Source organism: Streptomyces sp. NPDC048496 (assembly GCF_043200055.1).
In the GTDB taxonomy this organism is placed as follows: domain Bacteria; phylum Actinomycetota; class Actinomycetes; order Streptomycetales; family Streptomycetaceae; genus Streptomyces.
On the sequence record NZ_JBICXB010000047.1, the window covers coordinates 1 to 48505 of the forward strand.

Below are 48505 nucleotides of genomic sequence, written 5' to 3' on the forward strand. Positions count from 1 at the left end.
CGCCTTAGTCCCCCCCCGGGCGCCGCCGGGGGGGTGTGTGGGTGGGGGGCGGGGGGGGGCCCCCGGGGGGGGCGGGGGGCGGGGGGGGCCCGGGGGCGGGGGGGGGCCCCCCCCCCCCCCCCCCCCGGCGACCGGCTTTCCGGGACCGGCGGGCAGTGTGGTCTGTCAAGCGTGGCGGGCGTTGTCACCGGCGGCGCTTATCGTGGCAGGGGACGGCGCAGGACAGCACGGGACGGACCCCGGGGGACAGAGCGATGAGCGGGACGGGCGGGACCATGGATGTGACCGAGAGCGCCGAGAGCGAAGCGCAGCAGACGCTGCACCGGGTGTTCGGGTACGAGACGTTCCGCGGCGAACAGGAAGCGGTCGTCGACCACGTGGTGGCGGGCGGTGACGCCGTCGTCCTCATGCCCACCGGTGGCGGAAAGTCCCTCTGCTACCAGATCCCGGCCCTGGTCAGACCTGGTACGGGCGTCGTCGTCTCACCGCTGATCGCGCTCATGCAGGACCAGGTCGACGCGCTGCGGGCGCTCGGTGTGCGCGCCGGGTTCATCAACTCCACGCAGGACTTCGACGAGCGCCGGGTCATGGAGGCGGAATTCCTCGCCGGTGAGCTCGACCTGCTGTACCTGGCGCCGGAGCGGCTCCGCCTGGACTCCACCCTCCAGCTGCTCGCCCGCGGAAAGATCTCCGTCTTCGCCATCGACGAGGCGCACTGCGTCGCCCAGTGGGGCCACGACTTCCGGCCGGACTATCTGGCCCTGTCCGTGCTCGGCGAGCGCTGGCCCGACGTGCCCCGGATCGCCCTGACGGCCACGGCGACGAACGCCACGCACCAGGAGATCACCCAGCGTCTGGGCATGCCCGACGCGAAGCACTTCGTCGCCAGCTTCGACCGGCCCAACATCCAGTACCGGATCGTGCCGAAGGCCGACCCGAAGAAGCAGCTGCTCTCCTTCCTGAAGGAGGAGCACGCCGGGGACGTCGGCATCGTCTACTGCCTGTCGCGCAACTCGACGGAGAAGACCGCCGAGTATCTCTGCCGCAACGGCATCGAGGCGGTTCCGTACCACGCTGGTCTGGACGCCGGGACGCGTGCGCGCCACCAGGCGCGGTTCCTGCGCGAGGACGGTCTGGTCGTCGTGGCGACGATCGCGTTCGGCATGGGCATCGACAAGCCGGACGTACGGTTCGTCGCCCACCTCGACCTGCCGAAGTCGGTCGAGGGCTACTACCAGGAGACCGGCCGCGCGGGCCGCGACGGGTTGCCGTCCACGGCCTGGATGGCGTACGGCCTCCAGGATGTCGTCCAGCAGCGCAAGCTGATCCAGGGCGGCGAGGGCGACGAGGCGTTCCGCCGCCGCGCGGCCGCCCACCTCGACGCGATGCTCGCCCTGTGCGAGACCGCCGACTGCCGCCGGGCCCGGCTGCTCACGTACTTCGGCCAGGAGCCGCAGACCGCGGCCTGCGGCAACTGCGACACCTGCCTCACCCCGCCCGAGACCTGGGACGGCACGGTGGCCGCGCAGAAGCTGCTGTCCACCGTGGTCCGGCTGAAGCGGGAGCGCGGCCAGAAGTTCGGCGCCGGCCAGATCGTCGACATCCTGCTGGGCCGCAAGACCGCGAAGGTCATCCAGTTCGACCACGACCGGCTGTCGGTCTTCGGCATCGGCGAGGAGCTGTCCGAGGCGGAATGGCGGGGCGTGGTCCGGCAGTTGCTGGCCCAGGGCCTGCTGGAGGTCGAGGGCGAGTACGGCACGCTGGTGCTGACGGAGGACAGCGGCTCGGTGCTCGGCCGCGAGCGCGAGGTATGGCTGCGCAAGGAGGCGGCGAAGCCCGCGTCGCGCTCCTCGAAGGGCGAACGCAAGGCGAAGTCCTCGGCGGCCGTCGCCGAACTGGCCCCGGAGGCCGTACCGGTCTTCGAGGCGCTGCGGGCCTGGCGCGGCGTCCGGGCGAAGGAGCAGGGCGTCCCGGCGTACGTCATCTTCCACGACGCGACGCTGCGCGAGATCGCGACGGTGCGGCCGGCTTCCCTGGTCGAGCTGGGTGGTGTCGGCGGCCTGGGCGAGAAGAAGCTGGCGACGTACGGGGAGGGGGTGCTGGAGGTGCTGGGGTCGTTCGGGGACGCAGAGGCCGAGGCGCCGGACGCGGGACCCGCACCGGTCCCGCACCACGTTCCGGCCCCGGCCCCGGTTCCGGGACCGCCGGTGGCCCCGGAAGCGGACCCGGAGTTCGGCTGGGACGAGGAACCGCCCGAGTACGAGTGAGTGCCGGGCCGGGCGGCGGGGCCCGACTACTCGGGGTCGGCCGCCCGGCGACGGGCGGTGATCGCGGTGAGATCGAGGTCGACCGGGAAGGGCACGGAGACCTTCATCCGGTCGTGGAAGATCCCGGTGGAGGTGTACGCACCGGTGGCCGGTTCCAGCTCGAAGACGTAGACCACGGCGCGGCCGTCGTGGTTCTCCACCCGCCAGAAATGCGGGATCTTGACCCGGGCGTACTTCACGGGCTTGGTCTCCCGGTCCCGCGACCGTGATTCCGGGGAGACGACCTCGATGGCCAGCTGTACGGACTCGGCGGGGAAGCGGGTCTGGTTCGGGTCCTGGACGATGTCGCCGTCCACGACGATCACATCCGGTTCGGGCCGGTTGTAGCGGTCGATGTCGATGGTGAACTCGCGCACGACCTCCAAGTCGGCCGGTGCCAGCGACTGCAGCTGCCACTCGAAGAAGCTGACCGCCCGTGAATGGAACAGGGTCTGCGGACTCACGAAAACAAGGCTCCCGTCGATCAGCTCCGTGTGCGGAGGCAGATTCGGGAGTGTGTCCAGGTCATCGGCGGTCCAGCCGCCCACGGGCGGAACCGCCCACCGCGGCTCGGGGGCCTCGGGTTCGACGCTCATCAGTGCTCCCATGACGCAGAGTCTCGCGGGAGATTCCAGCGTATCGGCCGGGAACGGGGCACGGCTCCCCCAAACGTGTGAACGACCCGCGCACGGCTGACCGCCTCAGAGCCTGTCGGGTGACCTTCGATCGGAGAGCGGACGCGGCGTGGTGCGTGCGATTCCAAGGCGCCGGGATGGCCTCGTAGCGGAGCTACTAGGGCATTTCGGCAACGCCGGAAGCGTGCGTGCCACGCCGTGACCGCCCGATCAGAGGTCGCCCGACAGGCTCTCAGCCCCTTTCTCGGCCGGCCCCGGTCAGCCCCGTCCCCGTCAGTCCCCGTCGCTCCCGCCGCCGGTGCCGCCGATGTTCCCGCCGGTCCTGTTCGACTTGTCCTGGCGTACGTTCCGGTGCACCGCATGGGCGGTCCACTCGTCGTGTACCAGATCGCGCATCGCCCAACGGCTCCGCGGGCCGCCCCGCGCCACCTCCCGCGAGAGACCGATCGCCGAGACCAGCGCGGCCAGGACGCGGCCGCGCGGGCCGGGGAACCCCGCCGTCTCGGCGGCTGCGAAACGCTCCCGGACCCCGGCCGACAGAGCCGGGTCAGCCACTGGGTGGCGGTGGTACGGCAACAGGCCGAGGAACCGGTGGGTCTCCCTGCGCAGGACCGAGCGGGCGACCAGGTGGTCCAGGCACAGCTCCTCGACGTACCGGCCGGTCCGCCGTATCCAGGGCTTCGCGCTGACGCCGCCCGCGAGCCTGCCCTCGTCCGGGGCAGGCAGGCTCCCGAGGACCTGCGCGAGCAGCGGGTCCTGGGGAGCCAGCGGGCTGATCACCCGTACCCGGCCGAGCCGTTCGGCGATCCGGCCCTGGAGCTCCAGCTCCGCGAGGACCGCACCCGCCATCCCGTACTCCAGGAAACGGGTGCGGCAGTACGGCTTGCCGCGCTGCGGGTCCAGCGCGAGCAGCAGCAGTTCCTCGGGGAGCGTGAGCCCCGGCGAGTCCGTGGTCACGACGCGGGCACGATCCGTCCCGTGACGTCGCCGAGGCCGACCCTCGTGCCGTCCGGGCCCGGTGCCCAGGCCGTCATCGTCACCGTGTCGCCGTCCTCCAGGAACGCCCGCTTGCCGTCCGGGAGGTCCAGCGGGTCGCGGCCGTTCCAGGTCAGTTCCAGGAGGGAGCCGCGCTCTCCGGGCTCGGCGCCGCTCACCGTGCCGGAGCCGTACAGGTCGCCGGTGCGCAGCGAGGCGCCGTTCACCGTCATCTGGGCCAGCATCTGGGCCGCCGTCCAGTACATGGTGGCGAAGGGCGGCTCCGCGACCAGCTGTCCGTTGATCGCGACGGAGATCCGCAGGTCGAAGCCGCCGGCCTCCTCCTCGCCCGCGTCCTCCAGATAGGGGAGCAGCGGGAAGTCACGGGCCGGGGGCGCGATCCGGGCCGCCTCCAGGGCTTCGAGCGGCGTCACCCACGCCGATACGGACGTGGCGAAGGACTTGCCGAGGAACGGGCCGAGCGGGACGTACTCCCAGGCCTGGATGTCCCGCGCCGACCAGTCGTTGAGCAGTGAGAGCCCGAAGACATGGTCGCGGAACCTGCCGAGCGGGACCGGCCGTCCCTGCTCCGAGGGGACACCCACCACGAAGCCGACCTCGGCCTCGATGTCCAGCTTGACCGAGGGGCCGAAGACCGGGGCGGCGTCGGACGGCGCCTTGCGCTGGCCGGAGGGGCGCACCACATCCGTGCCGGAGACGACGACGGTGCCGGACCGGCCGTGGTAACCGATCGGGAGGTGCTTCCAGTTCGGCGTCAGTGCGACGCCGTCCGGCCGGAAGATCTTTCCGACGTTGGTGGCGTGGTTCTCACTGGCGTAGAAGTCGACGTAGTCCGCGACCGCGTACGGCATATGGAGCGTCACCGACCCGACCGGGTGCAGCAGTGGCTCGATGTCCGGGCGGTGTGCCGGGACCGTCACCCACGCGGTCAACGCCCGCCGGACGTCCCGCCAGGCCGTGCGGCCCGCCGACAGCAGCGCGGTCAGGTCCGGCTGGGCGAGGAGCTGGGCGTAGGGCGAGCCGAGCGCGTGCGCCGCGGCTCCGGCGTCCAGCACGTGGTTGCCGATGCGGACGCCGACCCGGCGGTCCTCGGGGTGGTCGTGGGTGGAGAACACCCCGTACGGAAGGTTGTGCGGACCGAAGGGGTCGCCCTCGGTCAGGTCGAGCGGGCTGCTCTGCTCGGGCATCTGTTGCTGCCTCGCTTTCCAGGTCGCTTGGGGGACACGTTACCGATCATGTTGCGTGAAAACCTCGGCCTTCAGGCCGGGGATGAAACGCATCTCTGGGTTGCTCTGACCCGCAGGTCAGAGCGGACGTTGTTGCTGCGCGATGCACTGGCGGATGATCGCGAGTGGTGCGCCGCCGCAGGAGGCGGAGTAGGAGGACGGCGACCACAGGTGTCCGTGCATGATGGCCCGGTTCATGATCTCGGTGTATTCGCGTCGCGGGCAGTGACGAGCGTGGACGCGCCGTCCGGGGCGACCTCGCAGAGCCGGGCGATCGCCTGGCCGCGCGGCGTGTCCATCCGGATCCGGAGCTTCGCCCTCGGGCGGCCCAGGATCTCGATGGGGGAGTCCTCGACCGGGAATTCGACGGAGACGGACTTGGCGTCCTCGTCGCGCTGGTCGGGCGGCAGATCGGCGTCGTTGCCGAACGGGCAGAACCGTCCGGCGTCCAGCCCGGTGTGCTGCAGCTGCACGCACCAGACGCCGCTCGCTGATCCGGCCAAGATCTTCAGCACCCTCCTAGCCGCCGTTTCGGCGAAATGGAGGACCGGGACGGCCTGCGTGCCGAGGAACGAGAACTGCTCCGGACATGCGGGCCGGACAGGTCATCAGCCCCGTGGCCGACCGGAAAAGGCGAGGTCGTCGGCGGATGGCGGCTCTGTCAGGTCGCGGGCGGCAGTGCTGCGGGACAAAAGGGCTACTCCTGATCGTATGATCCGATCGCGAACATACCGGCGGTGGCGGGAAGGCGCCCACGGTGATCCAAACGGGACCGGATACGCTGACTTGAGTGATGACAGCGACACATCGACATTCCGTGTGATCGTCAGCAGACAGGAGATCCCCTCGTGACCGTCGTCGGGCCGTTCGGACTGAGCGTGCGGGACCAGGCTCTTGAGGCCGATGTCCAGACCGGTTTGGCCGCTGTCGAGGCGGGGCTGCTGGATGCCACCAAGAGCGACGTCCCGTTCATCACAGAGGCCGCGCAGCATCTCGTACGGGCCGGGGGCAAGCGTTTCCGGCCGCTGCTGGCGATGCTGGCGTCCCAGTTCGGCGACGCGGACGCGCCGGGTGTCGTGCCGTCCGCCGTGGTCGTCGAGCTGACGCATCTCGCGACGCTCTACCACGACGACGTGATGGACGAGGCGGACGTGCGCCGCGGCGTCGACAGCGCCAACACCCGCTGGGGCAACTCGGTGGCCGTGCTGACCGGCGACTTCCTCTTCGCGCGCGCCTCGCACATCCTGGCCGACCTCGGCCCGGAGGCCGTACGCATCCAGGCCGAGGCGTTCGAACGCCTGGTCACCGGACAGATCCTGGAGACCGCGGGCCCGCGCGACGGCCGCGACCCGGTCGACCACTACCTCGACGTGATGCGCGGCAAGACCGGCTCGCTGATCGCCGTGGCCTGCCGGTTCGGCGCGATGATGGCCGGCGCCGACGAGTCCGCCGTGGACATCCTCACCCAGTACGGCGAACGGCTCGGCGTCGCCTTCCAACTCGCCGACGACGTGCTCGACATCGCCTCCGACAGCCACGAGTCCGGCAAGACCCCCGGCACCGATCTGCGCGAAGGAATCCCGACGCTTCCCGTCCTGCACCTGCGGGCGCAGGCGGCGGCCGGCGGCAAGCCGGACGACCTGGAGCTCCTTGAGCTGCTGGACGGTGACCTGAGCGACGACGGCCGGCTGGCCGAGGCGCTCTGCCGGCTGCGGGCGCACCCGGCGCTGGAGCAGGCCCGGCGCGACACCGTCCGGTACGCGGAGGAGGCGCGGGCAGCCCTGAAGCCGCTTCCCGAGTGCTACGCGAAGGCCGCACTGGAAGAGCTGTGCGACGCCGTGGTGCACCGCGCGGGCTAGGGCCTTTCGTTCGGAAGCCCCGGCGGCGTTCGCCGGTCCAACCCCTACGGGTCGGGGGAGGGACGACCGTGTTGTGTCATACCGAAGAGGTATGCGCAGTTGCGTCCGCGGGCTGATGATTCCGCCCGGTGAATTTGGTCAGATGGAGAACAACCACTCCTGACCACATCGGGTGAGAACGGCGGCACGGAGTGGACGAGTGCATCCGGACGGAAGTCGCCGACCACGGAGGTAGGGCACACATGGCACCGAACGACAGCGCAGAGACCACCGGCAGCGCCACGAGCACCACGGCCGCCCGCAGAAAGGCGGCCCGCTACGTTGTCCCGGTCGCGGTGGCGGGGGTGGCGGCCGCGACGATCGGTCTGGTCCCGGCGCTCGCGGACACCGGTGACCCCGAGCTGCCGAAGATCAGCGCACAGCAGCTCATCGAGAAGATCGCGGCCTCGGACACCCAGCAGCTCTCCGGCACGGTGCGGGTCAGCACCGACCTCGGCATCCCGTCGCTGGGCGGCCTGGCCGAGTCGTTCGCCCGGAGCGCCGGCGGCGAGACGGGCGGTTCGAGCGCCGCCCCGAAGGACAGGCTGACGGAGCTCGCCTCCGGCACACACACGCTGCGGGTGGCCGCCGACGGCCCCGACAAGCAGCGCGTCTCCATTCTGGACAGCGCCGCCGAGTACAGCGTGATCCGCAACGGGGACCAACTCTGGGCATACGACAGCAAGTCCGACGAGGCGTACCACGCGACCACCGACAAGGCCCCGGACGCGGAGAAGCGCGACGAGCACACGACCCCGGACGGCGTGCCGACCACACCGAAGGCGCTGGCCGAACAGGCGCTGAAGGCAGCGGACTCCACCACCTCGGTCACGGTCGGCGGCACGGCGCAGGTCGCCGGGCGCGACGCGTACAAGCTGGTCATCAAGCCCAAGCAGGGTGGCTCGACGATCGGCGCGATCACCGTCGCGGTCGACGCGAAGAACGGCGTACCGCTGAAGTTCACCCTCTCCCCGAGCGGCGGCGGCAAGGCGGTGATCGACGCCGGGTTCACCAGCGTCGACTTCGCGAGGCCCGCAGCGTCCTCGTTCACGTTCACCCCGCCCAAGGGCGCCAAGGTGACCGAGGCGGACGAGGCGAAGGCGGAGAAGCAGGCGGAGAAGAACGTCGAGCGGGGGCCGGAGGGCCTGACCGGTCTGGACGGGTTCGCCGGCGGCGAGGGCACGAAGGTCATCGGCGAGGGCTGGGGCGCGATCTACGCGATCGAGGCACCCGGCGCCAAGGGACTCCCCACTGCGGAGAAGAACGCGGATGTTCCGCCCGCGGCCCAGCAGTTCCTGGACTCGTTCGGCGACAAGGTCACCGGAAAGTTCGGCTCCGGCACGGTCTTCAAGACCCGCCTGGTCAACGCCCTGATGACGGACGACGGCAAGGTCTACGTCGGTGCGGTGACCAAGGACGCGCTCGTCAAGGCAGCCGACAGCGCTGCCCACTGACGTCCCCGCCCTTCACGCACCGCACCACCGCCCCGCCGTATCCTCCGTACGGCGGGGCGTTCCGTTACCCGGATCATGGGGGAGTTGCGCATGACAGAGCCCGGTGCCGTGACCGAGTCCTCGGTGGTGCCCCGGACCGGAACGGCCGTGATCGAGACCCGGGGTCTCACCAAGCGGTACCGCGGCGGCCAACTCGCCGTCGACCGACTCGACCTCAGCGTCCCCGAAGGCAGCGTCTTCGGCTTCCTCGGGCCCAACGGCTCCGGGAAGACCACGACGATCCGGATGCTGATGGGGCTGATCGCCCCGACGTCCGGCACCGCCCGGGTCCTCGGCGCCCCCATGCCGGGCGCCGCCCGCACCGTACTCCCGCAGGTCGGAACGCTGATCGAAGGACCCGCGCTGTACGCGTTCCTGACCGGCCGGGACAACCTCGTACGGTACGACTCCGCCGACCCGACCGCCGATCCGCGCACCCGCCGCACCCGGGTCGCCGCCGCCCTGGACCGGGTGGGGCTCGCCGCCGCCGCGGGCAAGAAGGCGAAGGCGTACTCGCTGGGCATGAAGCAGCGCCTCGGGCTCGCCGCCGCCCTGCTGCAGCCGCGCCGCCTCCTCGTCCTGGACGAGCCGACCAACGGACTCGACCCGCAGGGCATGCGCGAGATCCGCACCCTGGTCCGGGAACTGGCGGCGGACGGCACCACCGTCTTCCTCTCCTCCCACCTCCTCGACGAGATCGAACAGGTCTGCACGCACGCCGCGGTCATGGCCCGGGGGCGGCTGATCGCCCAGGGGCCGGTCGCCGACCTCGCGGCCGGCGCCCGCGGCCGGCTCGCCGTCACCACCCCCGACCCCGCCGACGCCGCCCGCATCCTCAAGGAACACGGCGTCACCGGCGTCACCGCCGACGGCGACCGGGTCACCGCCGAACCCCCGCCGCGCGAAGTCGAACTCGCCGACCTGAGCGGGGCGCTGGTCCACGGCGGTGTACGCGTGCGGTCCTTCGGCGTCGAGCGCGCCTCGCTGGAGGACGCCTTCGTCGCACTCACCGGAGAGGGTTTCGATGTCGCAGGCTGAAGTCGCACCCGTACGGGCGGGCCGCTCCCGCAACCCGCTGTGGACGTTCGGGATCCTCCGCTCCGAACTGGCCACGACCCTGCGCCGCGGGCGCACGCTCGCGCTGCTCGGGGTACTGGCCGCCGTCCCCGTACTGATCGGGATCGCGGTGAGGATCCAGACGAGCGACGGCTCGCCCGCCGGGCCGCGCGACGGCGGGGGACCGGCGTTCCTCTCCCAGGTGACTAACAACGGCCTGTTCCTGGTGTTCGCCGCCCTCGCGGTGACGCTTCCGGTCTTCCTGCCGCTGACCGTCGGCGTCGTCGCGGGCGACGCGATCGCGGGCGAGGCCAGTGCCGGCACCCTGCGCTATCTGCTGGTCGCACCCGCGGGCCGGACCCGGCTGCTGCTCACCAAGTACACCGCCGCCCTCGCGTTCTGCCTGGCCGCGACCCTCGTCGTGGCGGTATCGGCGCTCGCCGTCGGGGCGCTGCTCTTCCCGGTCGGGGAGGTCACGACGATCTCCGGGACCCGGATCGGCGTCGGCGAGGGTCTGCTGCGGGCCGGCCTGATCGCGGTGACGGTGGCGGCGTCACTCATCGGGTTCGCGGCGCTCGGGCTGTTCGTGTCGACGCTCGCCGGCAGCGGGATCGCGGCGATGGCCGCGACGGTCGGGGTGCTGATCTCCGTACAGATCCTGGACACGATCCCGCAGTTGAGCGGCATCCACCCGTATCTCTTTCCGCACTACTGGATGTCCTTCGCAGACCTGCTGCGCGATCCCGTCTACTGGGACGGGATCGTCAAGAACCTGGGGCTGCAGGGGCTGTACGCGGCGGTGTTCGGCTCGGCGGCCTGGGCGCGCTTGACGGCGAAGGACATCACGGCCTGAGCGGGCGGGTCTTCGCGGGCTTTCGTGGGGCCGCACGTGCCGCCGGCCGGGCGAGCCGTCCCCCGATCGGCTCGTCGCGGCATGACCGGCAGCAGGAACAGGAACGAACGAGTGGTGGTCATGGCGGCGTCTCCCCGTGGATGCAGCGGATGCATTGCGCGCAACGACTGTACGCGTCTGCACTATATGCATGTGCATGGAAGTCCGGGAATGGGCCGGGAGCTTGGGCGCCGCCGGGACCATGCGCACCGCCGGGATCAGTCGAACAGCCGCTCCAGCACCACCGCGACCCCGTCCGCCTCGTTCGTCAGCGTCACCTCGTCCGCTGCCGCCTTCAGCTCGGGGTGGGCGTTGGCCATCGCGACGCCGTGCCCGGACCGGCGGAACATCGGCAGGTCGTTGGGCATGTCGCCGAAGGCGATCGTGGCCTCCGGATCCACCCCCAGGGTCTCGGCCGCCAGGGTCAGTCCGGTGCCCTTGTTCACGCCGTACGGCTGGAGTTCGACCGTGCCGGGCCCGGACAGGGTGACGGTCGCCAGGTCGCCGACGACCGCGCGGGCGGCGTCGGCGAGGGCATCGTCCGTCAACGCCGGGTGGCGGACGAGGACTTTGATGACCGGCGCAGCCCACAGCTCCTCGCGGCGGCCGACCCGGACGGCGGGCATCGCCGGGTGGGGCATCAGATACCCGGGCTCGATCAGCGTCCGCCCGTCGGTCCCGTCCTGGTCCACGGCCGCGAAGACCGGCCCCACCTCGGCCTCGATCTTGCCGAGCGCGGTGTCGGCCAACTCCCGGTCCAGGGTGGCCGCGCGGATGATCTGCCCGGACCCGGCGTCGTACAGCTGCGTCCCCTGGCCGCAGACCACCGGACCCCGGTACCCCAGCCCCGTGAGCAGGTCCCGTATCCCGGGCACCGGCCGCCCGGTGACCACGAGGTGCCGCGCCCCCGCCGCGGCGGCCCGTGCGAGCGCGGCACGGGAGCGGGGGCTCACGGTGTCGTCGCGGCGCAGCAGGGTGCCGTCCAGGTCCGTGGCGACGAGGGCATATATGGGTGGGGTGGGCATGCCACAACCCTAGGGAGATCCGCTTCCGGGCGTACGGCCCTGACCTGCGCGGATGGTCGGGGTTCGGGGTACGCCGGGCTGTCCGGCAGGAGCATATGCGCAGGAACTGCGCAGAGCGAGCGACCGTGATGATCTCCGGGCTCGCGGCGGCGAGTGGACTGCGGTCCCCGTCCCCGTACTGCTCCTCGATGACCAGCCCGGCGTCGGACAGGGACGAGGACGGCGCGTCCGCGCCGAGGAAGCGCAGGGTGCCTCCCGGCGCACCTCCTCCAGCCGGCGCTGCTGGTCCATGAGCCGTCGGCGTTCCTGCTGCCGTGCCTGACCGATGAGCGTGAGCCGCCCCCCTCCCGCACCACTCAGCATGCCGGTAGCTGCGCCGATCACTGCCGCCAGTCCTGAGTCCATGCGCTGGTGATACCAGGCAAAGCCCCAACCATGACGCGGACTTGGGACGGCCGGAAGCATGCGCACAGAGCCGCGGGGACGTCTAGGTTGGTGAGTGATCGCCTGAACAACGACCCGCAGGAGGCACCCCCGTGTCAGACCGTGACCCCAGACTCGATTCCGCCGCGGAGATACGCGCCCGGATCGATACGAGTACGCCGCACTCCGCGCGCTTCTGGAACTACTTCGTGGGCGGCAAGGACAACTACGAGAAGGACCGTGAGCTCGGAGACCACATCAAGGAGATCTTCCCCGGACTCGTCGACGTAGCACTCACGAGTCGTCATTTTCTCGGGCGCGTGGTCCGGCATCTGGCCGGGGAGCAGGGCATCCGTCAGTTCCTGGACATTGGAACCGGTTTGCCGACGGCCGACAACACCCATGAGGTCGCCCAGCGGGTCGCGCCGGATGCGCGGATCGTGTATGTCGACAACGATCCGCTGGTACTGGCCCATGCCCGCGCGCTGCTCACCAGCACGCCCGAGGGAGAAACGGCGTATCTCGACGCCAACCTGTATGAGCCCGAGGCCGTCTTGAAGGCCGCCGCGAAGACGCTTGATTTCTCTCAGCCGGTTGCCCTCATGATCCTCAATACTCTTGGCCACGTCGCCGATTACGACCAGGCCAGAGCTCTCGTATCCCAACTCATGGCAGGCCTGCCGTCCGGCAGTTACCTGGTCATCAGCGACTCCACCTCCACCAGCGCAGGCATGGTCGCAGCGTCGGAGGCGTACAACTCCAGCGGAGCGATCCCCTACTACGTGCGCAGTATCGAGGAGATCACCGGATTCTTCGACGGCCTCGACCTGGCCGACCCCGGAATCGCCCAGGTCACGCAGTGGCGCGCTGAACCCGGCAGTGCGTCTGGCGCCGCGACGTCAGTCGATGCCTACGGCGGGGTGGGCCGCAAGCCGTAGCGGCACATTGATGGCGCTGCCACGGGGCCCGCGACGGCCCCGTGGTCCGTGGCCCGCGCGATCAGCCCCACATAGTTGTCGGGGCGGACCAGGACGAGGGTGTTCTCGGTGCGTTGAGCGGGCGTGCCCCGCGTCGTCGACGAGACCGGTAGCGCCGCCTCCGTCCACCGCGCACACCCGTACCGCGTCGCCGTACCGCAGCGCCCGCCCCTCACCCGCGCCGAAGCCGCGGGTGAGGGGCCGGGTGGCCGCCGCGCCGAGCTGAGCCCGGCCGCGGGGAGCTGCCACCGGCCTGGCTCATCGGGGTGTTGCCCGGATGGACGTCGGCCGGGCGATTTCCTGGACCCCCGGGGCCGGGTCTCCGTTGCCGGAATTGCCCGGGAGGCGGGGCCCGGGGCCGGCCGGGCCGAGTCCGGAAGGGTGCACCGCCTGTGCGGTGTCGTCGGCGCGTGCGGTGGGTGTGGCTGCGCAGATGACGGCGGAGACGGCCACGGTGGCGGTCGCCACGCGCAGGAGCGTGCGGGAGTGTCTCTCGAAGTGCCGGGTTCGGGTCATAGGTGTTAGAGAAATGTAAGCAGACGGTATGGCCGCGCTTACTCATCGGGACACGCGCCGCGATCCCCCCAATGCCGTACGGTCCAGGTGATCCGCGACGGCTCCATGGCCCAACGAGGGCGAGCTTCCAGCCCAGGTTGAACGCGTCCTGGATGCCGGTGTTCATGCCCAGCCCGCCCGCGATCGCGTGCACATGCGCGGCATCGCCCGTGAGGAGGACTGCTCAGGAACGGTTGGGAGTCCCCTCCCAGGGAGGGGAGCAGTCAATGCTCTCGGGCTGCGTACGGCGAAGAATCCTCGTCGGCGGGAAGCGGCGGAAGCGTCTGTTCCGGTGCCGCCGGTGTCGGCGTCGTCGCCGCAAGCCGCGCCGCCTGCGCCCTCGTCCGCCGCGCCGCCCGGAACGCGTCCCACGTCAGCAGCGTGAGTGCCAGCCACACCAGCGCGAACCCGGCCCACCGCTCAGGGGGCATCGCCTCGTGGAAGTAGAAGATGCCGAGGATGAACTGGAAGACCGGCGCCAGGTACTGCAGCAGGCCAAGCGTCGAGAGGGGGACGCGGATCGCCGCCGCACCGAAGAGGACCAGCGGCGTGGCCGTCACGACACCCGTCGCGGCAAGCAGCGCCGCATGGCCGGCGCCCCCGGAGACGAACGTCGCGTCGCCCTGCGCACCCAGCCACAGCAGATAGCCGAGCGCGGGCACGAACAGCACCGCTGTCTCGGCGGTGAGCGACTCCAGGCCGCCCATGTTGACCTTCTTCTTCACCAGGCCGTACGTCGCGAAGGAGAACGCCAGCGTCAACGAGATCCACGGCGGACGTCCGTAACCGATCGCCAGCACAAGCACGGCCGCGACGCCCGTGCCGACCGCCATCCACTGCACGGGGCGCAGCCGCTCACCGAGGAGCAGGACGCCCATGGCGATGGTGACCAGGGGGTTGATGAAGTAGCCGAGTGACGCCTCGACGACGTGGCCGCTGTTCACGGCCCAGATGTACAGACCCCAGTTGACGGTGATCACGGCCGCGGCGACCGTGATCAGCCCCAGCTTCTTCGGCTGGCGTATCAGCTCCCCGATCCACGCCCAGCGGCGCAGCGCGAGCAGCGCGATGCCGACGACGGCGAGCGACCAGACCATGCGGTGGGCCAGGATCTCGATGGCGCCGGACGGCTTCAGCAGCGGCCAGAAGAGCGGGACGATTCCCCACAGGCCATAGGCGCCGATGCCGGACAGCAAGCCCGCCCGCTGTTCATTTGTCCCCTTCACGGGCCCTCCCGGCATCCCTCGCGTCGACTGCTCCGTCGACTGCATGACGGTAACGCCGGGAGGGCCCGGTGTCATAGCCGTATCGCAATACGGTCATGACGCCGGGCCCGTCCGGCCCGGAGGAAGGGCTCAGCCGGCGACCGCGGCGGCCACCGTCTCGGCCATCGGCGTCGTCGGGCGGCCGATCAGACGGGCCAGGTCGCCGCTCGTACCGGCGAGCAGGCCGCGCGCGATCGCCTCGTCGACGTCGACGAGGATCGCGGCGAAGCCCTCGGGCAGGCCGGCGCCGACCAGGATCTCCTGGTGCACGGCGGCCGGGACGTTGTTGTACGCGATCTCCTTGCCGGTGGCCTTCGACACCTCGGCCGCGTACTCGGCGAACGACCATGCGACGTCGCCGCTCAGCTCGTAGGCCTTGCCGAGGTGGCCCTCGCCGGTCAGTACGGCGGCCGCGGCGGCGGCGTAGTCGGCGCGAGTGGCGGAGGCGACCCGGCCGTCGCCCGCGTTGGAGACGACGGCGCCGTGCTCCAGGACCGGGGCGAGGTTCGCCGTGTAGTTCTCCGTGTACCAGCCGTTGCGCAGGAAGGTGTACGGCAGGCCGGAGTCGAGGATCAGCTGCTCGGTGACCTTGTGCTCGGCGGCCAGCTGGAAGTCGGCGTCCGGGCCGCCCAGCACCCCGGTGTACGCGAGCTGCGCGACGCCCGCCGCCTTCGCCGCGTCGATGACCGCCGTGTGCTGCGGCACGCGCTTGCCCACCTCGCTGCCGGAGATGAGCAGGACGCGGTCCCCGGCCCTGAAGACTCCGGTGAGGGTCTCCGGGCGGTCGTAGTCGGCGACCCGGAGTTCGACGCCGCGGGCGGCGAGGCCGGCGGCCTTCTCCTTGTTGCGGACCACGGCGGCGATCTCGCTCGCGGGCACGGTCTCCAGCAGCCGGCCGACGACGAGACTGCCGAGCTCTCCGGTGGCTCCGGTGACGACGATGCTCATGGGGGGTTTCTCCTTTTTGGATGCTCTGGTCCTTGTTCGCACTCTCTGTCGCCTACCCTACGGGATGCACTAACTGTGAGAAAGTACCCACTTTGAAGTAAGGTACTGGTGTGAGCGTAAGCAAGGTGCCCGATGTGAGCCGGCAGATGTGCCCCTCCCGGCTGGTGCTCGAACACGTCACCAGCCGCTGGGGCGTCCTCGTCCTCGCCGCTCTGCTGGAGCGCTCGTACCGCTTCAGCGAGCTGCGCCGCGAGGTCGGCGGCGTCAGCGAGAAGATGCTGGCCCAGACCCTCCAGACGCTGGAGCGCGACGGCTTCGTGCACCGGGACGCCAAGCCGGTGATCCCGCCGCGGGTGGACTACACGCTCACCGAGCTGGGCAAGGAGGCAGCCGAGCAGGTGTGGGGGCTGGCGCGCTGGACGGAGCGGCGTGTCGACGCCGTACACGCAGCCCGCGAGTCGTACGACGCCCGGAAGCAGGCTGTGAGCCCCTCTTAGTCCGGCTGAGGTGCCCGCCCCTCCTCCAGCTCCCGCAGCGCCCGCGAGACATCGAACGGCAGGATCGTCACCGCCACGTGCGGCAGCTGCACCAGCGCCTTCGCCATCGCCTCGCCGGTGCCCCGGTGCAGCATCTTCCCGAGCGCGTTCTGGTACAGCCGCCGCGGCACCAGGACCGTCAGTGAGGTCTCCCCGTCCGCCGTGGTGCGGGTCGCGAGTTCCCGCATCGCCTGGCGCAGCCGCCGGTCGGGGCAGGCCACCAGCTCCAGCGACACGGAGGTCGCGGCCGTCGCCTCCCAGCGGGCGGCCAGCCGCCTGCCGTGCGCCTCGTCGATTGCGAAGTGCACCGCCCGGATCTCGTCCGGGCGCAGCTCATGCGCGTACCGCAGGGCCTTCAGCGTCGCCAGGTCCAGCGTCTCGACGAGGACGAACACCAGATGGCGCCGGACCCGCGGCCGGTCGGCGCCCGGTTCCTGGAGGCTCTGCAGTACGGCGGCCTCGCGCCGGTACTCGCGGTTGATCCGCATGAACGCCCAGACGCCGAGCGGAAAGACGATCACGACCAGCCAGGCGCCCTCGGTGAACTTGGTGACCGCGAAGATCAGCACCACGGCCGCCGAGATGACCGCGGCCAGCCCATTGACCGCGATCTTCAGCCGGCGGTACCGCTCGCGGCGGCGCAGGTGGTACGCGGTGAGCCCGGCCCCCGCCATGGCGAACGCGGTGAACACGCCGATCGCGTACAGCGCCACCAGCTTGTCCACGCTGGCGCCCGTGACCAGCAGCAGCGCCAGCGAGACGACGGTGAGCGCGATGATCCCGTTGGAGAAGGCCAGCCGGTGTCCGCGCCGGGTCAGCACCCGCGGCAGGAAACGGTCCTCGGCGACAAAACTGGCCAGGAACGGGAAGCCGGTGAAGGGCGTGTTGGCGCCCGTGTAGAGGACCAGCGCGGTCGCCAGCTGGACGAAGACCAGCCCGGCCGTCCCGGCCGGGCCGGCACCGAAGGCGAGATGAGCCTCCTGCGCGATGACGGTCGGCGTGCCGTCGGTGTACGGGACGGCATGCGTGAAGTGCGCCAGCGTGGAGACGCCGAGGACGAGGACGCCGAGTACACAGCTCATCACGATGAGGGTGCGGCGGGCGTTGCGGCCCTGCGGTTCACGGAACGCGGAGATGCCGTTGGAGATCGCTTCGAGTCCGGTGAGCGACGAGCCGCCGTTGGCGAAGGAGCGCAGCACGATGAAGAGCGAGGCGCCGTACGCCCAGCCGCTGCCCGGCGTGCCCAGCGGAACCACCCCGGCGGCATGCAGATCGGCGCGCGGCAGCCCGCCCGTCAGCCCGCGCACCGCGGCGACGAGCAGCACCAGACCGACCGCGGCCATGAACAGATAGGCGGGCAGCGCGAAGGTCCGGCCCGCCTCGCGGATGCCGCGCAGATTCCCGTACGCGAGCAGCGCGATCACCGCGACGGAGACCGGCAGCTGGAGATGGTCCAGGCCGGTCCAGCCGCCCCCGGCCAGATGGGCGAGGGAGATCAGGGCGTTCGTGCCGGCCGACACCTGGACGGCGACGGTCACGATGTAGTCGACGAGCAGCGCCACGGCGGCGATCTGCGCGACGTTCGGCCCGAAGTTCTCCCGGGCGACGACATACGAGCCGCCCGCCCGCGTGTAGATCATGACGACATCGCTGTAGCAGAGCGTCAGAAGCAGCAGGACCAGCAGGATCGCGCCGGTCACCGGCATGAGGAGGGTGAAGGCAGCCGCCCCGACGACGGGCACGAGGACCCGGAGCATCTCCTCGGAGCCGTACGCGGACGAACTGATGCAGTCCGAGGCGAGCACCCCGAGCGCCGTCCGGTTGCTCAGTTTCTCGTCACTGATGCGCTCGGTCGTGAGGGGTTTGCCGAGCAGGTGTCGTTTGATGCGGTACGCGGGACGGTCCAGGGCCATGGGCACATGAGAACGGGTGCCGGGCCGGGAGCGGTGAAGACTCCCCGGCCGGGCACCCGTACGGTGCGCCTCACGACGGCCCAGGGGGCGTCCGGCGGATCATCCGGGGCCGCGACGAGTGGAACCGTCCGACCCTGATCCGCCGGACCGCCCCTCAGAGCCTGTCGGGCGACCTCTGATCGGGCGGAGGTCATCCGACAGGCTCTCAGCCGACGACCGTCCAGTTGTCGTTGCCCGCGAGCAGCGCGGCCAGATCGCCCTTGCCGTTCTGCTCGACCGCGGTGTCCAGCTGCTCGGCCATCTGCGTGTCGTACACCGGCCGCTCGACGCTGCGCAGCACCCCGATCGGGGTCTGGTGCAGCGTGTGGGGGTCGGCGAGCCGGGACAGCGCGAACGCCGTGGTGGGGCTGGCGGCGTGTGCGTCGTGGATCAGGACCTGCGACTCGTTCTCCGCGGTGACCTCGACGACCTTGAGGTCGCCGGTGGCGGGGTCGCGCACGACGCCCTTGGTCTGCCCGGTGCCGAAGCGGATCGGCTGCCCGTGCTCCAGCCGGATCACCGCGTTCTCGGCCTGGTCCTTGTCCTTGAGGACCTCGAAGGCGCCGTCGTTGAAGATGTTGCAGTTCTGGTAGATCTCCACCAGCGCCGTGCCGGGGTGGGCGGCCGCCTCGCGCAGCACGCCGGTGAGGTGCTTGCGGTCGGAGTCCACGGTGCGGGCGACGAACGACGCCTCCGCGCCGAGGGCCAGCGACACCGGGTTGAACGGGGCGTCGAGCGAGCCCATCGGCGTCGACTTGGTGATCTTGCCGACCTCGGACGTGGGGGAGTACTGCCCCTTGGTGAGCCCGTAGATCCGGTTGTTGAACAGCAGGATCTTCAGGTTCACATTGCGCCGCAGCGCGTGGATGAGGTGGTTGCCGCCGATGGACAGTGCGTCGCCGTCGCCCGTGACGACCCAGACGGACAGGTCGCGCCGCGAGGACGCCAGCCCGGTCGCGATGGCCGGGGCCCGGCCGTGGATCGAGTGCATCCCGTACGTGTTCATGTAGTACGGGAACCGGGACGAGCAGCCGATGCCGGAGACGAAGACGATGTTCTCCTTCGCCAGACCGAGCTCGGGCATGAACCCCTGCACGGCGGCGAGGACCGCATAGTCACCGCAACCGGGGCACCAGCGCACTTCCTGGTCGGACTTGAAGTCCTTCATGGACTGCTTGGCCTCGGCCTTGGGCACCAGCTGCAGTGCCGGGAGCCCGGTGGGGAGTGCCTGGTCGGTGTTAGGCATCGATGGCCTCCTTGAGAGCTGTGGCGAGCTGCTCGGCCTTGAACGGCATTCCGTTGACCTGGTTGTAACTGCGGGCGTCCACCAGGTACTTCGCCCGGATCAGCGTGGCGAGCTGGCCGAGGTTCATCTCCGGGACGACCACCTTGTCGTAACGCTCCAGCACCTCGCCCAGATTCCGCGGGAAGGGGTTGAGGTGGCGCAGATGGACCTGCGCGATCGACTGCCCCTCCGCCCGCAGCCGGCGGACGGCGGCGGTGATGGGGCCGTACGTGGAACCCCAGCCGAGCACCAGGGTCCGGGCGTCGGAGGGGTCGTCGACCTCCACGTCGGGGACCTCGATGCCGTCGACCTTCGCCTGGCGGGTGCGGACCATGAAGTCGTGGTTCGCGGGGTCGTACGAGATGTTGCCGGTGCCGTCCTGCTTCTCGATGCCGCCGATGCGGTGTTCGAGACCGGGAGTGCCGGGGACGGCCCACGGGCGGGCCAGGGTCTGCTGGTCGCGCTTGTACGGCCAGAAGACCTCGGTGCCGTCGGCCAGCTCATGGTTGGGTCCGGAGGCGAACTGCACGCGCAGGTCGGGGAGTTCGTCGACCTCCGGGATCCGCCACGGTTCGGAGCCGTTGGCGAGATAGCCGTCCGAGAGCAGGAACACCGGCGTGCGGTACGTCAGAGCGATCCGGGCGGCGTCGAGCGCGGCGTCGAAGCAGTCCGCCGGCGTCTTCGGCGCCACGATCGGCACCGGGGCCTCGCCGTTGCGCCCGAACATCGCCTGCAGCAGGTCCGCCTGCTCGGTCTTGGTCGGCAGACCGGTCGACGGGCCGCCGCGCTGGATGTCGATGATGAGCAGCGGCAGTTCGAGCGAGACGGCCAGGCCGATGGTCTCCGACTTCAGCGCCACACCCGGACCGGACGTCGTCGTCACCCCGAGCGAACCGCCGAACGCCGCGCCGAGCGCCGCACCGATGCCCGCGATCTCGTCCTCCGCCTGGAAGGTGCGGACGCCGAAGTTCTTGTGCTTGCTGAGCTCGTGCAGGATGTCGGAGGCCGGGGTGATCGGGTATGAGCCCAGGTAGAGCGGCAGGTCCGCCTGCCGGCTCGCGGCGATCAGCCCGTACGACAGGGCCAGGTTCCCGGAGATGTTCCGGTACGTACCGGTGGGGAACGTCTGCGTCGCGGGCGCCACCTCGTAGCTGACCGCGAAGTCCTCGGTGGTCTCACCGAAATTCCAGCCCGCCCGGAACGCTGCCACGTTCGCCTCGGCGATCTGCGGTTTCTTGGCGAACTTCGCCCGCAGGAACGCCTCGGTGCCGTCGGTCGGCCGGTGGTACATCCAGGAGAGCAGCCCGAGCGCGAACATGTTCTTCGAGCGCTCGGCCTCCTTGCGGGAGAGCCCGAACTCCTTCAGCGCCTCGATCGTCAGCGTCGTCAGGGGCACCGGATGGACGTTGTACGCCTGCAGCGAGCCGTCCTCCAGCGGACTGGTCTCGTAGCCCACCTTCGCCATCGGGCGCTTGGTGAACTCGTCGGTGTTGACGATGATTTCGGCGCCGCGCGGCACATCGCCGATGTTCGCCCTCAGTGCCGCGGGGTTCATCGCGACCAGCACGTTCGGGGCGTCGCCCGGCGTGAGGATGTCATGGTCGGCGAAGTGCAACTGGAACGACGAGACGCCCGGCAGGGTGCCCGCGGGGGCGCGGATCTCGGCCGGGAAGTTCGGCAGCGTCGACAGGTCGTTCCCGAACGACGCCGTCTCCGAGGTGAACCGGTCACCCGTGAGCTGCATGCCGTCTCCGGAGTCACCCGCAAAACGGATGATCACCCTGTCCAGGCGGCGGATCTCCTTCTCGCCGACGCCCGCTTTCTCGGAATGGGGGGCGCGTTGCCCCCGGAGAACGGTCTCGCCGGCCTGATCGGCGTCGTTGGCCTCGTCGGCCTGTCCGGCTGGGCTACTGACCTGGCTGGTCACTGAACTGGACCTCCCTCGGGGCGGCGGCTCGGGACCGTCCGGCCCGCCGTCGGTCCCAAGGCCCACCCTACGTCGGTAAGGGTCGCCTTCCCCGGAACGGTCACATGGTGGACGCGACTATGAGACCCATTTTTGTACCGCTTTGCCATGTTTCGTTAACCCCCCGGGGCTGTCGGTCGACGTGGTTCGCCGCTTCTCGGCGCTCATCCTTTGGTCCCAGGCCTCGATCGGCCACAGATGGCCTGGCAGGGTGTCAGGTTCTCAGGATTTGAGATAGGTCAGAACGGCCAGCACGCGACGGTGATCCCCGTCACTGGGCGAGAGCCCGAGCTTCAGGAAGATATTGCTGACGTGCTTCTCCACCGCGCCGTCGCTCACCACCAGCTGCCTGGCGACCGCGGAGTTCGTCCGCCCCTCCGCCATCAGGCCGAGCACCTCGCGCTCGCGCGGCGTCAGCCCGGTCAGGACGTCCTGCTTACGGCTCCGGCCCAGCAGCTGCGCCACCACCTCAGGGTCCAGCGCCGTACCGCCCTGCGCCACTCGGACCACGGCGTCGACGAACTCTCGGACCTCGGCGACCCGGTCCTTCAGCAGATACCCCACCCCCCGGCTGCTGCCGGCCAGCAGCTCGGTCGCGTACTGCTCCTCGACGTACTGCGAAAGGACCAGGACCCCGATGCCGGGATACTCCTTGCGCAGCCGCACCGCCGCCCGTACGCCCTCATCGGTGTGGGTCGGAGGCATCCGCACATCGGCGACGACCACATCCGGCAGCTCGTCCTGCGCGGCGAGATCGCTCACCGTCTTGATCAGTGCCTCGGCGTCCCCCACCCCGGCGACGACGTCATGCCCGAGATCGGTCAGCAGCCGGGTGAGCCCCTCCCGAAGCAGTACCGAGTCCTCGGCGATGACCACCCGCACCCTGTCCTCCACCACGACGCTGTTTCCCCCGCTGCACTGGTCCGCCGGCCCGCGGCCGACGGAAATCCGTCCCCTGACCCCTCCAGCATCCCAGCATCGGCCCGACGATGGGGAACTGTGCCGAATGATTGAGGGCACGGGTGGGGCGAGGGAACGCCCATGAGGGGGTCAGCGGGGGCCGCGGAGGGCCGGTCGGTCCGCCTCAGCCGCGCCACGGGAGCTCGGCCGTGACCCGCGTCGGACCGCCCACCGGGGAGTCGACGACGAGGATGCCGTCCACCGCGTCCAGCCGCTCGGTCAGACCGGCCAGACCGCTGCCCGCCGACAGGTCCGCGCCACCCCGCCCGTTGTCGGTGACCTGCAGCATCAGCCGGTCGGCCGTACGCCACACATCAACCGTCGCACGCGTCGCGCAGGCATGCTTGCTGACGTTCTGCAGCAGCTCGGACACGGTGAAGTACGCAATCCCCTCGATGGCCTGCGCGGGCCGCGACGCCAGGTCCACCTCGACCGTCACCGGGACGGTGCAGCGGGAGGCGATGGCGGAGAGCGCGGCGTCCAGGCCGCGGTCGGTGAGGACGGCGGGATGGATCCCCCGGGCGAGGTCGCGGAGCTCCTGCAGGGCGACCTTCACCTCGCCGTGCGCCTCGTCGACCATGCGGGCGGCGGCCTCGGGGTCCTGCGTCAGTTTCTCCTTCGCGAGACCCAGATCCATGGCGAGGGCGACGAGGCGGGCCTGCGCGCCGTCGTGCAGATCGCGTTCGATGCGCCGCAGGTCGGCGGCGGCGGTGTCCACGACCACACCCCGGTCCGACTCCAGCTCCGAGACGCGCGACGCCAGCCGGGACGGCCCGAGCAGCCCGTACACCATCACCCGGTCCACGGACGTCAGACCACGGATGATCCACGGGGTGACGAGGACGAGTATCAGACCGAACGCACTGGTCATGGCCAGCTCGAAGGGCGAGTCGAGATAGATGTCATGCCTGGCGTCGCCGTACAGCTGGATGCCGCCGACCCCCGCGTACACCGGGAAGACCCACTGCCACAACGGATACGTGAAGGCCGCCCACCCGTACGTCCAGAACGTCAAGGAGACCATGAACGCGAAGACCGCCCACGGGAAGTGCAGCAGCGCATAGAGAAGGTGCCGCCAGGACGCCCCGCTCTTCAGCACCGCGCCGACCCAGGACATCAGCGAGCCGGTCCTGCCGCGCACCGGCGCCGGATCCGCCACCTGGAGCCTCAGCAGCCCCCGCGCCCGGACCCGCTCCATGGCACCGATTCCGCGGCACATGGCCAGGGTGCCGGCAAGGAGCGGAATGCCGAGGAACGTGATCAGCAGACCCGCGCTGGCAGAGGTCAGGGCCACCGCGAGGCCGAACACCACCGCACTGATGGGCAGACTCAGCAACAGATAGCCGAACTCGCGCCAGGTCCTCGCCTCGAGCGGCGCGCGCAGCACCGCCGGAAGGACGTGCTTCACCGGGAGGTGGTCCTCGGGGCCGGAACCGGACCGCTGAGGGTCGCGAGTGTCCGGTCCGTATGCCGTGGCCATGGTGCCGTCCGTTTCTCTGCTCGGCGGATGGAGTGGTTCTTCTTCGACAGCCCGTACAGGCCGCCACCTCAAGAGTGCTGTCCGGCGGGACTCCTCACCATGAGGTCGGTATCCCTTTTCGACCGGGGGTTTTCCCCACCCCCGACTGCGGCCGGGGCCCCTTCCTGCGGAATCGGACCGGAACGCGGAGCCGGGTCCGACGCGCGTACCCGCACCCCGCGAGCCCGGCACGATCCGCTGGAAAGGCCCTACAGCCGTTTTGCGGTGCCTGCACCGTCCCCGCCCCGGTCCCGCCAGGGCAGCTCGGCCACGACTGTCGTCGGCCCGCCGACCGGCGAGGTCAGGACGAACAGCCCGTCCACCGCCCCCAGCCGCTCCGCCAGCCCGGACATCCCCGTACCGCCGTCCATCTGCGCCCCGCCCCGGCCGTCGTCACTGACCTGGATCAGCAGCCGTTCCCCCGACCGCCACACCTCGACGGACGCCGAACACGCACCACTGTGCTTGCTGACGTTCTGCAGCAGCTCGGACACGGTGAAGTACGCAATCCCCTCGATGGCCTGCGCGGGACGCGACGGCAGATCCACGCCCACCGTCACCGGGACGGTGCAGCGGGAGGCGATGGCGGAGAGCGCGGCGTCCAGGCCGCGGTCGGTGAGGACGGCGGGATGGATCCCCCGGGCGAGGTCGCGGAGCTCCTGCAGGGCGACCTTCACCTCGCCGTGCGCCTCGTCGACCATGCGGGCGGCGGCCTCGGGGTCCTGCGTCAGTTTCTCCTTCGCCAGGCCGAGCCCCATGGCGAGGGCGACGAGCCGGGCCTGCGCGCCGTCGTGCAGATCGCGTTCGATGCGCCGCAGGTCGGCGGCGGCGGTGTCCACGACCACACCCCGGTCCGACTCCAGCTCGGCGATCCTGCGCTCCAGCTCGTCCGAGGGCGAGAGCAGCCCCCGCGCCATCGCCCGGTCCGCGTTGGCCAGCAGCCGCGCCGTGAAGGGCAGCACGGGCCACAGGACGAACAGACTCAGCAACGTCACCGTGAACGTGAGCACGCCCCAGGGCAGCCGCATGAAGGAGTACAGCACCGCCCGCCAGCCCACCGGATCCTTGAGACTCGACCACAGCCACGGAAGGACGCCGCGGTCACGGCGGCCCAGCGCGGTCGCGCTCGGCTCGTCGATACGCACCCCGAGCAGTGCCCGGGCCCGGCCTCGCTCCGCCCTGCCGAGCAGCCGTGCCCCCTGCAGCCCGCCGGCGAGAAGCGGCAGACCCACCACTGTGAGGGAAAGCCCCACGCCGATACCGATCATGAAAACTGTGTAAACAAACCCGGCAATAGCCATCGGCAGGTTGGACAGGAGATAGGAGATCTCCTTCCACGTCCACGGATCCAGTGCGAAGCGGGCGGGCGGCGGCCGGTCGTTGCCGGGCGCCGGGGGGCTCGAGGTCATGCGCCCAGCCTGCCGGGCCGGGCCCGCGCACGCCATGGGGTTCATGGGCGGGGCGAAGTAGGGATAACCCCACCCCTTGTCCGACGCGGCTGCTTACCACCCCTTTAGCAGGGCCTAGACTCCCGTGCGTACAGACGTCGAACAGGCATGAGGGAGCGGAGGGGCGGACGTGGCCTACGTGGCGGACCTGCCGGAATCGACCGTTCTCGCGGCAGACTATTTCCAGAGCTACTCGGTCGTCGGACTGCTCGCCGTGATCGGCGTGCTGTTCGTCGCCGTCGCCTTCGGAGCGGGCCGACTGCTGCGCCCCGTGGTGCCGACACCGGAGAAGCTCCTCACCTACGAATGCGGCGTGGACCCCGTCGGCGAGGGCTGGGCACACACCCAGGTCCGCTACTACGTCTACGCATTCCTCTATGTGATCTTCGCTGTCGACTCGATCTTCTTGTTCCCGTGGGCGACCGTATTTGCAGCACCCGGATACGGCGCGACCACACTGGTGGAAATGTTCATCTTCCTCGGTTTCCTCGCCGTGGGACTGCTCTACGCATGGAAGAAGGGCGTCCTCGAATGGACGTGACGAGCCCGCAGACCCCCGAGCCGCAGCACCGGCCCGAACCGACGCCGCTGCCCGAACCGCAACGGCTCGGCGTGCTGTCCCGGCTCGCACCCGAGCCCATGAAGGTGGTTCTGAACTGGGGCCGCCGCTACAGCCTCTGGGTCTTCAACTTCGGGCTCGCCTGCTGCGCCATCGAATTCATCGCCGCGTCCATGGCCCGGCACGACTTCATCCGCCTCGGCGTGATCCCGTTCGCACCGGGGCCCCGCCAGGCCGACCTCATGATCGTTTCCGGCACGGTGACGGACAAGATGGCCCCGGCCGTCAAGCGGCTGTACGAGCAGATGCCCGAGCCCAAGTACGTCATCTCCTTCGGCGCCTGCTCCAACTGCGGCGGCCCGTACTGGGACTCGTACTCCGTGACCAAGGGCGTCGACCAGATCATCCCCGTCGACGTGTACGTACCGGGCTGCCCGCCGCGCCCGGAAGCCCTGCTCCAAGGCATCCTCAAGCTCCAGGAGAAGATCGCCCGCGAGTCGCTGGGCGAGCGGTACGCGACCGGCGGCAGCCGCCCCTCCACCGCCGCACTCCGCAGCGGCCTGGTCGCCGCCCCGCCGGCCCCGGGGGAGGAGCGGAAGTGACCGATCCGGAAACGGCGCAGGCCTACGACCGCCTGCCGGAAGCCGTCACCGAACTCTTCGGCGAGGACGCCACGGCGGAGTACGCCTACGACCTGCTGACCGTCGACGTCCCGCCGGCCGCCTGGACCACCGCCCTCGAAACGGCCCGCTCCCTGCTGGGCTGCACCTATTTCGACTGGCTGAGCGCAGTCGACGAACCCGGCACCGGCTTCCGTGTCTGCGCCCATGTCGCCGCCCCGGCGGTGGGCAAGGTCCGTCGGCTCCTGCTCCGTACGACCGTTCCGCACGACGCCGCGGTCCTCCCGACCGCCACCGACATCTACGCGGGCGCCGCCTGGCACGAGCGCGAGACCCACGAAATGTTCGGCATCGGCTTCGAGGGCCACCCGCACCTGGTCCCCCTTCTTCTCCCCGAGGGCTTCGAGGGCCACCCGCTGCGCAAGGACTTCGTCCTGGCGGCGAGGGTCGCCAAAGCATGGCCGGGGGCCAAGGAACCGGGCGAATCCGAGCACGGCGGACCCAAGCGGCGCACCATGCTGCCGCCGGGCGTGCCCGACCCGAACGAATGGGGCCCCCTCAAGGGCCAGCTCCCGCCTGCCCCGGCCCGCCCGGCCCGAGCAGCCCGCCCCGCGGGCGACCGCCCCGTGCGCAGGGCCCGCAGCGTGAGCGAGGGCTCGGCGAGCCAGCAGCCCGAGCCGGCAGCCCCGGCCGCCGCGGGTACCGGGACCACACCGCCGGCCACCACCCCGACCGCGACCCCGCGCCGCACCCGCAGCGCGTCCCAGGGCTCGGCGAGCCAGCAGGGGGCGCCGGTGGAGCAGACGCCGGCAGTGACGGAACCGGCGGCTTCGGCGGCCACGCCGAAGTCCGACGCGCCGGGCACTGCGACGACGGACTCGATCACCTCCCCGTCGGCAGCGCCGGGGACGGCCTCTTCGGAGACCGCGCCCTCGAGCTCGGCCCCCGCGGGCTCGGCGCCATTGGAGACCGTGCCCTCGGGACCGACGCCGGAGGCGGCAGCCCCGGAGCAGGCACCCACGTCCCGCGGCGCGGACGCGCCCTGGCACCACGCCCGCCCCGCCTTCGACCCGACCCCCGAACCGGACACCTCCCAGGCTCCGCGGCGTCCGAGGAGCGGCGGCCCGGAGGCGGAGCCCCCGGTTCGGGAAGGGGCGGACAGGGGAGAGGCCCCGCGCAGCGGCCCCACCCACGAAGGCACCGAACCCGCGGCCACCCCCGAAACCCCTGAAACCCCTGAAACCCCCGAAACCCCCGAAACCCCTGACCACCCCGCCGGAGGCGATACCGCGTGAACGACGTACTCGACGTCGCCTTCCGGCTCATCATCGTCTTCGCGGTGTTCATGGTCGTCCCCCTCGTCGTGGGCCAGACCGAACACAAGGTGATGGCCCACATGCAGGGCCGCCTGGGCCCCATGTACGCGGGCGGTTTCCACGGCTGGGCCCAGCTCGTTGCCGACGGCGTGAAGTTCGCGCAGAAGGAAGACATCGTCCCGGCCGAGGCCGACCGCCGCATCTTCCAGCTCGCCCCCGCCGTCGCCCTCCTCCCGTACCTCCTCGTACTCGTCGCCATTCCGATCGGCCCGAGCGAGGGCGCGGTCGGCCAGGTGGTCGACGCGGGCATCTTCTTCGTACTCGCCGTCATGGGCGTGGGAGTGCTCGGCTCACTGATGGCGGGCTGGGCATCGGCCAACAAGTTCTCCCTCCTCGGCGGACTCCGCACCGCCGCCCAGCTCCTCGCGTACGAACTTCCGATGCTGCTCGCCGCCGCCTCTGTCGCGATGGCCGCAGGCACCGTCTCCCTTCCCGGCATCGTCAATGCCTTCGAGTGGTGGTGGCTGCCCTGGCAGATCGTCGGCGCCCTGGTCTTCTTCGTGGCCGGACTCGCCGAACTGCAGCGCCCGCCGTTCGACATGCCGGTCGCCGACTCGGAGATCATCTTCGGCGCGTACACCGAGTACACCGGCCTCCGCTTCGCCCTGTTCCTGCTCGCCGAGTACGCGGGCATCGTCGTCCTGTCCGCACTGACCACCGTCCTCTTCCTCGGCGGCTGGCACGGCCCGCTCGGCGCCGCCGGACTCGGCTGGGTCTGGACGCTCCTCAAGATCGCGGTCCTCGCCTTCGTCGTCATCTGGCTGCGGGTGAGCTACCCCCGCCTCCGCGAGGACCAGCTGCAGAAGCTCGCCTGGACCACGCTCATCCCGCTCGCTCTCGCGCAGATCGCGCTCACCGGCATTGTGAAGGTGGCGATCAGCTAATGCCTCCGATCCCCGGCTCCGGCCTCGCCAAGGGCCTGGCCGTCACCCTGCGGACGATGACGAAGAAGACGGTCACCGCCCAGTACCCCGACGTCCAGCCCGAACTCCCGCCGCGCTCCCGCGGCGTCATCGGGCTGTTCGAGGAGAACTGCACGGTCTGCATGCTCTGCGCCCGTGAGTGCCCGGACTGGTGCATCTACATCGACTCCCACAAGGAGACGGTGCCCGCCGCCGTACCGGGCGGCCGCGAACGCAGCCGCAACGTCCTCGACCGCTTCGCCATCGACTTCTCCCTCTGCATGTACTGCGGTATCTGCATCGAGGTCTGTCCTTTCGACGCGCTGTTCTGGTCGCCGGAGTTCGAGTACGCGGAGACCGACATCCTCGAACTCACCCATGAGCGGGACAAGCTCCGCGAATGGATGTGGACGGTGCCCGAGCCGCCCGCACTCGACCCGGGTGCGGAGGAACCGAAGGAGATCGCTGCCGCACGCAAGACGGCGGAGAAACTCGAAGCCCAGCGCGCCCAGGAAACTCAGCGCGCCCAAGAAGCCCAGCAAACCCAGCAGACCCCGCAGCAGGAAGAAGAGGAAGGAAAGGAGTGACCCTCGCAACCGCCGCGGCCCACCCCGGTTTCCTCTCCCCGACCGGCATCGAGATCGCCTTCGTCCTGGTCGGCGTCGCCACCCTCGGCGCAGCCCTCATCACCGTCACGACGAAGCAACTGGTGCACGCCGCCCTCTGGCTGGTCGTCGCGCTCGGCGGTCTCGCCGTCGAGTACCTCCTGCTGACCGCGGAGTTCATCGCCTGGGTACAGGTACTGATCTACGTCGGTTCCGTCGTCGTCCTCCTTCTCTTCGGGCTGATGCTCACCAAGGCCCCCATCGGCCGCTCCCCGGACGCCGACTCCGAAAACCGCTGGGCCGCCCTCGGTGTCGCGGTCGCCGCCGCGGCCGCCCTCGTCTGGGTCGTCGTGGACGCCTTCCGCACCACCTGGATGGACCTGGGCGGACCGGCCCACGGATCCACCGAAGCCACCGGCGCCTTCCTCTTCCGGCACTGGGTACTGCCCTTCGAAGCACTCTCCGTCCTGCTGCTCGCCGCCCTCGTCGGCGCGATCGTCCTGTCCCGCAAGCGCAGTAAGGAGCAGAGCTGATGCACCTCGCCTATCCGGCCGTGCTCGCCGCCCTCCTCTTCTGCACCGGGCTGTACGGAGTTCTCGCACGCCGCAACGCGATCCTGGTCCTGATGTCCGTCGAGCTGATGCTCAACGCCGTCAACCTCAACCTCGTCGCCTTCGACGTCTGGTTCCGCGACGCCCTGCACTCCGGCCAGGCCCTCACCCTCTTCACCATCGCCATCGCCGCAGCCGAGACCGGCATCGGCCTCGCGATCGTCCTCGCCGTCCACCGCAACCGCGGCAGCTCGGACGTCGACCGCCTCCGCGACACCGCCGAGACCGACGCGGCGGAATCCCTCCCCGGCGACGAGGACGACACCACCGGCACCGAAGACCAGGCCACTGCTCCGGCAGGGAAGGCAAAGAAGGCAGAGGCCACCGCGTGACCACCACGACCCTCGCCGTCCTCGTTCCCCTCCTTCCGTTCCTGGGCGCCGCCGCCGGCCTGCTCCTCGGCCGCACCGCCCCCGGATACGTACGCCCCCTCGCGATCCTCCCCACCCTCGCCGCGGCCGTGATCGCCGTCGTCGTCGCCGCACGCCAGGGCGGTGGCCCGGCCATCGACGCGTCGACCCGGCTCACGCCCACCGGCTCGGTCCCGATCGACCTCGCCCTCCACCTCGACGGCTTCGCGGTCCTCGTCGCCGTCCTGGTCGGCCTCGTCGCGACCTGCGTGCAGATCTACTCGACCGCCTACCTGCGCCACGACCCCCGCTACCCCTCGTACGCGGCCCTCGTCTCCCTGTTCACCTCCGCGATGCTGCTCGTCGTCTACTCCGGCGACCTGATGGTGCTGCTGGTCGGCTGGGAAGTCATGGGCATCTGCTCGTACTTCCTCGTCGGTCACTACTGGGAGACACCCGAAGCCCGCGCCGCCTCCCTCAAGGCGTTCCTGGTCACCAAGCTCGGCGACGTCCCCTTCCTGATCGGCCTGTTCGCGCTTGCCGCCGACACCGGCACATTCCGGATCACCGGCATCCTCGGCGCTGTCGCGCACGGCGGGCTCGACCACCCCACTCTCATCGCCCTGCTGCTCCTCGCGGGCGTCGCGGGCAAGTCCGCGCAGTTCCCCCTGCACACCTGGCTGCCCGACGCGATGGCCGGCCCGACCCCGGTCTCCGCGCTGATCCACGCCGCGACGATGGTCGCCGCCGGCATCTACTTCGTGGCCCGGCTCCTCCCCGTCTTCGCCGAATCCGGCGCCGCCCTCGTCGTCCTCGCCGTCATGGCGGCGGTCACGATGATCGGCTCGGGACTTGCCGCGCTCGCCCAGGACGACATCAAGCGGGTCCTCGCCTACTCGACCATCGGCCAGCTCGGCTACATGTCCGGCGCCCTGGCCGTCGGCGACCGCGGCGCCGCCGTCTTCCACCTCCTCTCGCACGGCGCGTTCAAAGCCGTCCTCTTCCTCGCGGCCGGCGTGGTCATCCATGCCGCCGGGACCAACTCGCTCACCGCCATGTCCCGCATGGGCGGCCTGGCGAAGCGCATCCCGGACGCCTACTGGACGATGACCGTCGCCCTCCTCGCGCTCGCCGCCATCCCGCCGTTCGCCGGCTTCTTCTCCAAGGAAGCCATCCTCGTCGCCGCCGAACACACCGCCCTGGGTGAACGCCACGTCGCCCCGGCCGCCGCCGGCTGGACCGTCCTCGTCGCCGGACTGCTCGCCGCCGTCCTCACCGCCGCGTACGCCACCCGCCTCTGGCTCCTCGCCTTCCGCGGCCGCGGCGCCGAGGCCCCCGACCACGGCAGGCAGCCCGTCGCGATGACCGCCGTCCTCTGGGTCCTCGCCATCCCCACCATCGGCTTCGGACTCACCGTCGGCGTGATCACCGACTGGTTCGACGGTCACAGCCTCACCCCGTCCGTGACCACCGCCGTCCTCTCCACCGGCGTCGGCCTCGTCGGCGGCCTCGTCACCTACGGCGCCTGGCGCCACACCACGGCCCTCGCCGCCCGCACCCCCGCCGGTGCCGTCGTCGCCCACCCCGACGCCGAACCCGCACTCATCGAGGCCGAGGCCATGACCCACCACACCGCCGGATACGGCGACACCCCGGGCAGCCCCGACCCGGCCGACCCCGGACGGCTCCTGCTCGGCCCGCTCCACCGCCACGCCGCCACCGGCTTCCACCTGGACGCCCTCTACGCGACGCTGTTCGTCCGCCCCGTCCAGGCCGCGGCGAGACTCGTCAGCTTCCTGGACCGCGAGGTCGTCGACACCTACGTACGCGGCGCCGGCACCGGCGCACGCTGGCTCGGCAACGCCGTCCGCCGCGCCCAGACCGGCAACGTGCAGACCTACCTCAGCGCACTCCTCGCCGGTTCCCTTGTCCTGGCGATCGCCGCCGTCGTTTTTGCCAACATCAACGCCGGGTCGTGAGCCGTGATCGATATCAGCGAATCCGTGATGCAGTTCCTTCTCGCGTTCATCGTCGTCGGCCCGCTCATCGGCGCCGTCGCCGCTCTCCTGCCCGCCCCGCCCGGGCTGAAGGGAAAGAGCCCCGACCAGGCCGTGCTCCGCCACGGTGTGACCGTCACCGGCGCGATCCTCATCGCCGCGATCGTCCTGGCCCTCGGCTTCGACCACGACCACCCGTCGAAAATGCAGGCCACCACCGACATCAGCTGGATCCCGGCGCTCGACGTCCGCATCCACCTCGGCATCGACGGCATCTCGCTCCCCCTTCTCGTACTGACCGCGCTGCTGACCTTCCTCTGCGCGCTCTACAGCTACTTCAAAATGCCCGAGGGCCCCTCCCCGAAGGCCTTCGTCGCACTCGTCCTCGTCCTCGAGTCCGGCACCCTCGCGACCTTCGCCGTCCTCGACCTGCTGCTGTTCTTCCTGGCATTCGAGATGGTCCTCATCCCGATGTACTTCCTCATCGCCCGCTGGGGTGGCGCACAGAAGCAGGCCGCCGCCTGGAAGTTCATCCTCTACACACTGCTCGGCTCAGTGATCATGCTGCTGGGCCTGCTCCTCATCGGACTGACGAGCGGCACCTTCGACATGGTGGCACTCGCCACTGACAACGGCCGTGGGCTCACCTCGTCCGTGCAGGTCATCGCCGTTCTCGCCATCGGCATCGGACTCGCCGTCAAGGCCCCGATGTGGCCGCTGCACAGCTGGCTCCCGGACGCCCACACCGCCGCCCCGACCGTCGGCTCGGTGCTCCTCGCGGGCGTCCTGCTGAAGATGGGCACGTACGGATTCGTCCGCATCCTGCTCCCCATCACCCCCGACGGGATGCACACCTTCGCGCCCTACCTCGCCGCATTCGCCGTCGTCGGCATCGTCTACGGATCCCTCGCCTGCCTCGCGCTCGCCCGCCCCGGCTCCAAGGGCGACCTCAAACGCCTGATCGCGTACTCCTCCGTCGGCCACATGGGCTTCGTGCTCCTCGGCATCGCGAGCATGACCCCCACCGGCGTCAACGGCGCGCTCTTCGCCAACATCGCCCACGGCCTCATCACCGGCCTGCTGTTCTTCCTGGTCGGCGCAGTCAAGGACCGCTACGGCACCGCCGACCTCGACACCCTCTCCGGCGCCACCGGGGCCGCCCTCTACGGCCGCGCCCCCCGCCTCGGCGGTCTCCTCGCCTTCGCCGCCGTCGCCTCGCTCGGCCTGCCCGGCCTCGCCGGATTCTGGGGCGAGATGCTCGCCCTGTTCGGCGCCTTCGACCCGGCCGGCGGCCTCAGCCGCCCCGCCTTCCTCACCTTCATGTCGATCGGCGCGTTCGGCACCCTGCTCACCGCCGCGTACATGCTCATCGTCGTGCGCCGCGTCTGCATGGGCGAGAAGCGCGAGGAACCGCACCGCATCGCCGACATCCAGACGTACGAATTCGCCGCCTGGGCCCCGCTCGCCGCCCTCACCGTCCTCGCCGGCCTGTGGCCCGCCGTCCTCCTCGGCCTCACCGACCCGGCCGTGCAGAAGCTCCTCGCAGGAGGCAAGTCGTGACCACAGCGGCCGAGACCACCAGCCTCGTCCAGTCCGTCGACTGGCTCGCCATCGCGCCCCCCGTCATCGTCGCGACGGTCGCCCTGATCATCCTCGTCGCCGACCTCTTCCTCCCCCAGGAGCGCAAGCCGCTGCTCGGCTGGGCGACCATCGCCGGACTCGTTGCCGCACTCGCGTTCCTCGTCCCGCTGCGCGACGGCGACCACTCCACCTTCTGCCTCACCACCGGCACCGGCACGGCCTGCAGCTACACAGCCGACCACTTCGCCCTGGTCATCCAGTTCCTCGTCCTCGGCGGCGCCCTTCTCACCGCACTGCTCTCCCTCGGCTACACCCGCAAGCTCCCCGCGGGCGAGTTCTGGTTCCTGCTGCTGTCCTCCGCGGCCGGCGCCGCACTCCTGCCCGCCGCCCGCGACCTCGCCACCCTCGTCGTCGCCCTCGAAGTCGCCTCCCTGCCCGCCTTCGCCCTCGTCGGCATCAAGCGCGGCGACCGGCGCTCCTCCGAGTCAGCCCTGAAGTTCTTCCTCTCCTCCATCGTCGCGACCGCCGTCATGCTCCTCGGCGTCAGCTTCGTGTACGCGACAACCGGCACCCTCCACCTCACGGAACTCGCCACCCGCCTCGACAACGTCCCCGGTCAGCTCGACACCCTCGCCCAGGCGGGCGTCGCCCTCACCCTCGTCGGCTTCGCCTTCAAGACAGCCGCCGCACCCTTCCACTTCTGGGTCCCCGACACCTACGTCGGCGCCCCGCTCCCCGTCGCCGCCTACCTCTCGGTCGTCGGCAAAGCAGTCGGCTTCTCCGGGCTCATCCTCGTCACCGTGATCGGATTCCCGTCGTACGCCGACATCTGGGGACCCGCACTCGCCGTCGTCGCCGCACTCACCATGACCATCGGCAACGTCGCCGCTCTCCGGCAGACCGCCACCCGCGCCCGCAGCGCCGTACGCCTGCTCGCCTGGTCGTCCGTCGCCCAGGCCGGCTACCTCCTGGTGCCGATCGCCTCCGCCGCGTACTCCAGCGACGACCAGATCGGCTCCACCGTCGCCTACGCCCTCATGTACGCCGTTGTGAACCTCGGCGCCTTCGCGGTGGTCGCCCTCGTCTCCCGCACAAGCCCGGACAACCGTCTCTCCGACTACCGCGGCCTGTACGCAACCCGCCCCCTCGCCGCCCTCGCCATGGCCTTCTTCCTGCTCTGCCTCGCCGGACTGCCGCCAGGCATCGTCGGCCTCTTCGCCAAGGTCACGGTCTTCTCCGCCGCCGTCGGCGCGGGCCTCGGCTGGCTCGCGGTCGTCATGGCCGTCAACGTCGTGATCGCGCTCTACTACTACCTCCAGTGGACGGCGGCACTCTTCCGCGGACCGGAAGAGCCCGAGGCGGCGGCAGCCCCGGCAGGCACAGCGGGCACGGCACCCACCCTGCGCGTGACCGCACCGGCGTCCCTCACTGCCGCGATCGCCCTCACCGCCGCCGTCGGCATCGCGCTCTCCGGAGCCCCGCAGCTCGTGCTCAGGTTCGCCGCGGTCAACCTCTTCTGACCACGCACCGACCCCGCCCAAGATCGGCTTGCCCCGGCCGGACCACACAGGGCAGGGTCATGCCCGCACACCACGCATACGTACACACAAAAGAGGAGCCAGGGCAGTGCTGAACGGGTTCAAGGACTTCATCCTGCGCGGAAACGTGATCTCCATGGCGATCGGACTCGCCGTGGGAGCCGCGTTCACCGCAGTCGTCACAGGATTCAGCAACGCGTTCATCGTGCCGCTGATCGGAGTCATCACCCGAGGCACCGGAGACTTCAGCAAGGCCACCTTCCAGGTCGAGGGCGTGAAGTTCCCCTACGGCCTGTTCGTCAGCGCCTCCATCGCCTTCCTGATCACCGCCGCCGTCCTCTACTTCTGCGTCGTCGTCCCCATGGCGAAGGTCCAGAGCCGCTTCACAACCAAGGCCGAGGAGAAGGTCGACATCAAGGCCGCCCTGCGCGACTGCCCCCGCTGCTACACGGCCATCCCGGCCATCGCCTCCCGCTGCGCCCACTGCACCAGCGAGATCAAGCCCGACCCCGAGGCCCTCGCGCTCGCCGGAATCCCCGCCCAGCGCTGACACACTCCCGCGGCCGCCCGCACCGACACCCGTACGGCCCAGTGCCTGCTCCGGCCCGAACAGCCGGACAGGCCCCGCCCTCCGGCCGCACGCACAAGGGAACTAGCTCTCCTCGCCTGGCGTTGACCAGTACGGGAGGCTCCACTGGGGAGTGGAGCACCACCCAGCAAGGGTTCCCCTGCTGCACCACTTGGAGGGCGTACCGTGCACCGCCGGCACAACGGGCTGAGAACCGCCGTACTCCTCGGGGGCCTGTCCGCACTCATCATCGTCATCGGCAGTTTCTTCGGACGTACGGGCCTGATCGTCGCGCTCTTCGTAGCCGTCGGCACCAACGCCTACGCGTACTGGAACAGCGACAAACTCGCACTACGGGCCATGCGGGCCCGCCCGGTCAGCGAATTCGAGGCGCCACAGCTCTACCGCATGGTCCGCGAACTCTCCACCGCGGCCCGCCAACCCATGCCACGGCTCTACATCTCCCCGACCCAGGCACCCAACGCCTTCGCCACCGGCCGCAACCCGCGCAACGCGGCAGTGTGCTGCACCGAAGGCATCCTGCAGATCCTGGACGAGCGCGAACTGCGAGGCGTCCTCGGCCACGAACTCAGCCATGTCTACAACCGCGACATCCTGATCGCGTCAGTCGCCGGAGCACTCGCCTCCGTCGTGATGTTCCTGGTCAACTTCGCATGGCTGATCCCGGTCGGCCGGTCCAACGACGACGAAGGCCCCGGCATCTTCGGCATGCTGCTGATCATGATCCTCGGCCCGCTCGCCGCGAGCGTCATCCAACTCGCCGTCAGCCGCTCCCGCGAATACGAGGCAGACGCCTCGGGCGCCCAACTGACCGGCGACCCCCTGGCCCTCGCCAGTGCCCTGCGCAAACTGGACGCAGGAACGAAACAGCTCCCCCTGCCCCCCGAGCCGAAGATCGAGACCGCGAGCCACATGATGATCGCGAACCCCTTCCGCGCCGGCCAGGGCATGTCCAAGATGTTCTCCACGCACCCGCCGATGGCGGAGCGCATTGCCCGACTTGAGCAGATGGCAGGTCGTCGCCCGTGAGGACGATCCGTGCAGACTTCTAGCGGGCTCCGAACGCTTCGTCGGTCGTGACCACCTCTCGGCCCAGCGGCATGAGCGAGATGGGGATCATCTTCAGGTTTGCCCAGCCGAAGGGGATTCCGATGATCGACACAAACAGCGGGATGCTTGTGATCAGGTGCCCCAGTGCGAGCCACCACCCGGCGAAGACGAGCCAGATCACGTTACCGACGCACGAGGGCGCACCCGCGTCGGGCCGCTCCACGGTGGTCCGTCCGAATGGCCACAGCACGTAGCCGGCGATTCTCAGCGAGGCGATACCGAACGGGATCGTCACGATCAGGACGAAGCAGATGATCGCAGCGAGCAGGTAGCCAAGGGCCATCCAGAACCCACAGAAGACCACCCACAAGACGTTCAGGATCAGCTGTACGAGCTTCATGATCACTAGCCTTCCGCACGTTTCGCCTGTCAGGGCTGTTCAAGGCCAGTATCGGCCCCGGAGCCGAAGAGGGCTCGTCTGAATGTCAGTGCCGTCCTCCACCATGAACCCATGAACGACACCGAGCAGTTGCTGACGGCCGTGGAGAAGACAGCGCACACCACCCCACGGTGGGAGAAGTACTCCCTGCCGGCAGCTCTGTCCACCCAGGACATCGCCCAGGCCGAAGCGGCCCTCGGCTTCGCGCTGCCGCCACTGCTGACCGCCCTCTACACCCGGATCGCCAACGGCGGCTTCGGCCCGGAATACGGTCTGCTGCCCCTCACCGGCAGCCCCGCCCCCGACGGCGAGCACTCCGCCGTCGACCAGTACCTCGCCCACCGCAGATCCGCGAGCGAGGAGGGGCAGTGGCCGTGGCCGGAAGGTGTACTGCCGATATGCAGCCTGGGCTGCGGCATGTACAGCTGCGTGGACTGCCGCACCGACCGCACCACCGTCTTGCTCTTCGAGCCGAACGCCGATGAACCGCAGCACGCCTGGTACATCGACCAACCCGATCTCGCCACCTGGCTGCGCACATGGCTGGACGGAGCGGGCTGGTACGGGGAGGACGCCGACGACGAAGCAATGGACCTGCAGCCCTGGCCGGACTACAACACCCGCATATGAACGGGCTGTGAGCTGACGCTCATCCCGCTCAACCAGCAACCGTCCACGCCCACCCGGCGTCTTGGATTCCACAGCCAAGTGAAGGGTAGGTTCGGCAGCATGACCATTATCGGTTGGATCATTCTCGGACTGCTTGCCGGAGTCATTGCCAAGGTGCTGCTCCCGGGCCGCGACCCGGGCGGGCTGGTCGGCACCACCCTCATCGGAGTCGCCGGCGCCTTCATCGGTGGCTGGATCTCCTCACGCTTCCTCGACCACCCCATATCCAAGAACTTCTACGACACCGCGACATGGATCTCGGCCATCGGCGGCTCGCTGGTCCTGCTCATCGCCTACCGGCTGCTCTTCGGGAACTCCCGGGACCGCCACTGACATCCCGTCCGCGCCTCAGCCACCCAACCCGGTCTCGCGCAGGGTCAGATTGAGCCGGCCCCTGCTCATCCCCGTCGCGGGATCGGCCGTCCCCGGACAGACCTTCGGCACACCGTGGAATGCGAAGCGTGACTCCCCACCGAAGACGAACAGGTCACCGGAAGCCAACTCCACATCCGTATAAGGCCGTCCACGGTCCTCCGTGTTGCCGAAGCGGAAGACACACGTATCACCGATGCTGAGCGAGACCACCGGCGCACCGGACCGCTCCTCCTTGTCCTGGTGCATGCCCATCCTCGCCGCGCCGTCATAAAAATTGATCAGCGCGGTGTCCGGCGCGTACGTCCCGACCGGACTCTCCTCCCCGTACGCCTCGACCAGCGCCGCCCGCCCCAACTCCGCCAGCCAGTCCGGAAAATCGGCGACCCGCGCCCCGTTCACATCATCCGCGGTCCGCGAATACCGGTACGGCAGCCAGTGCCACCCCACACAGACCGTCTGGACGGACATCACCCCTCCACCCGGCAACACCGTGTGCCGCAGTGGCACCGGCCCCCGCGCCCACTCCCGGCAGGCCTCGACCAGCATCCGCTGGCGCTCCACCGGCAACCACTCCGGCACATGCACGGCACCCGGCGCCACGACAGTCCGCGGCCTCGGGAAGAGACCCGCCATTTCGCCCACCGCCCATCCGTGCACAGCCGCTCGGCGCGCAACGCTCGGCACACAGGCCGCTCAGCGCGCCGCCAGAGCGCCTTCCAGCCCCAGAAGCCGCTCCTTGCGCTCCAGCCCGCCCGCGTAACCCCGCAGGGCCCCGTCCGCACCGATCACCCGGTGGCACGGGCGCACGACCAGCAGCGGATTGCGGCCGATCGCCGTCCCCACGGCCCGCACACCCGCCCCGGGTGTGCCGATCCGCTCGGCGATCTGCCCGTAGGACACCGTCTCCCCGTACGGGACGGTGTCCAGCGCGCTCCACACCCGGCGCTGGAACTCCGTGCCCCGACCCTCCGCGTACGTGATGTCGAAGCAGGTCAGCCGCCCCGCGAAATACGCCCTCAGCTGCGCGGCGATCCCGGCGAAGGCCTCCGGCGCGTGGATCCACCCGTCCTGGACGACCGCGGCGCCCTTCTGGCCCGGCAGGGAGAGCGAGGCGAGCGCCACACCGTCGGCCGCGGCTGGTGATTCCTCGCCGACCAGCAGCAGTTCACCCAGTGGGCTGTCGACGGTCGCGTACATGGTCATGGCCGGTCCCTCTCTTCTCCGTACAGGGCGACGAATCACCCGCATCGCCGTTCCATACGGACAAGTCTGCGACCGCCCGCCACCCGCGACCGGCGGTATTCGGACATCACATCCGATGGGGTGCGAGGCGGGCCGGTGCGCACCCCCCGGCCTGCCCCACCCGCGCCCGGACGGACGACCGGAGGACGGATTTACCGGTAGTTCACGAACTGCACGGCGAAGTCGAAGTCCTGGCCCTTCAGCAGCGCCTGCACGGCCTGCAGGTCGTCCCGGCTCTTCGAGCTGACCCGCAGCTCGTCGCCCTGGACCTGCGCCTTGACGCCCTTCGGGCCCTCATCGCGAATGATCTTCGCCACCTTCTTGGCGTTCTCCTGGGAGATGCCTTCCTCGATCGTGGCGAAGATCTTGTACTCCTTGCCGGACAGCTGCGGCTCGCCCGCGTCCAGCGACTTGAGCGAGATGCCCCGCTTGATCAGCTTGGACTGGAAGATGTCGAGGATCGCCTTGACCCGCTCCTCGCCGTTCGCCTCCATGAGGATCTTCTCGCCGGACCAGGAGATCGAGGCGCCCGTGCCCTTGAAGTCGTAGCGCTGCGAGATCTCCTTGGCGGCCTGGTTGAGGGCGTTGTCGACCTCCTGCCGCTCGACCTTCGAGACGATGTCGAAACTGGAGTCGGCCATGACGTGTGGCTCCTTGCGTCGAATGCTTGTGGGGTACGACGTAAAGCCTAGCCATCGCCCAGCGCCACGAGTACTGATCAATCAGGTGGCGGAGCACCCCACGTCATCAGGTATCGTTTACGTCGTCGCCAAGGAGCCCCCGCTCAACGGAGTTCCAAGGCGTCGTTCGAGGCGGTGTGCCCGAGTGGCCAAAGGGAGCAGACTGTAAATCTGCCGGCTCAGCCTACCCAGGTTCGAACCCTGGCGCCGCCACCGAACGGGAAACCCCGTCCGACCTGCTTAAAACCCAGGTCGGACGGGGTTTCTTCGTTGGTGCGGACGTGATCGCAGCGCGTGTCGAAATGCACGCTTGTCTCACCAGGTCCCGCCCGAATCCCACCCCTGATCAGGCCATGTCCCCCAGGTGTCCCCCAAGGGAGGATCCCTCTCTCACTCGGGCTCGTTCCACTCTCCCAGCGCAGTGTCGATCCGGTGGTTCGCACGCTCCTGCGTCTGCGCGAGAACCTTCGCGTAGACGCGGAAGAGGACCGCGATCGTATGCCCCGCCCGCCGCGCACACTCCATCGGGTCCACGGCGGGACTCGGCCAGAACGAGACCCCGGCATGGCGAAGACCATAGGGACGACGCGCGAGGAGGGACACGTGAGCCGCCACCTGCATCCGAGAGACGGCAACTCTGAACGGGAAAGGTTGCCTGATCCTGGCAGTGAGCTCCAGCGCGATCAAGTGCAACGATGCCCCCCGCGTCAGAAGTCGCACACAACGTAGGGCGGCGGCGTGGAAGTTGAGCCGGCCGGATTCGACGACGCGGCGGGGATGCGTCCGCCCACCGGACGGACAGCCACTATGTGGTCAAGGTAGGAATCATGCTGACAAGGACACTGCCCCCTGAGCAGTGGTGGATAGGCGCCGTCATCTCCGGCGTCGTCTTTATGATAGCCGTGCACCCCATGGCGACCACGGCGAAGATGAAGCTGCGCCTGCCCTTGATACCCCTTGGCGTCGGCGCCTTCCTCTTCCTCGATACAGCGGGAGACGAGGATGCGTATCCGGTGGTCTGGTTCACGGCCATCATGATCACCTTTGTGGTGGTGAGGATCATCTTCGCCTCGTATCTCCGCCGTCAGTTCGCCCTGGTGCGTTCAGGACAGCGGATGCAAGCACTGACGGGCAGGCAACAGGCGGTCTTCTGGTTCACCTTCTTGGTCGTCACAGTTGCCGTGGTTGTCGTCATCTGAGTTCCCCATGACTGCAGACGCCGACGCCTGCCCCCCTGGCGGTACGGGAAGCGGTCATCAGGTGGCGGTGCGGTCCAGGCGCGGGCATCTCACCTCTTTGAGTGCCAGCGTGATCACCTCGGGGGCGAAGCCTTGATCAGGCGCGAGAACAGGTAGGTGATGACGACGGAGACGGTCACACGGCGTGCAAACCCCGAGGGCGCCCGGCAGCGGAGAAATGGCAGCTCAGAGGTGCCAAGTGGAGCCCGCTGTAAATCTGCCGACTCACCCTACCGTGGTGCGATTGCGCTCCAGGCGTAGCTCCGCCACCGCGTCCACGGCACTGTGCGCGGCCACCTCGTCGCCTGCGGCCTGTCCGATGAAGAACTGGTCGTCCGTGGCCGACAGCGGCACCAGCGCCGGTACCCGCGGTCCCTGCCGCTCGATCTCGAAGCGGTCGCTGGGCAACTGTTGTCCGCTGCCCAGCATCCGCCCGATCCTCCGCCGGTACGAACGGCCCGTCACGGGGTCCGCGCACTCCTGAGGAGTCCGTCCGGTCAGCAGTGAGTCGACGATGGCCATCCGGTGGGCCGCTGCGCGCAATTGACGTGCGGCCAGTTCGGCGCCCATGCAGGCGATGCGTGACGAGCCGGCCGCGCCCGGGGGAAGCGCGGCCGGGCCCCACAGCCGGCGGCAGGCGGTACAGCCCTGGGCGGACAGTTTTTGCCGCTGGGAGTCTCGTCCGCGGTGAGCGCCGTCAGTGACGTCCGGTCCCAGTGGGCATCGATCGTCGCCTGCCCGATGTCGGCGACGAGGCTGCTCAGCCGGCCCACCCGTTGCGCGAGTCGGCGTCCGGTCAGCTGTTCGCCGGTGTCCTCGCGGAGGCCGCGCGCGCTCAGTTCCCCGCGACGTCCTTCATCGCCACTGACAACGGCACGTGCCCCGAGATCAGTTCCAGGGTCAGTCCCGCCGTCGCCGGGGTGTCCAGCAGTTCCAGCAGCGCCGCCGCCACGTCGTCGCGCGGTACCGTTCCGCGCCCCGTCGAGGCTGCCAGCAGAACCTGCCCCTTGCCCGCGTCGTCGGTGAGCATTCCGGGGCGCAGGATCGTCCAGTCGAGTGCGGTCCTGGAGCGTACGTAAGCGTCGGCGGCGCCCTTGGCCCGCAGGTACACGTCGAAGACCTCGTCGCCCGGGTGGTCCGGATCGGCGCCCATCGAGGAGACCACGATGTAGCGCCGTACGCCCGCGCGTTCCGCCGCGTCCGCGAACAGCACTGCCGCGCCGCGGTCCACCGTGTCCTTGCGGGCCGTACCGCTGTTCGGGCCCGCGCCGGCCGCGAAGACCGCCGCGTCGGCGCCGCGCAACACCTCGGCCACTTCTTCCACGGAGGCCGATTCGAGGTCCAGGACGACCGGTTCGGCGCCCGCCGACCGGAGGTCCCCGCCCTGTTCCGGGTTGCGGATGATGCCGACCGCTTCATCTCCGCGCGCAGCGAGCAGCCGCTCCAGCCGCAGCGCGATCTGACCATGTCCACCTGCGATGACAATGCGCATAGTCACGACCGTACGCCGCGGCGCGCCGCCCCGCTCAGGACCCGCCGCCCGGCCCGGGTTCAGGGCGGGCCTGGCGGGGCAGATCGAGTGCGACGACGGTCTCGGAGTCGCAGTACTCGCGGACCGCGCTGGTGCGGGCCACCACGCGTCCGCGGTGCACGACGATCCGGCTGTACGCGAGCGAGAGCGCGCCGGAGAGCTGTTCCCCGCGTACGGCGAGGAGTTCGGCGGGGAAGCCTGCCTCGACGCGGATCTCGGGCAGCCCCATGGCCTTCCTGGCGGCCGTGGAGACGGCGTCGTACGCGTCCTCGGGGCGTAGGCCGCTCTGTGAGGCGAGCAGGTAGGCGGCCTCCAGCGGGTCTCCGCGGCCCACGGGGTTCGCGACGTCGCGCAGTGCCCCGCTGCCTGCCGCTGTGCGCACGCCGGCGGCGCGCAGCAGCCGTACGGGCGCGGTGCCCCTGCGTTCGGCGCCGCAGCAGCCGCCCTGGGGGAGGCAGATCACGGTCACTTCGGCGGCGGCGAGCCGATCGGCGGTGCGGGCCGCGGTTTCCGGGGGGAGCCGGTCGAGGCCGGCGCAGGGACCCATGGAGACACCGGGCCGGTGTCCGGCGGCCATGGTGGCGAGCCGGGCGAGGTGGGCGGGGTCGTCGCCGTCCATGTGCAGGTCGACGGGGCAGTGGTGTTCAGCGGCGATCTCCAGGACGGCTTCGGTGTATCCGGCCGGGTCGGGGTCGAGCTCGGGGCAGCCGCCGATCACGCCGGCTCCTGTTTTCACCGCGTCGCGCAGCATGGCGAGGCTGTCGGCGCCTGCGATTCCGGTGAGCAGGCGGGGTACGGCGACCGGGGTCAGTTCGGTGAGTCCGTGCAGGGAGCGGCGTGCCTGGAGTACTGCTTCGAGGCCGGCGAGTCCGGTGACGTCCCCGATCCGTACGTGTGAGCGCAGGGCGGTGGCGCCGTGGCCGAGTTGCAGCAGGGCGGCTTCGGTGGCGCGGCGCTGGATGTCCTCGGGGTGGTGCGAGGCGGGTCCGGTGCTGTCGGGGCCGGTGCTGTCGGCGGTGAGCGCGGTGTCGCTGTGGGCGTGGGGTTCCGCGGGGGCGGGGAGCAGGAGATAGCCGCGCAGGTCGACGCGGGGGCCGGGGGCGGTCAGGCTGCCCGTGGTGCCGACGGCCTCGATGCGGCCGCGGCCGAGCCGTACGTCGACGACGCGGCCGTCGGTGAGCCGGGCGCCGCACAGGATCAGGGCGTTGGCTTCGGTGGCGGCGTCGGCGGCGTCGCCGGGCTGCGGCGGCCGGCTGTCGGGCATCGCGCTCCTGGGAGGGTTACAAGATCACGCAGAGTGGGTCGAGCCTAGGGGCGCGTTCGTCCCGGTTCGAGGAGGAGGGAAATAGTCGTACCGGTGTGGCCTCGTGAGGTGTGCGCGGCGGGTGGGAGGGGTCGGCGCGGTGACTGTTCCGAGGCCGGCCGGGCGTGGCTCGCGGCGCTGGTCGGGTTGCCGGTCACGTGCTGATCAGGCGGCGGTTCCGGCCGCCGGCCGGGCTCCCGGCCGGTCCTCCGCCCGTCGTGGATCGGGGGTCGGGCGGGGGATCGGGGGAGGGCCGGCCATCGCTGCGGCGGGGGGCTCCGAAACGGATTTGGGCGATCGGCGGAGGACCGTGTAATGTCTTCATCGCTCGCCCCAATAGCTCAGTCGGTAGAGCGTCTCCATGGTAAGGAGAAGGTCTACGGTTCGATTCCGTATTGGGGCTCTGGTGATCGGAGAACCCCGCCTCGCGGCGGGGGGATCCGTCATCAAAGCGGTGTAGCTCAGTCGGTAGAGCAAGCGGCTCATAATCGCTGTGTCACCGGTTCAAGTCCGGTCACCGCTACGCATCGGTAGCCGATTGTGGGGTCGGTCCTTCGATCGGCTACTCTTTTTTGCGTTCATCCGTTCATCCGTCCGTCCAAGGAGCACTCACGTGGCTGCCACCGACGTCCGCCCGAAGATCACGCTGGCCTGCGTGGAGTGCAAGGAGCGGAACTACATCACCAAGAAGAACCGGCGTAACAACCCGGACCGTCTTGAGATGAAGAAGCACTGCCCGCGCTGCAACTCGCACACTGCGCACCGCGAAACGCGCTGAATCAGGCTCGTACACGAGGCCGTCCCCACTGGGGGCGGCCTCGTGTCGTTGTATAGGACTGTCCCGTACAGGGTTGTTCATCGGCCTTTTCGTCTTTCATCAGGAGGTAGCGAGCCCATGGCGCTCGACCAGTCCTTCGTCGGGCGGACCTATCCGCCCACCGCGCCGTACGAGGTCGGCCGGGAGAAGATCCGTGAGTTTGCCGAGGCGGTGGGAGACACGAATCCCGCGTACGTCGATCCGGCGGCCGCCCGGGCGCTCGGGCATTCCGATGTGATCGCGCCGCCCACTTTTGTCTTCTCGATCACTTTCAAGGCTGCGGGGCAGGTGGTGCAGGACCCGCAGCTGGGCCTGGACTACAGCCGTGTGGTGCACGGTGACCAGAAGTTCGCGTACACGCGTCCGGTGCGGGCGGGGGATCGGCTGACGGTCACTTCGACGATCGAGGGAGTCAAGTCCATGGCGGGCAACGACATCCTCGACATCCGTGGTGAGGTCCATGACGAGGCCGGCGAGCATGTCGTGACCGCGTGGACGAAGCTGGTGGCGCGCGCCGCCGAGGAGGCGTGATGACGGCGAAGGTGAGTTACGAATCGGTCGAGGTCGGTACGGAGCTGCCGGCGCAGTCCTTCCGGGTGACCCGCGCGACGCTGGTGCGGTACGCGGGCGCCTCCGGTGACTTCAACCCGATCCACTGGAACGAGAAGTTCGCCCTCGAGGTCGGGCTGCCTGATGTGATCGCGCACGGCATGTTCACCATGGCCGAGGCGATCCGGGTGGTCACGGACTGGGTCGGTGACCCGGGTGCGGTCGTCGAGTACGGCGTGCGGTTCACCAAGCCGGTCGTCGTGCCGAACGACGACAAGGGTGCGCTGATCGAGGTCGGTGCCAAGGTGGCGGCCCTGCTGGACGACAAGCAGGTGCGGGTGGACCTGACGGTGATGAGCGAGGGCAAGAAGGTGCTGGGGATGTCCCGCGCCGTTGTGCGGCTCGCCTGAGCCGTTGACGGGCCACGTTCATGAGTACGGGCCACGTTCATGAGTGAGGGGCACTCTCCGCTGGGGGGTGCCCCTTGCCCGTGCTCGCGAGGCCCTCGCGCTCGTGGCACTGCTGATCCCGGGCCGCCGCCCCGCACCGGCGGCGGAACCGGAGCCGGTCGAGGAGCGGTCCGCCGTCGCCGCCTGATCCGCGGCGCGGTCCGGTCCGACCCGGCAGCCCTGTGTACGGTCCGTGGCCCCGCCCGAGCGGTGGCGCCGCGGACCGTACTCTTGTCCCCGTGCTGGAACTCCACGACGCCCCCCTCGCCCCCCTGACCACCTTCCGGCTCGGCGGCCCCGCGGCCCGCCTCCTCACGGCAACGACGGACGCCGAGGTGGTCGCAGCCGTGCGCGAGGCCGACGAGGACGGCACTCCGCTCCTCGTCGTCGGCGGCGGCAGCAACCTGATCATCGGCGACAAGGGCTTCGACGGCACCGCCCTGCGCATCGCGACCAAGGGCTTCGCGCTCTCCGGTACGACGCTGGAACTGGCCGCCGGAGAGATCTGGACGGACGCCGTCACCCGCACGGTCGAAGCCGGTCTCGCGGGCATCGAGTGCCTGGCCGGAATCCCCGGCTCGGCGGGTGCGACGCCGATCCAGAACGTCGGTGCGTACGGCCAGGAGGTCGCGTCGACCATCACGGAGGTCGTCGCCTACGACCGGTACACCCGCGAAACGGTCACCATCCCGAACACCGAGTGCGCATTCTCGTACCGCCACAGCCGCTTCAAGGCCGAACCCGAACGCTTCGTGGTGCTGCGTGTCCGCTTCGAGCTGGAAGACGCGGGCGGCCTCTCCGCGCCCCTCACGTACCCCGAAACGGCCCGTGCCATGGGTGTCGGACAGGGCGACCGGGTGCCCGCGGCGGCGGCCCGTGAGACCGTGCTGCGGCTCCGGGCCGGCAAGGGCATGGTGCTCGACCCGGAGGACCACGACACTTGGTCGGCAGGGTCCTTCTTCACCAACCCGATCCTCGACGGTGCGCAGTACGAGTCGTTCCTCGCCCGGGCCAAGGACCGGCTCGGCCCCGAGGCGACGCCCCCCGCCTTCCCCGCGGACGGGGGACGCACCAAGACCTCGGCCGCCTGGCTCATCGACCGGGCCGGTTTCACCAAGGGGTACGGAACCGGGCCCGCCCGCATCTCCACCAAGCACACGCTCGCCCTCACCAACCGCGGCGGGGCGACCACCGAGGACCTGCTCGCGCTCGCCCGCGAGGTCGTCGCGGGCGTTCACGACGCCTTCGGCGTCACGCTCGTCAACGAACCGGTGACGGTCGGCGTCACCCTCTGACGGGTGTGGCGTCAGTACGCCACGCCCACGCCCTGCTTCACCGCCGCCGGATCGTCGATCAGCGCCAGCATCGCGTGCGCCACATCGGCCCGGGAGATGGACCGGCCGCTGCGCGGATTGCTGCCGTAGACCGTCCGGTACGTCCCGGTCAGCGGCCCGTTGGTGAGCTTCGGCGGCCGGACCGACGTCCAGTCCGTCGCGCTGCGGGCCAGTGCGGTCTCCATCAGCGTCAGGTCGGCATAGACCTCCTTGAGGATCACCCCGATCGCCTTCAGCACGATCCGGTCCAGCAACGGATCGTCCGCGGGCGTCGGCGCGACCGGGGCCGCGCTCACCACGAGCAGCCGCCGCGTCCCCTCCGCCTCCATCGCGCGCAGCACCGAGCCGGTGAGCCGCTCGGCGATCCCGTCGGCCCTCCGGCCGCGCGAGCCGAGTCCGGAGAGTACCGCGTCCCGCCCGGCGACGGCTTCGCGCAGTGCCTCCGGATCATCGATCCGCGCCGCTGCGTGGACCGTGACGTCGGAGAGCGGGACCGGCAGCCGTGCCGGATCGCGGACCACTGCCGTCACGTCATGGTCCGCGGCCACCGCCTGGCGGACGATTTCCTGGCCGATGCCGCCTGTCGCGCCGAACACCGTGAGTCTCATTGCGCACCCTCCCCGGGTGGGTAAGTCTTCACTCACCCCTAGTAGGGCTTTGTTAGGTTCTGTGGTGGGGTTCGGGTGTCGGGGCAGGTTGGCCGCATATGGAGCAGGCGCCGGTCCAGGTGGCCAGGAGGG

47 protein-coding genes, 3 tRNA genes and 4 pseudogenes are annotated in these 48505 nt (G+C 70.1%); 29 read left to right on the forward strand and 25 right to left on the reverse strand.

Features of this window, described 5'->3' with window-relative positions; all coding sequences use genetic code 11:
• Positions 1 to 254: 254 nt before the first annotated feature.
• The gene (gene recQ / locus ACGFSA_RS28920; RefSeq protein ID WP_393309001.1) at positions 255 to 2267 is read left to right on the forward strand and encodes a DNA helicase RecQ; all 2013 of its coding nucleotides are present in this window, start codon (positions 255 to 257) and stop codon (positions 2265 to 2267) included.
• A gap of 26 nt (positions 2268 to 2293) precedes the next feature.
• On the opposite strand, the gene ACGFSA_RS28925 is transcribed toward recQ, so the two are convergent.
• From ACGFSA_RS28925 to ACGFSA_RS28945, 5 genes and pseudogenes are all read right to left on the reverse strand, one after another.
• The gene (locus ACGFSA_RS28925; RefSeq protein ID WP_366694563.1) at positions 2294 to 2902 is read right to left on the reverse strand and encodes a Uma2 family endonuclease; all 609 of its coding nucleotides are present in this window, start codon (positions 2900 to 2902) and stop codon (positions 2294 to 2296) included.
• 312 nt (positions 2903 to 3214) lie between these two features.
• On the reverse strand, positions 3215 to 3898 hold the full coding sequence (locus ACGFSA_RS28930; protein WP_393309002.1) for a GPP34 family phosphoprotein: 684 nt from the start codon (positions 3896 to 3898) through the stop codon (positions 3215 to 3217).
• Positions 3895 to 5124, reverse strand: a complete 1230-nt coding sequence (gene fahA, locus ACGFSA_RS28935) for a fumarylacetoacetase (RefSeq protein WP_393309003.1) — start codon at positions 5122 to 5124, stop codon at positions 3895 to 3897. Before fahA ends, ACGFSA_RS28930 begins: the two co-directional genes overlap by 4 nt.
• 117 nt (positions 5125 to 5241) lie before the next feature.
• Positions 5242 to 5340, reverse strand: a pseudogene (locus tag ACGFSA_RS28940) (IS200/IS605 family transposase); the annotation flags it as partial.
• Positions 5341 to 5387: 47 nt separating this feature from the next.
• Positions 5388 to 5627 (reverse strand): annotated as a pseudogene (locus ACGFSA_RS28945) (CocE/NonD family hydrolase C-terminal non-catalytic domain-containing protein); the annotation flags it as partial.
• Between the two features lie 384 nt (positions 5628 to 6011).
• Between ACGFSA_RS28945 and ACGFSA_RS28950 the strand changes: the two are divergent.
• The 4 genes from ACGFSA_RS28950 (at position 6012) to ACGFSA_RS28965 (ending at position 10463) form a co-directional block, all read left to right on the forward strand.
• Positions 6012 to 7022 (forward strand): polyprenyl synthetase family protein, encoded by a 1011-nt coding sequence (locus ACGFSA_RS28950; RefSeq protein ID WP_393309004.1) that lies wholly within the window; start codon positions 6012 to 6014, stop codon positions 7020 to 7022.
• Positions 7023 to 7264: 242 nt separating this feature from the next.
• Positions 7265 to 8515 carry an outer membrane lipoprotein carrier protein LolA gene (locus ACGFSA_RS28955; protein ID WP_393309005.1) on the forward strand — a complete coding sequence of 417 codons (1251 nt, stop codon included), beginning with the start codon at positions 7265 to 7267 and terminating at the stop codon, positions 8513 to 8515.
• A gap of 90 nt (positions 8516 to 8605) precedes the next feature.
• Complete coding sequence (locus ACGFSA_RS28960) at positions 8606 to 9592, forward strand: ATP-binding cassette domain-containing protein (protein ID WP_393309006.1); 987 nt, start codon at positions 8606 to 8608, stop codon at positions 9590 to 9592.
• Complete coding sequence (locus tag ACGFSA_RS28965; RefSeq protein WP_393309007.1) at positions 9579 to 10463, forward strand: ABC transporter permease; 885 nt, start codon at positions 9579 to 9581, stop codon at positions 10461 to 10463. The genes ACGFSA_RS28960 and ACGFSA_RS28965 overlap by 14 nt, the downstream gene beginning before the upstream one ends.
• A gap of 257 nt (positions 10464 to 10720) precedes the next feature.
• On the opposite strand, the gene ACGFSA_RS28970 is transcribed toward ACGFSA_RS28965, so the two are convergent.
• The gene (locus ACGFSA_RS28970; RefSeq protein WP_393309008.1) at positions 10721 to 11527 is read right to left on the reverse strand and encodes an HAD family hydrolase; all 807 of its coding nucleotides are present in this window, start codon (positions 11525 to 11527) and stop codon (positions 10721 to 10723) included.
• 536 nt (positions 11528 to 12063) lie between these two features.
• On the opposite strand from ACGFSA_RS28970, the gene ACGFSA_RS28975 reads away from it, so the two are divergent.
• Entirely contained in the window at positions 12064 to 12888 is an 825-nt protein-coding gene (locus ACGFSA_RS28975) for an SAM-dependent methyltransferase (protein WP_393309009.1), read from the forward strand.
• Between the two features lie 297 nt (positions 12889 to 13185).
• Here the strand turns inward: ACGFSA_RS28975 and ACGFSA_RS28980 are convergent, their stop codons facing one another.
• The 4 genes and pseudogenes from ACGFSA_RS28980 to ACGFSA_RS28995 all read right to left on the reverse strand — a co-directional run bounded on the left by ACGFSA_RS28980 (position 13186) and on the right by ACGFSA_RS28995 (position 15695).
• Positions 13186 to 13395 (reverse strand): hypothetical protein, encoded by a 210-nt coding sequence (locus ACGFSA_RS28980; protein WP_393309010.1) that lies wholly within the window; start codon positions 13393 to 13395, stop codon positions 13186 to 13188.
• A gap of 160 nt (positions 13396 to 13555) precedes the next feature.
• Positions 13556 to 13663: pseudogene (locus ACGFSA_RS28985) on the reverse strand (FAD-dependent monooxygenase); the annotation flags it as partial.
• Positions 13664 to 13706: 43 nt separating this feature from the next.
• The gene (gene rarD, locus ACGFSA_RS28990; protein ID WP_393309011.1) at positions 13707 to 14708 is read right to left on the reverse strand and encodes an EamA family transporter RarD; all 1002 of its coding nucleotides are present in this window, start codon (positions 14706 to 14708) and stop codon (positions 13707 to 13709) included.
• A 129-nt stretch (positions 14709 to 14837) separates the two neighbouring features.
• Entirely contained in the window at positions 14838 to 15695 is an 858-nt protein-coding gene (locus ACGFSA_RS28995) for an SDR family oxidoreductase (protein WP_393309012.1), read from the reverse strand.
• A 146-nt stretch (positions 15696 to 15841) separates the two neighbouring features.
• On the opposite strand from ACGFSA_RS28995, the gene ACGFSA_RS29000 reads away from it, so the two are divergent.
• Complete coding sequence (locus ACGFSA_RS29000; protein WP_393309039.1) at positions 15842 to 16192, forward strand: winged helix-turn-helix transcriptional regulator; 351 nt, start codon at positions 15842 to 15844, stop codon at positions 16190 to 16192.
• On the opposite strand, the gene ACGFSA_RS29005 is transcribed toward ACGFSA_RS29000, so the two are convergent.
• The 6 genes from ACGFSA_RS29005 to ACGFSA_RS29030 all read right to left on the reverse strand — a co-directional run bounded on the left by ACGFSA_RS29005 (position 16189) and on the right by ACGFSA_RS29030 (position 25322).
• Positions 16189 to 18144 (reverse strand): APC family permease, encoded by a 1956-nt coding sequence (locus ACGFSA_RS29005; protein WP_393309013.1) that lies wholly within the window; start codon positions 18142 to 18144, stop codon positions 16189 to 16191. The genes ACGFSA_RS29000 and ACGFSA_RS29005 overlap by 4 nt on opposite strands.
• 205 nt (positions 18145 to 18349) lie before the next feature.
• The gene (locus tag ACGFSA_RS29010; RefSeq protein ID WP_393309014.1) at positions 18350 to 19429 is read right to left on the reverse strand and encodes a 2-oxoacid:ferredoxin oxidoreductase subunit beta; all 1080 of its coding nucleotides are present in this window, start codon (positions 19427 to 19429) and stop codon (positions 18350 to 18352) included.
• Positions 19422 to 21395: a 2-oxoacid:acceptor oxidoreductase subunit alpha gene (locus ACGFSA_RS29015; RefSeq protein WP_393309015.1), complete on the reverse strand. Its 1974-nt coding sequence runs from the start codon at positions 21393 to 21395 to the stop codon at positions 19422 to 19424. Before ACGFSA_RS29015 ends, ACGFSA_RS29010 begins: the two co-directional genes overlap by 8 nt.
• Before the next feature lie 261 nt (positions 21396 to 21656).
• Complete coding sequence (locus tag ACGFSA_RS29020; protein WP_393309040.1) at positions 21657 to 22316, reverse strand: response regulator; 660 nt, start codon at positions 22314 to 22316, stop codon at positions 21657 to 21659.
• A 202-nt stretch (positions 22317 to 22518) separates the two neighbouring features.
• On the reverse strand, positions 22519 to 23874 hold the full coding sequence (locus ACGFSA_RS29025; RefSeq protein WP_393309016.1) for a sensor histidine kinase: 1356 nt from the start codon (positions 23872 to 23874) through the stop codon (positions 22519 to 22521).
• A gap of 248 nt (positions 23875 to 24122) precedes the next feature.
• A complete protein-coding gene (locus ACGFSA_RS29030) occupies positions 24123 to 25322 on the reverse strand; it encodes a sensor histidine kinase (protein ID WP_393309017.1) in 1200 nt (399 codons plus the stop codon).
• 178 nt (positions 25323 to 25500) lie between these two features.
• Between ACGFSA_RS29030 and ACGFSA_RS29035 the strand changes: the two genes are divergently transcribed.
• From ACGFSA_RS29035 to htpX, 12 genes are all read left to right on the forward strand, one after another.
• Positions 25501 to 25902: an NADH-quinone oxidoreductase subunit A gene (locus tag ACGFSA_RS29035; protein WP_393309041.1), complete on the forward strand. Its 402-nt coding sequence runs from the start codon at positions 25501 to 25503 to the stop codon at positions 25900 to 25902.
• Positions 25893 to 26522 (forward strand): NADH-quinone oxidoreductase subunit B, encoded by a 630-nt coding sequence (locus tag ACGFSA_RS29040; protein WP_393309018.1) that lies wholly within the window; start codon positions 25893 to 25895, stop codon positions 26520 to 26522. Before ACGFSA_RS29035 ends, ACGFSA_RS29040 begins: the two co-directional genes overlap by 10 nt.
• A complete protein-coding gene (locus ACGFSA_RS29045; protein WP_393309019.1) occupies positions 26519 to 27835 on the forward strand; it encodes an NADH-quinone oxidoreductase subunit C in 1317 nt (438 codons plus the stop codon). Before ACGFSA_RS29040 ends, ACGFSA_RS29045 begins: the two co-directional genes overlap by 4 nt.
• Positions 27832 to 28800 (forward strand): NADH-quinone oxidoreductase subunit H, encoded by a 969-nt coding sequence (locus tag ACGFSA_RS29050; protein ID WP_393309020.1) that lies wholly within the window; start codon positions 27832 to 27834, stop codon positions 28798 to 28800. The genes ACGFSA_RS29045 and ACGFSA_RS29050 overlap by 4 nt, the downstream gene beginning before the upstream one ends.
• The gene (locus ACGFSA_RS29055; RefSeq protein ID WP_393309021.1) at positions 28800 to 29405 is read left to right on the forward strand and encodes a NuoI/complex I 23 kDa subunit family protein; all 606 of its coding nucleotides are present in this window, start codon (positions 28800 to 28802) and stop codon (positions 29403 to 29405) included. Before ACGFSA_RS29050 ends, ACGFSA_RS29055 begins: the two co-directional genes overlap by 1 nt.
• Positions 29402 to 29956: an NADH-quinone oxidoreductase subunit J gene (locus tag ACGFSA_RS29060; RefSeq protein ID WP_393309022.1), complete on the forward strand. Its 555-nt coding sequence runs from the start codon at positions 29402 to 29404 to the stop codon at positions 29954 to 29956. Before ACGFSA_RS29055 ends, ACGFSA_RS29060 begins: the two co-directional genes overlap by 4 nt.
• Positions 29956 to 30366, forward strand: coding sequence for an NADH-quinone oxidoreductase subunit NuoK (gene nuoK / locus ACGFSA_RS29065; protein WP_393309023.1), 411 nt, complete (start codon positions 29956 to 29958; stop codon positions 30364 to 30366). Before ACGFSA_RS29060 ends, nuoK begins: the two co-directional genes overlap by 1 nt.
• Positions 30363 to 32363 (forward strand): NADH-quinone oxidoreductase subunit L, encoded by a 2001-nt coding sequence (locus ACGFSA_RS29070; protein WP_393309024.1) that lies wholly within the window; start codon positions 30363 to 30365, stop codon positions 32361 to 32363. Before nuoK ends, ACGFSA_RS29070 begins: the two co-directional genes overlap by 4 nt.
• Before the next feature lie 27 nt (positions 32364 to 32390).
• Positions 32391 to 33941: a NuoM family protein gene (locus ACGFSA_RS29075; RefSeq protein ID WP_393309042.1), complete on the forward strand. Its 1551-nt coding sequence runs from the start codon at positions 32391 to 32393 to the stop codon at positions 33939 to 33941.
• Positions 33938 to 35482 (forward strand): NADH-quinone oxidoreductase subunit N, encoded by a 1545-nt coding sequence (locus ACGFSA_RS29080; RefSeq protein ID WP_393309025.1) that lies wholly within the window; start codon positions 33938 to 33940, stop codon positions 35480 to 35482. Before ACGFSA_RS29075 ends, ACGFSA_RS29080 begins: the two co-directional genes overlap by 4 nt.
• Positions 35483 to 35588: 106 nt before the next feature.
• Complete coding sequence (mscL, locus tag ACGFSA_RS29085) at positions 35589 to 36050, forward strand: large conductance mechanosensitive channel protein MscL (protein ID WP_393309026.1); 462 nt, start codon at positions 35589 to 35591, stop codon at positions 36048 to 36050.
• A 204-nt stretch (positions 36051 to 36254) separates the two neighbouring features.
• A complete protein-coding gene (htpX, locus tag ACGFSA_RS29090; protein ID WP_393309027.1) occupies positions 36255 to 37118 on the forward strand; it encodes a zinc metalloprotease HtpX in 864 nt (287 codons plus the stop codon).
• A gap of 19 nt (positions 37119 to 37137) precedes the next feature.
• Here htpX and ACGFSA_RS29095 read toward each other — a convergent pair whose 3' ends face one another.
• Positions 37138 to 37539, reverse strand: a complete 402-nt coding sequence (locus ACGFSA_RS29095; RefSeq protein WP_266365332.1) for a YccF domain-containing protein — start codon at positions 37537 to 37539, stop codon at positions 37138 to 37140.
• Between the two features lie 111 nt (positions 37540 to 37650).
• On the opposite strand from ACGFSA_RS29095, the gene ACGFSA_RS29100 reads away from it, so the two are divergent.
• Both ACGFSA_RS29100 and ACGFSA_RS29105 read left to right on the forward strand, forming a co-directional pair.
• Positions 37651 to 38208 carry an SMI1/KNR4 family protein gene (locus ACGFSA_RS29100; protein ID WP_393309028.1) on the forward strand — a complete coding sequence of 186 codons (558 nt, stop codon included), beginning with the start codon at positions 37651 to 37653 and terminating at the stop codon, positions 38206 to 38208.
• Positions 38209 to 38307: 99 nt separating this feature from the next.
• The gene (locus tag ACGFSA_RS29105) at positions 38308 to 38580 is read left to right on the forward strand and encodes a GlsB/YeaQ/YmgE family stress response membrane protein (RefSeq protein ID WP_037687965.1); all 273 of its coding nucleotides are present in this window, start codon (positions 38308 to 38310) and stop codon (positions 38578 to 38580) included.
• Positions 38581 to 38595: 15 nt separating this feature from the next.
• On the opposite strand, the gene ACGFSA_RS29110 is transcribed toward ACGFSA_RS29105, so the two are convergent.
• The 3 genes from ACGFSA_RS29110 to ACGFSA_RS29120 form a co-directional block, all read right to left on the reverse strand.
• Positions 38596 to 39255 (reverse strand): alpha-ketoglutarate-dependent dioxygenase AlkB family protein, encoded by a 660-nt coding sequence (locus ACGFSA_RS29110; RefSeq protein ID WP_393309029.1) that lies wholly within the window; start codon positions 39253 to 39255, stop codon positions 38596 to 38598.
• Positions 39256 to 39315: 60 nt separating this feature from the next.
• Positions 39316 to 39825, reverse strand: coding sequence for a methylated-DNA--[protein]-cysteine S-methyltransferase (locus ACGFSA_RS29115; protein ID WP_393309030.1), 510 nt, complete (start codon positions 39823 to 39825; stop codon positions 39316 to 39318).
• A gap of 191 nt (positions 39826 to 40016) precedes the next feature.
• Positions 40017 to 40505, reverse strand: a complete 489-nt coding sequence (locus ACGFSA_RS29120; protein WP_030926258.1) for a YajQ family cyclic di-GMP-binding protein — start codon at positions 40503 to 40505, stop codon at positions 40017 to 40019.
• 170 nt (positions 40506 to 40675) lie between these two features.
• On the opposite strand from ACGFSA_RS29120, the gene ACGFSA_RS29125 reads away from it, so the two are divergent.
• A tRNA-Tyr gene (locus ACGFSA_RS29125) sits at positions 40676 to 40757 on the forward strand.
• 177 nt (positions 40758 to 40934) lie between these two features.
• Here ACGFSA_RS29125 and ACGFSA_RS29130 read toward each other — a convergent pair.
• Positions 40935 to 41144: pseudogene (locus ACGFSA_RS29130) on the reverse strand (site-specific integrase); the annotation flags it as partial.
• 227 nt (positions 41145 to 41371) lie between these two features.
• Between ACGFSA_RS29130 and ACGFSA_RS29135 the strand changes: the two are divergent.
• A complete protein-coding gene (locus tag ACGFSA_RS29135; protein WP_393309031.1) occupies positions 41372 to 41743 on the forward strand; it encodes a hypothetical protein in 372 nt (123 codons plus the stop codon).
• A 264-nt stretch (positions 41744 to 42007) separates the two neighbouring features.
• On the opposite strand, the gene ACGFSA_RS29140 is transcribed toward ACGFSA_RS29135, so the two are convergent.
• From ACGFSA_RS29140 to ACGFSA_RS29150, 3 genes are all read right to left on the reverse strand, one after another.
• A complete protein-coding gene (locus tag ACGFSA_RS29140; RefSeq protein WP_393309032.1) occupies positions 42008 to 42352 on the reverse strand; it encodes a hypothetical protein in 345 nt (114 codons plus the stop codon).
• 265 nt (positions 42353 to 42617) lie between these two features.
• Complete coding sequence (locus ACGFSA_RS29145; protein WP_393309033.1) at positions 42618 to 43274, reverse strand: SDR family oxidoreductase; 657 nt, start codon at positions 43272 to 43274, stop codon at positions 42618 to 42620.
• Between the two features lie 34 nt (positions 43275 to 43308).
• On the reverse strand, positions 43309 to 44577 hold the full coding sequence (locus ACGFSA_RS29150) for an amidohydrolase family protein (RefSeq protein ID WP_393309034.1): 1269 nt from the start codon (positions 44575 to 44577) through the stop codon (positions 43309 to 43311).
• A 369-nt stretch (positions 44578 to 44946) separates the two neighbouring features.
• Between ACGFSA_RS29150 and ACGFSA_RS29155 the strand changes: the two genes are divergently transcribed.
• From ACGFSA_RS29155 to ACGFSA_RS29180, 6 genes are all read left to right on the forward strand, one after another.
• A tRNA-Thr gene (locus ACGFSA_RS29155) sits at positions 44947 to 45019 on the forward strand.
• Between the two features lie 47 nt (positions 45020 to 45066).
• A tRNA-Met gene (locus ACGFSA_RS29160) sits at positions 45067 to 45139 on the forward strand.
• A gap of 90 nt (positions 45140 to 45229) precedes the next feature.
• A complete protein-coding gene (gene rpmG / locus ACGFSA_RS29165; RefSeq protein ID WP_003956487.1) occupies positions 45230 to 45394 on the forward strand; it encodes a 50S ribosomal protein L33 in 165 nt (54 codons plus the stop codon).
• Between the two features lie 117 nt (positions 45395 to 45511).
• Positions 45512 to 45964, forward strand: a complete 453-nt coding sequence (locus ACGFSA_RS29170; protein ID WP_393309035.1) for a MaoC family dehydratase N-terminal domain-containing protein — start codon at positions 45512 to 45514, stop codon at positions 45962 to 45964.
• On the forward strand, positions 45964 to 46392 hold the full coding sequence (locus ACGFSA_RS29175; protein ID WP_393309036.1) for a MaoC family dehydratase: 429 nt from the start codon (positions 45964 to 45966) through the stop codon (positions 46390 to 46392). The genes ACGFSA_RS29170 and ACGFSA_RS29175 overlap by 1 nt, the downstream gene beginning before the upstream one ends.
• A gap of 278 nt (positions 46393 to 46670) precedes the next feature.
• Positions 46671 to 47726, forward strand: coding sequence for a UDP-N-acetylmuramate dehydrogenase (locus ACGFSA_RS29180; RefSeq protein WP_393309037.1), 1056 nt, complete (start codon positions 46671 to 46673; stop codon positions 47724 to 47726).
• An 11-nt stretch (positions 47727 to 47737) separates the two neighbouring features.
• Here the strand turns inward: ACGFSA_RS29180 and ACGFSA_RS29185 are convergent, their stop codons facing one another.
• Positions 47738 to 48373 (reverse strand): NAD(P)-dependent oxidoreductase, encoded by a 636-nt coding sequence (locus tag ACGFSA_RS29185; protein ID WP_393309038.1) that lies wholly within the window; start codon positions 48371 to 48373, stop codon positions 47738 to 47740.
• Positions 48374 to 48505: the final 132 nt, after the last annotated feature.

Bases quoted from the DNA above. Each gene is read 5' to 3' on its own strand.
- recQ (WP_393309001.1), top strand. From the start codon at position 255: ATGAGCGGGACGGGCGGGACCATGGATGTGACCGAGAGCGCCGAGAGC.
- ACGFSA_RS28925 (WP_366694563.1), bottom strand. From the start codon at position 2,902: ATGAGCGTCGAACCCGAGGCCCCCGAGCCGCGGTGGGCGGTTCCGCCC.
- fahA (WP_393309003.1), bottom strand. From the start codon at position 5,124: ATGCCCGAGCAGAGCAGCCCGCTCGACCTGACCGAGGGCGACCCCTTC.
- ACGFSA_RS28955 (WP_393309005.1), top strand. From the start codon at position 7,265: ATGGCACCGAACGACAGCGCAGAGACCACCGGCAGCGCCACGAGCACC.
- ACGFSA_RS28960 (WP_393309006.1), top strand. From the start codon at position 8,606: ATGACAGAGCCCGGTGCCGTGACCGAGTCCTCGGTGGTGCCCCGGACC.
- ACGFSA_RS28965 (WP_393309007.1), top strand. From the start codon at position 9,579: ATGTCGCAGGCTGAAGTCGCACCCGTACGGGCGGGCCGCTCCCGCAAC.
- ACGFSA_RS28970 (WP_393309008.1), bottom strand. From the start codon at position 11,527: ATGCCCACCCCACCCATATATGCCCTCGTCGCCACGGACCTGGACGGC.
- ACGFSA_RS28995 (WP_393309012.1), bottom strand. From the start codon at position 15,695: ATGAGCATCGTCGTCACCGGAGCCACCGGAGAGCTCGGCAGTCTCGTC.
- ACGFSA_RS29000 (WP_393309039.1), top strand. From the start codon at position 15,842: ATGTGCCCCTCCCGGCTGGTGCTCGAACACGTCACCAGCCGCTGGGGC.
- ACGFSA_RS29005 (WP_393309013.1), bottom strand. From the start codon at position 18,144: ATGGCCCTGGACCGTCCCGCGTACCGCATCAAACGACACCTGCTCGGC.
- ACGFSA_RS29010 (WP_393309014.1), bottom strand. From the start codon at position 19,429: ATGCCTAACACCGACCAGGCACTCCCCACCGGGCTCCCGGCACTGCAG.
- ACGFSA_RS29025 (WP_393309016.1), bottom strand. From the start codon at position 23,874: ATGGCCACGGCATACGGACCGGACACTCGCGACCCTCAGCGGTCCGGT.
- ACGFSA_RS29030 (WP_393309017.1), bottom strand. From the start codon at position 25,322: ATGACCTCGAGCCCCCCGGCGCCCGGCAACGACCGGCCGCCGCCCGCC.
- ACGFSA_RS29040 (WP_393309018.1), top strand. From the start codon at position 25,893: ATGGACGTGACGAGCCCGCAGACCCCCGAGCCGCAGCACCGGCCCGAA.
- ACGFSA_RS29055 (WP_393309021.1), top strand. From the start codon at position 28,800: ATGCCTCCGATCCCCGGCTCCGGCCTCGCCAAGGGCCTGGCCGTCACC.
- nuoK (WP_393309023.1), top strand. From the start codon at position 29,956: ATGCACCTCGCCTATCCGGCCGTGCTCGCCGCCCTCCTCTTCTGCACC.
- ACGFSA_RS29075 (WP_393309042.1), top strand. From the start codon at position 32,391: ATGCAGTTCCTTCTCGCGTTCATCGTCGTCGGCCCGCTCATCGGCGCC.
- ACGFSA_RS29095 (WP_266365332.1), bottom strand. From the start codon at position 37,539: ATGAAGCTCGTACAGCTGATCCTGAACGTCTTGTGGGTGGTCTTCTGT.
- ACGFSA_RS29100 (WP_393309028.1), top strand. From the start codon at position 37,651: ATGAACGACACCGAGCAGTTGCTGACGGCCGTGGAGAAGACAGCGCAC.
- ACGFSA_RS29105 (WP_037687965.1), top strand. From the start codon at position 38,308: ATGACCATTATCGGTTGGATCATTCTCGGACTGCTTGCCGGAGTCATT.
- ACGFSA_RS29110 (WP_393309029.1), bottom strand. From the start codon at position 39,255: ATGGCGGGTCTCTTCCCGAGGCCGCGGACTGTCGTGGCGCCGGGTGCC.
- ACGFSA_RS29115 (WP_393309030.1), bottom strand. From the start codon at position 39,825: ATGACCATGTACGCGACCGTCGACAGCCCACTGGGTGAACTGCTGCTG.
- ACGFSA_RS29120 (WP_030926258.1), bottom strand. From the start codon at position 40,505: ATGGCCGACTCCAGTTTCGACATCGTCTCGAAGGTCGAGCGGCAGGAG.
- ACGFSA_RS29135 (WP_393309031.1), top strand. From the start codon at position 41,372: ATGCTGACAAGGACACTGCCCCCTGAGCAGTGGTGGATAGGCGCCGTC.
- ACGFSA_RS29140 (WP_393309032.1), bottom strand. From the start codon at position 42,352: ATGGGCGCCGAACTGGCCGCACGTCAATTGCGCGCAGCGGCCCACCGG.
- ACGFSA_RS29145 (WP_393309033.1), bottom strand. From the start codon at position 43,274: ATGCGCATTGTCATCGCAGGTGGACATGGTCAGATCGCGCTGCGGCTG.
- ACGFSA_RS29150 (WP_393309034.1), bottom strand. From the start codon at position 44,577: ATGCCCGACAGCCGGCCGCCGCAGCCCGGCGACGCCGCCGACGCCGCC.
- ACGFSA_RS29170 (WP_393309035.1), top strand. From the start codon at position 45,512: ATGGCGCTCGACCAGTCCTTCGTCGGGCGGACCTATCCGCCCACCGCG.
- ACGFSA_RS29175 (WP_393309036.1), top strand. From the start codon at position 45,964: ATGACGGCGAAGGTGAGTTACGAATCGGTCGAGGTCGGTACGGAGCTG.
- ACGFSA_RS29185 (WP_393309038.1), bottom strand. From the start codon at position 48,373: ATGAGACTCACGGTGTTCGGCGCGACAGGCGGCATCGGCCAGGAAATC.